General features: G+C 47.2%; 65 protein-coding genes, 2 tRNA genes, 1 other RNA gene and 1 pseudogene (2 of these 69 cut by a window edge). 54 read left to right on the top strand and 15 right to left on the bottom strand.

Annotated features, from left to right (window positions below; translation table 11 throughout):
- The 10 genes from aceA to C7R93_RS01735 form a co-directional block, all read left to right on the top strand.
- Positions 1-378, top strand: partial view of an isocitrate lyase gene (gene aceA, locus C7R93_RS01780; protein ID WP_106837188.1) — the final stretch only. 912 nt of this gene lie to the left of the window's left edge; the window shows 378 of its 1,290 coding nt (coding positions 913-1,290); the start codon falls outside the window, past its left edge; its stop codon occupies positions 376-378.
- A gap of 191 nt (positions 379-569) precedes the next feature.
- Positions 570-1,667 (top strand): ABC transporter substrate-binding protein, encoded by a 1,098-nt coding sequence (locus tag C7R93_RS01775; RefSeq protein ID WP_106837187.1) that lies wholly within the window; start codon positions 570-572, stop codon positions 1,665-1,667.
- Positions 1,657-2,490 (top strand): alkaline phosphatase family protein, encoded by an 834-nt coding sequence (locus tag C7R93_RS01770; protein WP_106837186.1) that lies wholly within the window; start codon positions 1,657-1,659, stop codon positions 2,488-2,490. The genes C7R93_RS01775 and C7R93_RS01770 overlap by 11 nt, the downstream gene beginning before the upstream one ends.
- A 36-nt stretch (positions 2,491-2,526) precedes the next feature.
- The gene (locus tag C7R93_RS01765) at positions 2,527-3,372 is read left to right on the top strand and encodes an ABC transporter permease (RefSeq protein ID WP_106837185.1); all 846 of its coding nucleotides are present in this window, start codon (positions 2,527-2,529) and stop codon (positions 3,370-3,372) included.
- Positions 3,369-4,157 (top strand): ABC transporter permease, encoded by a 789-nt coding sequence (locus C7R93_RS01760; protein WP_106837184.1) that lies wholly within the window; start codon positions 3,369-3,371, stop codon positions 4,155-4,157. Before C7R93_RS01765 ends, C7R93_RS01760 begins: the two co-directional genes overlap by 4 nt.
- Positions 4,157-5,176, top strand: a complete 1,020-nt coding sequence (locus C7R93_RS01755; RefSeq protein WP_106837183.1) for an ABC transporter ATP-binding protein — start codon at positions 4,157-4,159, stop codon at positions 5,174-5,176. Before C7R93_RS01760 ends, C7R93_RS01755 begins: the two co-directional genes overlap by 1 nt.
- On the top strand, positions 5,160-5,960 hold the full coding sequence (locus C7R93_RS01750; RefSeq protein ID WP_106837182.1) for a DeoR/GlpR family DNA-binding transcription regulator: 801 nt from the start codon (positions 5,160-5,162) through the stop codon (positions 5,958-5,960). Before C7R93_RS01755 ends, C7R93_RS01750 begins: the two co-directional genes overlap by 17 nt.
- Positions 5,954-6,985 carry a histidinol phosphate phosphatase domain-containing protein gene (locus C7R93_RS01745; RefSeq protein ID WP_106837181.1) on the top strand — a complete coding sequence of 344 codons (1,032 nt, stop codon included), beginning with the start codon at positions 5,954-5,956 and terminating at the stop codon, positions 6,983-6,985. Before C7R93_RS01750 ends, C7R93_RS01745 begins: the two co-directional genes overlap by 7 nt.
- 70 nt (positions 6,986-7,055) lie before the next feature.
- Positions 7,056-7,132: transfer RNA gene (locus tag C7R93_RS01740), tRNA-Arg, on the top strand.
- An 889-nt stretch (positions 7,133-8,021) separates the two neighbouring features.
- Positions 8,022-8,549 (top strand): hypothetical protein, encoded by a 528-nt coding sequence (locus C7R93_RS01735; RefSeq protein WP_244191421.1) that lies wholly within the window; start codon positions 8,022-8,024, stop codon positions 8,547-8,549.
- A gap of 29 nt (positions 8,550-8,578) precedes the next feature.
- Here C7R93_RS01735 and C7R93_RS01730 read toward each other — a convergent pair whose 3' ends face one another.
- On the bottom strand, positions 8,579-9,004 hold the full coding sequence (locus C7R93_RS01730; RefSeq protein ID WP_106837180.1) for a DUF7832 domain-containing protein: 426 nt from the start codon (positions 9,002-9,004) through the stop codon (positions 8,579-8,581).
- 124 nt (positions 9,005-9,128) lie between these two features.
- Between C7R93_RS01730 and C7R93_RS01720 the strand changes: the two genes are divergently transcribed.
- The 4 genes from C7R93_RS01720 (at position 9,129) to C7R93_RS01705 (ending at position 13,584) form a co-directional block, all read left to right on the top strand.
- Positions 9,129-10,793, top strand: coding sequence for a hypothetical protein (locus C7R93_RS01720; RefSeq protein ID WP_244191420.1), 1,665 nt, complete (start codon positions 9,129-9,131; stop codon positions 10,791-10,793).
- A 205-nt stretch (positions 10,794-10,998) separates the two neighbouring features.
- The gene (locus C7R93_RS01715; protein ID WP_106837179.1) at positions 10,999-11,406 is read left to right on the top strand and encodes a RidA family protein; all 408 of its coding nucleotides are present in this window, start codon (positions 10,999-11,001) and stop codon (positions 11,404-11,406) included.
- A 107-nt stretch (positions 11,407-11,513) separates the two neighbouring features.
- Complete coding sequence (locus C7R93_RS01710) at positions 11,514-12,695, top strand: NupC/NupG family nucleoside CNT transporter (RefSeq protein WP_106837200.1); 1,182 nt, start codon at positions 11,514-11,516, stop codon at positions 12,693-12,695.
- Between the two features lie 280 nt (positions 12,696-12,975).
- On the top strand, positions 12,976-13,584 hold the full coding sequence (locus C7R93_RS01705) for a hypothetical protein (protein WP_167402422.1): 609 nt from the start codon (positions 12,976-12,978) through the stop codon (positions 13,582-13,584).
- Between the two features lie 68 nt (positions 13,585-13,652).
- Here the strand turns inward: C7R93_RS01705 and C7R93_RS01700 are convergent, their stop codons facing one another.
- Positions 13,653-14,063 (bottom strand): DoxX family protein, encoded by a 411-nt coding sequence (locus tag C7R93_RS01700; RefSeq protein WP_106837178.1) that lies wholly within the window; start codon positions 14,061-14,063, stop codon positions 13,653-13,655.
- Positions 14,064-14,261: 198 nt separating this feature from the next.
- On the opposite strand from C7R93_RS01700, the gene C7R93_RS01695 reads away from it, so the two are divergent.
- Entirely contained in the window at positions 14,262-14,609 is a 348-nt protein-coding gene (locus tag C7R93_RS01695) for a winged helix-turn-helix transcriptional regulator (RefSeq protein WP_106837177.1), read from the top strand.
- Between the two features lie 94 nt (positions 14,610-14,703).
- Here C7R93_RS01695 and C7R93_RS01690 read toward each other — a convergent pair whose 3' ends face one another.
- Positions 14,704-15,060, bottom strand: a complete 357-nt coding sequence (locus C7R93_RS01690; RefSeq protein WP_167402421.1) for a helix-turn-helix domain-containing protein — start codon at positions 15,058-15,060, stop codon at positions 14,704-14,706.
- A gap of 166 nt (positions 15,061-15,226) precedes the next feature.
- Here C7R93_RS01690 and C7R93_RS01685 point away from each other — a divergent pair, with 166 nt between their 5' ends.
- Both C7R93_RS01685 and C7R93_RS01680 read left to right on the top strand, forming a co-directional pair.
- On the top strand, positions 15,227-15,439 hold the full coding sequence (locus tag C7R93_RS01685) for a helix-turn-helix domain-containing protein (protein ID WP_106837175.1): 213 nt from the start codon (positions 15,227-15,229) through the stop codon (positions 15,437-15,439).
- 22 nt (positions 15,440-15,461) lie between these two features.
- The gene (locus C7R93_RS01680) at positions 15,462-15,713 is read left to right on the top strand and encodes a hypothetical protein (RefSeq protein WP_106837174.1); all 252 of its coding nucleotides are present in this window, start codon (positions 15,462-15,464) and stop codon (positions 15,711-15,713) included.
- Between the two features lie 18 nt (positions 15,714-15,731).
- Here the strand turns inward: C7R93_RS01680 and nagE are convergent, their stop codons facing one another.
- The 6 genes from nagE to C7R93_RS01650 all read right to left on the bottom strand — a co-directional run bounded on the left by nagE (position 15,732) and on the right by C7R93_RS01650 (position 21,716).
- Positions 15,732-17,171, bottom strand: a complete 1,440-nt coding sequence (gene nagE / locus C7R93_RS01675) for an N-acetylglucosamine-specific PTS transporter subunit IIBC (protein WP_106837173.1) — start codon at positions 17,169-17,171, stop codon at positions 15,732-15,734.
- 151 nt (positions 17,172-17,322) lie between these two features.
- A complete protein-coding gene (ptsP, locus tag C7R93_RS01670) occupies positions 17,323-19,035 on the bottom strand; it encodes a phosphoenolpyruvate--protein phosphotransferase (protein WP_106837172.1) in 1,713 nt (570 codons plus the stop codon).
- 26 nt (positions 19,036-19,061) lie between these two features.
- Positions 19,062-19,331, bottom strand: a complete 270-nt coding sequence (locus C7R93_RS01665) for an HPr family phosphocarrier protein (RefSeq protein WP_106837171.1) — start codon at positions 19,329-19,331, stop codon at positions 19,062-19,064.
- Positions 19,332-19,361: 30 nt separating this feature from the next.
- Complete coding sequence (locus tag C7R93_RS01660) at positions 19,362-19,859, bottom strand: PTS sugar transporter subunit IIA (RefSeq protein WP_106837170.1); 498 nt, start codon at positions 19,857-19,859, stop codon at positions 19,362-19,364.
- A 129-nt stretch (positions 19,860-19,988) separates the two neighbouring features.
- Positions 19,989-20,846 (bottom strand): glucose PTS transporter transcription antiterminator GlcT, encoded by an 858-nt coding sequence (glcT, locus tag C7R93_RS01655; protein ID WP_106837169.1) that lies wholly within the window; start codon positions 20,844-20,846, stop codon positions 19,989-19,991.
- 372 nt (positions 20,847-21,218) lie between these two features.
- Positions 21,219-21,716, bottom strand: a complete 498-nt coding sequence (locus tag C7R93_RS01650; protein WP_106837168.1) for a ribonuclease H-like YkuK family protein — start codon at positions 21,714-21,716, stop codon at positions 21,219-21,221.
- 183 nt (positions 21,717-21,899) lie between these two features.
- On the opposite strand from C7R93_RS01650, the gene tadA reads away from it, so the two are divergent.
- Positions 21,900-22,382 carry a tRNA adenosine(34) deaminase TadA gene (tadA, locus tag C7R93_RS01645; RefSeq protein WP_106837167.1) on the top strand — a complete coding sequence of 161 codons (483 nt, stop codon included), beginning with the start codon at positions 21,900-21,902 and terminating at the stop codon, positions 22,380-22,382.
- 41 nt (positions 22,383-22,423) lie between these two features.
- Here tadA and C7R93_RS01640 read toward each other — a convergent pair whose 3' ends face one another.
- Entirely contained in the window at positions 22,424-23,143 is a 720-nt protein-coding gene (locus C7R93_RS01640) for a pseudouridine synthase (RefSeq protein WP_106837166.1), read from the bottom strand.
- Between the two features lie 159 nt (positions 23,144-23,302).
- On the opposite strand from C7R93_RS01640, the gene C7R93_RS01635 reads away from it, so the two are divergent.
- From C7R93_RS01635 to C7R93_RS01625, 3 genes are all read left to right on the top strand, one after another.
- Positions 23,303-23,391: transfer RNA gene (locus C7R93_RS01635), tRNA-Ser, on the top strand.
- Between the two features lie 144 nt (positions 23,392-23,535).
- Positions 23,536-24,066, top strand: coding sequence for an RNA polymerase sigma factor (locus C7R93_RS01630; RefSeq protein ID WP_106837165.1), 531 nt, complete (start codon positions 23,536-23,538; stop codon positions 24,064-24,066).
- Complete coding sequence (locus C7R93_RS01625; RefSeq protein WP_106837164.1) at positions 24,050-25,363, top strand: peptidoglycan D,D-transpeptidase FtsI family protein; 1,314 nt, start codon at positions 24,050-24,052, stop codon at positions 25,361-25,363. The genes C7R93_RS01630 and C7R93_RS01625 overlap by 17 nt, the downstream gene beginning before the upstream one ends.
- An 81-nt stretch (positions 25,364-25,444) precedes the next feature.
- Here the strand turns inward: C7R93_RS01625 and C7R93_RS01620 are convergent, their stop codons facing one another.
- On the bottom strand, positions 25,445-25,873 hold the full coding sequence (locus C7R93_RS01620; protein ID WP_106837163.1) for a DUF4275 family protein: 429 nt from the start codon (positions 25,871-25,873) through the stop codon (positions 25,445-25,447).
- 174 nt (positions 25,874-26,047) lie between these two features.
- Between C7R93_RS01620 and C7R93_RS01615 the strand changes: the two are divergent.
- From C7R93_RS01615 to C7R93_RS01580, 8 genes and pseudogenes are all read left to right on the top strand, one after another.
- Positions 26,048-26,629, top strand: a pseudogene (locus tag C7R93_RS01615) (sulfurtransferase TusA family protein).
- A 13-nt stretch (positions 26,630-26,642) separates the two neighbouring features.
- Positions 26,643-27,794, top strand: a complete 1,152-nt coding sequence (locus tag C7R93_RS01610; RefSeq protein WP_106837162.1) for an MBL fold metallo-hydrolase — start codon at positions 26,643-26,645, stop codon at positions 27,792-27,794.
- A gap of 34 nt (positions 27,795-27,828) precedes the next feature.
- Positions 27,829-28,053: a sulfurtransferase TusA family protein gene (locus C7R93_RS01605; RefSeq protein WP_007719853.1), complete on the top strand. Its 225-nt coding sequence runs from the start codon at positions 27,829-27,831 to the stop codon at positions 28,051-28,053.
- Between the two features lie 331 nt (positions 28,054-28,384).
- Positions 28,385-29,173, top strand: a complete 789-nt coding sequence (locus C7R93_RS01600) for a sulfite exporter TauE/SafE family protein (RefSeq protein WP_106837161.1) — start codon at positions 28,385-28,387, stop codon at positions 29,171-29,173.
- An 84-nt stretch (positions 29,174-29,257) separates the two neighbouring features.
- Entirely contained in the window at positions 29,258-29,740 is a 483-nt protein-coding gene (locus tag C7R93_RS01595; protein ID WP_007719857.1) for a DsrE/DsrF/DrsH-like family protein, read from the top strand.
- A 113-nt stretch (positions 29,741-29,853) separates the two neighbouring features.
- Positions 29,854-30,120, top strand: a complete 267-nt coding sequence (locus C7R93_RS01590) for a metal-sensitive transcriptional regulator (RefSeq protein WP_106837160.1) — start codon at positions 29,854-29,856, stop codon at positions 30,118-30,120.
- Positions 30,121-30,144: 24 nt separating this feature from the next.
- Positions 30,145-30,534 (top strand): rhodanese-like domain-containing protein, encoded by a 390-nt coding sequence (locus tag C7R93_RS01585; protein ID WP_106837159.1) that lies wholly within the window; start codon positions 30,145-30,147, stop codon positions 30,532-30,534.
- 188 nt (positions 30,535-30,722) lie between these two features.
- Positions 30,723-31,355, top strand: a complete 633-nt coding sequence (locus C7R93_RS01580) for an NAD(P)-dependent oxidoreductase (protein ID WP_106837158.1) — start codon at positions 30,723-30,725, stop codon at positions 31,353-31,355.
- Between the two features lie 81 nt (positions 31,356-31,436).
- On the opposite strand, the gene C7R93_RS01575 is transcribed toward C7R93_RS01580, so the two are convergent.
- The gene (locus C7R93_RS01575; protein WP_106837157.1) at positions 31,437-31,745 is read right to left on the bottom strand and encodes a DUF4870 domain-containing protein; all 309 of its coding nucleotides are present in this window, start codon (positions 31,743-31,745) and stop codon (positions 31,437-31,439) included.
- Between the two features lie 236 nt (positions 31,746-31,981).
- Here C7R93_RS01575 and C7R93_RS01570 point away from each other — a divergent pair, with 236 nt between their 5' ends.
- Both C7R93_RS01570 and C7R93_RS01565 read left to right on the top strand, forming a co-directional pair.
- Entirely contained in the window at positions 31,982-32,581 is a 600-nt protein-coding gene (locus tag C7R93_RS01570) for a class I SAM-dependent methyltransferase (protein WP_106837156.1), read from the top strand.
- A gap of 12 nt (positions 32,582-32,593) precedes the next feature.
- Positions 32,594-33,253 carry a DedA family protein gene (locus C7R93_RS01565; protein ID WP_106837155.1) on the top strand — a complete coding sequence of 220 codons (660 nt, stop codon included), beginning with the start codon at positions 32,594-32,596 and terminating at the stop codon, positions 33,251-33,253.
- A 124-nt stretch (positions 33,254-33,377) separates the two neighbouring features.
- Here C7R93_RS01565 and C7R93_RS01560 read toward each other — a convergent pair whose 3' ends face one another.
- Positions 33,378-34,268, bottom strand: coding sequence for an EamA family transporter (locus C7R93_RS01560; protein WP_106837154.1), 891 nt, complete (start codon positions 34,266-34,268; stop codon positions 33,378-33,380).
- 213 nt (positions 34,269-34,481) lie between these two features.
- Between C7R93_RS01560 and C7R93_RS01555 the strand changes: the two genes are divergently transcribed.
- The 10 genes from C7R93_RS01555 to C7R93_RS01510 all read left to right on the top strand — a co-directional run bounded on the left by C7R93_RS01555 (position 34,482) and on the right by C7R93_RS01510 (position 43,345).
- A complete protein-coding gene (locus C7R93_RS01555; protein WP_106837153.1) occupies positions 34,482-36,251 on the top strand; it encodes an HD-GYP domain-containing protein in 1,770 nt (589 codons plus the stop codon).
- A 55-nt stretch (positions 36,252-36,306) separates the two neighbouring features.
- Positions 36,307-36,571, top strand: an RNA gene (ffs, locus tag C7R93_RS01550) — signal recognition particle sRNA large type.
- Between the two features lie 231 nt (positions 36,572-36,802).
- Complete coding sequence (locus C7R93_RS01545) at positions 36,803-38,236, top strand: PAS domain-containing sensor histidine kinase (protein WP_106837152.1); 1,434 nt, start codon at positions 36,803-36,805, stop codon at positions 38,234-38,236.
- Between the two features lie 140 nt (positions 38,237-38,376).
- Complete coding sequence (gene dnaX / locus C7R93_RS01540; RefSeq protein WP_106837151.1) at positions 38,377-40,074, top strand: DNA polymerase III subunit gamma/tau; 1,698 nt, start codon at positions 38,377-38,379, stop codon at positions 40,072-40,074.
- A gap of 45 nt (positions 40,075-40,119) precedes the next feature.
- Positions 40,120-40,431 (top strand): YbaB/EbfC family nucleoid-associated protein, encoded by a 312-nt coding sequence (locus C7R93_RS01535; protein ID WP_041749751.1) that lies wholly within the window; start codon positions 40,120-40,122, stop codon positions 40,429-40,431.
- A gap of 28 nt (positions 40,432-40,459) precedes the next feature.
- Positions 40,460-41,056 carry a recombination mediator RecR gene (gene recR / locus C7R93_RS01530; protein ID WP_012683846.1) on the top strand — a complete coding sequence of 199 codons (597 nt, stop codon included), beginning with the start codon at positions 40,460-40,462 and terminating at the stop codon, positions 41,054-41,056.
- 254 nt (positions 41,057-41,310) lie between these two features.
- Positions 41,311-41,778, top strand: a complete 468-nt coding sequence (locus C7R93_RS01525; protein WP_106837150.1) for an SRPBCC family protein — start codon at positions 41,311-41,313, stop codon at positions 41,776-41,778.
- 65 nt (positions 41,779-41,843) lie between these two features.
- Positions 41,844-42,821 (top strand): CPBP family intramembrane glutamic endopeptidase, encoded by a 978-nt coding sequence (locus C7R93_RS01520; RefSeq protein ID WP_106837149.1) that lies wholly within the window; start codon positions 41,844-41,846, stop codon positions 42,819-42,821.
- A gap of 15 nt (positions 42,822-42,836) precedes the next feature.
- Positions 42,837-43,067, top strand: coding sequence for a DUF2508 family protein (locus C7R93_RS01515; RefSeq protein ID WP_106837148.1), 231 nt, complete (start codon positions 42,837-42,839; stop codon positions 43,065-43,067).
- Positions 43,068-43,078: 11 nt separating this feature from the next.
- Positions 43,079-43,345, top strand: a complete 267-nt coding sequence (locus C7R93_RS01510) for a pro-sigmaK processing inhibitor BofA family protein (RefSeq protein WP_106837147.1) — start codon at positions 43,079-43,081, stop codon at positions 43,343-43,345.
- Positions 43,346-43,362: 17 nt separating this feature from the next.
- Here the strand turns inward: C7R93_RS01510 and C7R93_RS01505 are convergent, their stop codons facing one another.
- Positions 43,363-43,890, bottom strand: a complete 528-nt coding sequence (locus C7R93_RS01505; RefSeq protein WP_106837146.1) for a hypothetical protein — start codon at positions 43,888-43,890, stop codon at positions 43,363-43,365.
- A 199-nt stretch (positions 43,891-44,089) separates the two neighbouring features.
- Between C7R93_RS01505 and C7R93_RS01500 the strand changes: the two genes are divergently transcribed.
- From C7R93_RS01500 to rsmI, 12 genes are all read left to right on the top strand, one after another.
- On the top strand, positions 44,090-45,094 hold the full coding sequence (locus C7R93_RS01500; RefSeq protein WP_244191419.1) for a hypothetical protein: 1,005 nt from the start codon (positions 44,090-44,092) through the stop codon (positions 45,092-45,094).
- Between the two features lie 60 nt (positions 45,095-45,154).
- Positions 45,155-45,337, top strand: a complete 183-nt coding sequence (locus C7R93_RS01495) for a sigma factor G inhibitor Gin (RefSeq protein ID WP_007719893.1) — start codon at positions 45,155-45,157, stop codon at positions 45,335-45,337.
- 105 nt (positions 45,338-45,442) lie between these two features.
- Positions 45,443-46,915, top strand: a complete 1,473-nt coding sequence (locus C7R93_RS01490; RefSeq protein ID WP_106837197.1) for an aminotransferase class I/II-fold pyridoxal phosphate-dependent enzyme — start codon at positions 45,443-45,445, stop codon at positions 46,913-46,915.
- Positions 46,916-46,954: 39 nt separating this feature from the next.
- Positions 46,955-47,596, top strand: a complete 642-nt coding sequence (gene tmk, locus C7R93_RS01485) for a dTMP kinase (protein WP_106837145.1) — start codon at positions 46,955-46,957, stop codon at positions 47,594-47,596.
- Positions 47,597-47,728: 132 nt separating this feature from the next.
- The gene (locus C7R93_RS01480) at positions 47,729-48,058 is read left to right on the top strand and encodes a cyclic-di-AMP receptor (RefSeq protein WP_007719896.1); all 330 of its coding nucleotides are present in this window, start codon (positions 47,729-47,731) and stop codon (positions 48,056-48,058) included.
- A 93-nt stretch (positions 48,059-48,151) separates the two neighbouring features.
- On the top strand, positions 48,152-48,598 hold the full coding sequence (locus C7R93_RS01475; protein WP_007719898.1) for a YaaR family protein: 447 nt from the start codon (positions 48,152-48,154) through the stop codon (positions 48,596-48,598).
- Positions 48,599-48,614: 16 nt separating this feature from the next.
- Complete coding sequence (gene holB, locus C7R93_RS01470; RefSeq protein ID WP_106837144.1) at positions 48,615-49,595, top strand: DNA polymerase III subunit delta'; 981 nt, start codon at positions 48,615-48,617, stop codon at positions 49,593-49,595.
- Between the two features lie 3 nt (positions 49,596-49,598).
- The gene (locus C7R93_RS01465; protein WP_106837143.1) at positions 49,599-50,414 is read left to right on the top strand and encodes a PSP1 domain-containing protein; all 816 of its coding nucleotides are present in this window, start codon (positions 49,599-49,601) and stop codon (positions 50,412-50,414) included.
- A 28-nt stretch (positions 50,415-50,442) separates the two neighbouring features.
- Positions 50,443-50,814, top strand: a complete 372-nt coding sequence (yabA, locus tag C7R93_RS01460) for a DNA replication initiation control protein YabA (protein WP_106837142.1) — start codon at positions 50,443-50,445, stop codon at positions 50,812-50,814.
- Between the two features lie 108 nt (positions 50,815-50,922).
- On the top strand, positions 50,923-51,690 hold the full coding sequence (locus C7R93_RS01455; protein ID WP_106837141.1) for a tRNA1(Val) (adenine(37)-N6)-methyltransferase: 768 nt from the start codon (positions 50,923-50,925) through the stop codon (positions 51,688-51,690).
- A complete protein-coding gene (locus C7R93_RS01450; RefSeq protein WP_106837140.1) occupies positions 51,665-51,940 on the top strand; it encodes a GIY-YIG nuclease family protein in 276 nt (91 codons plus the stop codon). The genes C7R93_RS01455 and C7R93_RS01450 overlap by 26 nt, the downstream gene beginning before the upstream one ends.
- The gene (gene rsmI, locus C7R93_RS01445) at positions 51,937-52,809 is read left to right on the top strand and encodes a 16S rRNA (cytidine(1402)-2'-O)-methyltransferase (RefSeq protein ID WP_106837139.1); all 873 of its coding nucleotides are present in this window, start codon (positions 51,937-51,939) and stop codon (positions 52,807-52,809) included. The genes C7R93_RS01450 and rsmI overlap by 4 nt, the downstream gene beginning before the upstream one ends.
- Positions 52,810-52,928: 119 nt before the next feature.
- Here the strand turns inward: rsmI and C7R93_RS01440 are convergent, their stop codons facing one another.
- Positions 52,929-53,177: an AbrB/MazE/SpoVT family DNA-binding domain-containing protein gene (locus C7R93_RS01440; RefSeq protein ID WP_007719913.1), complete on the bottom strand. Its 249-nt coding sequence runs from the start codon at positions 53,175-53,177 to the stop codon at positions 52,929-52,931.
- 753 nt (positions 53,178-53,930) lie between these two features.
- Here C7R93_RS01440 and metG point away from each other — a divergent pair.
- Positions 53,931-55,901, top strand: partial view of a methionine--tRNA ligase gene (gene metG, locus C7R93_RS01435; protein ID WP_106837138.1) — the 5' portion only. 57 nt of this gene lie beyond the right edge of the window; only the first 1,971 of its 2,028 coding nucleotides appear in the window; the start codon lies at positions 53,931-53,933; its stop codon lies beyond the right edge, outside the window.

Here is a 55,901-nt window from a genome sequence, read left to right as displayed (position 1 = left end):
GGCAAGCTGTTAGCCTACAATTGCTCTCCTTCTTTCAACTGGAAAAAGAAGCTGGATGAACAGACCATCGCTCGCTTCCAGGAAGAGATCGGCGAGATGGGCTACAAGTTCCAATTTGTCACGCTTGCTGGCTTCCACTCCCTGAACTACAGCATGTTTGAACTGGCACGCGGCTATCGTGATCGCGGAATGGCTGCCTACTCTGAATTGCAGCAGGCTGAGTTCGCCAGCGAAGTACATGGCTATACGGCTACTCGTCATCAGCGCGAAGTCGGTACCGGGTATTTCGATGAGGTAGCGCAGGTTATCTCCGGCGGTAATTCCTCTACGACTGCGCTCAGCGGGTCGACGGAAGAGGAGCAATTCGCGCATAATTAAACAGGAAAAACGAAGGACTAGGTGGTTCTCTGGTATTCAGAGGGCCACTTTTTGCGTTCACTTCTATTTTTCATAGAGTCTTAATAGCTTTTTAACAACGCATTTATATCAGTTTCATTTTGGTTGTTTACGATTAGATTAGCAAAAACCAAAAGATCAAACACAAATAAAAACGAAAAGGGGCCTTAAAGATGAGAGGGAACCAGTTAAGCTGGAAACGAACCGTTGTTGTCATGACATCCGTTTTTCTGCTTGCGGGATGTGCCACCGAGACGAAATCAGGCACTTCTCTGGATACGTCGCAATTGACCCTGGATCAAATCGTGGAAAAAGCGAAGCAGGAGGGAGAAGTCAACTCCGTGGGTATGCCGGACACATGGACAAACTGGGGGGAGACCTGGAGCAATCTTGCAAAGGAATATGGCTTGAAGCATACGGACACCGACATGTCGAGCGCAGAAGAATTGGCTAAGTTTGAAGCAGAAAAGGAAGACGCTACTGCAGACATCGGTGACGTAGGCATCGCTTTTGGACCGTTAGCCAAGCAAAAAGGGCTGACGCTGCCTTACAAAACCTCTTACTGGAACGACATTCCCGACTGGGCAAAAGATGATGAAGGGCATTGGTTGCTGGGCTATACCGGAACACTGGCCTTTATTACGGACAAGACAAAGGTGCAAAATCCTCCCAAGACCTGGGCAGATTTGAAAAACGGCAGTTTCAAAGTCGCAATCGGTGATGTCATGAAAGCCAATCAGGCGCAGTTTGCCGTTTTGGCCGCGGCCTATGCTAATGGGGGAGATGAGAAAAATATTCAGCCCGGCATAGACTTTTTCGCAGAGTTGGCAAAAAACAAGCGGCTCAGTACGAGCGATCCGAGCCTAGCCAACCTAGAAAAGGGTGAGGTCGAAGTCGCTATCTTGTGGGACTTCAACGCGCTCGGGTACCGGGACAAAATCGATAAAAACCGCTTTGATGTCCTCATCCCGGAAGAAGCGTCAGTCAGCAGCGGGTACGCAACTGTTATCAACAAGTACGCCAAGCACCCGCACGCTGCCATGCTGGCTCGTGAATACATCCTCTCCGACGCCGGACAGTCCAATTTGGCACGTGGCTATGCCCGACCGATTCGCGCTAACGCCAAGCTGGATGAATCTGCTAAAGCCAAGCTGCTTCCCGAAGATATGTATAAAAACGCACGTCCGGTGGGCGATTTGACTGCTTGGGAAGAGACGGCTAAAAAGTTGCCGCAGTTATGGCAAGAGAAGGTGTTAATCCATGTGCGCTAGCAAGCTCGCCATGATTGTGCTCGACGGATTGAGATTTGACACAGGCGTCTCGCACATGGGGTACATGCATCACCTGGTCGAGTACGGCATTGCGGCCCGCTTTCAGGTACGATCGGAATTGCCCAGTCTCTCTCGTCCTTTGTACGAGGTTCTTTTAACGGGAACCCCTGTGTGGAAAAACGGCATTTCCAGCAATCAGGCGGTTCGGCTTTCGCACCAGGAGAGTCTCTTTCACCTGACGCGGAAAAATGGGATGTCCAACGCTGCTGCCGCTTATTGCTGGGTAAGCGAGCTTTATAACAAGGCCCCGTTCAGTCCGTTTCACGACCGAATCCAATTGAACACCGACAAGCCGATACAAAACGGAATGTTCTACTGGGAAGATCACTATCCGGATACACACTTGTTTGCTGACGCCAACTTTTTATTGAATGGATACAATCCGGATTTTCTTTACGTCCACTCCATGAATATCGATGATGACGGACATAAGCATACGGCCGACTCCGCGCGATATCGAAATCGCGTTCTGGCAGCAGATTCGATACTGGCAAATGTGCTTCCTGCGTGGATCGATGCGGGTTATCAAATCATCGTAACAGCCGATCATGGGATGACAGCCGATGGAAATCATGGCGGCACTTCTAGCGCTGACCGGGACGTCCCCTTGTTTGTCATCAGCAACCTGATATCTCCGGGTATTCGCGATGAGGCAATTCCGCAATTGCAGGTGGCTCCGCTTGCTTGCCATTTGCTCGGCATCTCCCCCTCGAAAGAGATGCAGCCATTGAACGTAGGAGGGCTGAGTAAGACGTCTCCCTAAGGGGGCGTCTTTTCCTCTAAGAAAGGAGCTTTTGCGATGAAACGATTTGTCAGTATGCTTTGGGTCACGACGATTCCGTTCTTTGCAATGATCGCTCTGTTTCTCCTCGTCCCATTGCTTTCCATGATTGGAGGGAGCTTTCAGGCTGAGGGGGGCGGCGGTTTTACATTCAGTCACTATCGTGAGATTTTTTCAAATCCGTATTACTTGCAGGCTTTTGAGAACAGCGTGCTTATCTCGTTCCTGTCTGCTCTCATTGGAATCGTCGTTGCTGTTTTCGCTGCCTATGCGATTACCCGTTTCCCGCATTCTCTGCAACAGCGAATTCTTGTCATTACGAACCTAACGTCCAATTTTGCGGGGATTCCGCTCGCATTTGCCTTCATTGTCCTGTTGGGAAACAGTGGATTGTTTGTTTTGCTCGCGAAGCAACTGGGGATTGATTTCGGTCAGTCATTTACTCTGTATTCGTGGAGCGGCTTGACGCTTGTTTATATTTATTTTCAACTGCCCCTGGCGATAATGCTCTTGTATCCCCTGTACCACGCCATTCAGAAGCAATGGATGGAAGCGGCCGAGCTGCTTGGGGCTAGTCCCTGGAAGTTTTGGCTGAGAATCGGTTTTCCGGTACTGCTTCCAGGCATTGTTGGCACATTCAGCATTCTGTTTGCAAATGCAATGGGTGCCTATGCTTCTGCCTACGCGCTCACCGGGAGCAACTACAATCTGGTGCCCATTCGGATTGGTGCGCTAGTATCTGGCGACATTTTTGCCAGACCGGAGCTGGGTAGCGCTCTCGCTGTACTGCTTGGCCTGACGCTTACCGCCGCCCTGCTCGTGAACGAGTGGCTGACGCGGAAGATTCGGAGGGATTTGTCTTGAAGCGGATCAGTTTGCCATCCTTGTCGTTTGCGTTGGTCATGCTTTATTTGTTTTTGCCTGTAGCGGCTACCATACTTTACTCACTGGCAACCGAGTGGAACAGCACGGTTTTGCCGGAAGGACTCACAGGAAAATGGTTCGCGGAGCTGTATGCTGATCCCCGATTCTTGCAGGCATTCGGGCGTTCTTTTCTGCTCAGCTTTCTGACGACTGTCGTTGCCGTCGTCATTATTGTTCCTGCTGTATTCTCCATTATCGTCTACGCTCCCCGGATGGAGAGGCTGGTTCAGATTTTGGTGATGCTAACCTATGCCGTTCCGGGTGTCATTATGGCGGTCGGATTGATCCGTACTTATTCAGGAAACGGAATTCCAATGGTCATCATCACAGCCGGGGCGTATCTGGTCGGATTGCTTCCGTATCTTTATCAGGGAACGCGCAATAGCTTGCTTGCCATGCAGGCACGTTCGTTGATGGAGGCAGCCGAGCTATTGGGTGCGAGCCACTGGCAGGCGTTCGTACGGATTATCGTTCCGAATATCATGTCTGGAATTTTCGTGTCCTCGCTCTTGTCGTTCTCCATTTTGTTTGGTGAATTTGTTCTGATAAACATCTTGGTGGGGGGAAGGTACGAAACCCTGCAGATGTATCTGTACGCCAAGCTATCGTCAAGTGGACATGTCGCCAGCGCGATTACCGTCACTTATTTTGTTCTGATGGCTATCATCACAGGCCTGGTTGTAAAATTCTCGCGCCGGAGCTTCACACGAAAGGAGGTCCCCTGATGAGCTACGTCCAAATCGAACACTTGTCCAAATCCTTTCACGGTCAACACGTGTTGCAGCAACTCGATCTTGCGATTGAAAAAGGCGAGCTGGTTACCTTGCTTGGCCCAAGCGGGTGTGGCAAAAGTACGCTGTTACGCATCCTCAGTGGTTTGACGGCTTCTGATACAGGCATGATCTACATTGACGGCAAAAATGTGACGGACGTGTCGCCAAAAAACAGGCAGATCGGCATGGTGTTCCAATCGTATGCGCTCTTTCCCAATCTTACGGTCAGTCAAAACATTGCCTTTGGCCTGGAAATGAACAAAATCTCGAAAACGGAGATTCAGCTGCGTGTCCAGGAAATGATTGAGCTAGTGGGATTGGTGGGAAAGGAGCAGGCTTACCCACGTGAATTGTCTGGTGGCCAGCAGCAGCGTGTGGCACTTGCCCGTTCTCTGGTCACCCGGCCAAAAGTGCTTTTGCTCGATGAGCCGCTTAGTGCGCTTGATGCCCAGATTCGTAAAAATTTGCAAAAGCAGCTACGCATGATTCAACGAGAGCTAAACATGACGACGGTGCTGGTTACGCACGATCAGGAAGAAGCCATGGCTGTCAGTGACCGCATCTACATCATGAATGGTGGACGAATCGTTCAGCACGGCAGTCCTCAAGAGATTTACACGCAACCTCGCTCTGAATTTGTCGCTCGCTTCATTGGCAATTACAACGTGCTGACTGCCGAGCAGCTTAAACGAATCACGCCTAATCTGTCTCTTCCGGCAGTTGAACGTTTCGCAATCCGTCCTGAGACGTTTCGTGAACAACCTTTGGCTGGGGAGGACATCTGTTTAACCGGGAATATCGCGCAGGTAACCATGCTCGGCAACATTACCCGTTACGAATTGAACATTGGAGATATTCCTGTACTGGTGGATACTCTTCACCTGTCCTTCGAGCAGGAGCAGATAGGCACAACAAAAACATTGTATGTAAGTCCCAAGGATGTGATTCCGCTTTATGACACTATTGCCTGAAGAACGACAGCAAGTGATTCTGGACGAATTGAACCGCCACGGTAAAATTCAGGTGATGAGTTTGGCAAAAAACCTGGCAGTAACACCGGAGACAATACGACGTGATCTGGACCAATTGGAACAGCAGCGTTTGTTAAAACGAGTGTACGGAGGAGCTATCCCTTATCATTTGGCAAAGCGTGAGCCGCACTTTGAAAAGAAACAGGCGATCCAACAGACGGCAAAAACGAAAATCGGGCAAATCGCGGCAGAACTTTTGTCTGACGGGGATACCATCGCGCTCGATGTCGGGACGACAACACTGGAATTGGCACGTGCTATAAAAGGCCTCAACCAATTAACGATTGTCACGAATTCGCTCCCCGCCGCTTCTTTACTAAACGAGCTGTTGGAAGCCAATCAATTCAACGGTCAGGTCATTATGCTGGGGGGGCTGACCCATCCGGCCCAACAATCGGTTGCCGGGGCGTTTACCTGCGAGCTGCTCTCTCGTTTTCATTTTGATAAAGCTTTTATTTCCTGTGGAGGGATGACGGCTGATGGCTTCACCGATTATGACATGGAAGAAACTCTGTGCTCGACCATGATGATACAGCGGGCGGAGCAAGTCTATGTATTGGGGGACACATCCAAGATCGGCCAAACGCAATTTTTTCGTATTTGCGGCTGGCAGGATGTCAGCGCAGTTATTTGTGACCAGCCGATGCCGGATGAATGGCTTTCGTCTGGCATGCAAACTACCTGGATAAGCGAACATCCGGGAAGGAGAGACTTCACATGCTGATCGACTATCATCTTCATCTGGAAGAAGGGCCCTATTCATTGCGTTGGCTCGACCGTACCAATACGGCCCTCGACCACTTTTATCCGCTAACTGAATCTCGACATAACCGCGCCTGGCTGCTGGACAGTCTTGCGCGATTAAATAACCGCATGTCTCTAGGGTGCTACGACCCGTCCTGGATCGATCTGTATTTACGTGAAGCGATAAACAAAGGCTTGAAGGAAGTGGGGATTGTCGATCATTTATACCGCTTTCGTGAAGCCCGTCCCTACTTTGAACGGTATATGGAACTGGGTGACACCGAATTGGGTCGCTTGCAGCGCACTTGGCTTGATCAAGTATGCACCGAGAGCCTCAGTGACTTTTGTGTCGCCATTGAGGCAGCTAAGCAGCGTTGGTCGGCAAGCGGCGTGGAGTTGCGGCTGGGGATCGAAGCGGATTACTTTATCGGCGGGGAAGCAGAATTGGAGAGCTTGCTGGCAGGAGCTTCGTGGGATTATGTGATCGGTTCTGTTCATTTTTTGCAAGGATGGGGCTTTGATAATCCCGAGACTCGCCAATTGTTTGAGCAACATGACCTAAAACTGCTATACGCAGACTTTTTCCGCACGGTTGAATCCATGATCAGGAGTAACTTGTTTGATTTTGTGGCCCATCTGGACAATCTGAAAGTGTTCTCCTATCGCCCAGAGGAATCGGAGCTTGTTCCCTATTACCACCGAATCGCAACTGCTTTGAAAGAAACGGATACAGCGACCGAAATCAATGCGGGCCTGTACTACCGCTATCCCGTTCAGGAAATGTGCCCAAGTCCTGGTTTCCTTGATGTTCTGGTGGCGTATGGTGTTCCGCTGACACTCTCGTCCGACGCGCACTTTCCAGACGATATTGGGAGATACGTGGCGGCGAATCTGGAGATCCTCCATTCAATGGGGGTAACGGAGATTGCCACTTTTTTCGGTCGTCTACGGATCATGAAGCCAATTCGTTATGCATCAGTTATTCCAGACGAGAGTTGCGGATAGGAACTGGAACGGATAGGATTTGCCGAAAAATGGATATACGCATATAATAAGAAAGTAGGTGATCATACTTGTCCCCGTAGCTCAGCAGGATAGAGCAACGGTTTCCTAAACTGTAGGTCGGAGGTTCGAATCCTCTCGGGGACGCCATAAAAAGCAAAAAACCTTGATATATCGAGGTTTTTTGCTTTTTATGGATGTTGTGTTGTTGGAAGGATTGACTTGCTCTCGCAAAAAGATAATTTATAGTATTTTTCGGAGGAATATTCAACATAGAATATTAATTAATGGAAAATTCACAAAAAAGTAAAGGCGTGATCATTATGTCATTTAATAATGTACAGTCTTGAATAATTACTGTTTGTTTCGTGGTAATAGCGTTTAGTTCAGCTTATATAGCAATCAGAATAGATAAGATCATTGAGCGCTTGGCAACTATTGCTGAATTTATTAGTATTACAGGAGGTAGTTAAGTTGACGGAAGAATTAAACTTTGACGATAAGGATAGTCAGTGGATTGACTAGAATTACCATTGTTATAACTTGAAACAATATAGATTATAGCCGCCACGTTACTAATAGAAAGGCGGGCTTATTTGTTTGCAGTTCTGTTTAGGGCACTTGTTGGAGGAACATAAGATGTTTGGACAAAGACCAAACAACAATAGGTATTATTTATGACCTTGATTAGACTCAGTAGACGGTAATGAACAAAATGCAATTTTTGTGGTTGAGAGTTCGATGGATAAATTGATCACACAGGCATTTGTGAGTGTTGTGAATATACTTGGCTATGAGAACATCACAAATCAGAAAACTTACGAAATTTAAACTTGATATCATAAGGTTTTTCAGGGGCGGATTTCTTATAATTCCTAAACTGTAGGTCGGAGGTTTGAATCCTCTCGGGGACGCCATCGAAGAAAAAGCCTTGGTGTATCAAGGTTTTTTCTTTTTTTGTTGAGATGTGTAGCATGCCTGAAATGTATAACGTATATCAAATGACGAAAGAAATAAGGGGGGATTTCTTTTGGAAAAAGTGATTGTAGGATGTATGGCTATGGTCTTGGCGATTTTCTTCAGCGGATGCAGCTCAAATGCGGTCGTACAGGATAAAGACGTGCCACCTGCAAAAAAAGTGACGAACTCTGACATAGAACAGAAACAATCGGTCGACAACTCTTCAAGCTATAACCAAATTGCAAGCTATATGGAAGAAGAATGCAAGAAAGCTTTCTCCCCCTACTATGATCTTGTAGAGTTTACTGTATCAGATTATGAAGAGAAGACAGTTGACGGAAAAGTAGAAGCGACATTCGGGTATCAAGTGAAGTACAAAAACCTTGAGAAAGACCCTGACACCGTGGACTACATCAAAGTGGCAAAAGAAAAGAACGATCCCAACTACCCACAGCTGTACGATGAATATTTACAGCCCAAGGAAATGAACTTTCATTTGAAAGCCGTAGTTGAAGATGCGGACTCCATAACGCTTTACACCAATGTGAGTCCAAAAGGGGTGGAATGGCAAAAGACAGTCATGTCTGATTTTATCCTTAAGAAATAGAATAGAGGCGGCCGCGTAGTCACGCGGTCTTATTCATTTTTCTCGCACCAGTACTCGTACTCATTGTCGATCCAATCTTTGATATGGTCGTAATTCTCCCAAGTATCTTCCACGTGGTACACACTTGGCTCACAATCAAACGCTTCGAGATAATGATAGCGATACTCCCCCGTATCGAAATCGAAGTAAAACATCGCGAACTGATTTCCCTCTTCATTCAGCATGTCTTTTGCAAATACTCCACCCGTCTTTTCATAAACTTCAGGACCAGTCATCTTCTTTTGTTTAAAATCAGCGATTAGGTTTTCGAAACTCTTTTGAAAATCCTCGCTCACCATATCATTTTCAATCAACCAGCCAATAAAGAAACCTGTATGTACGTATGCCTGTTTTTGAGGAAGATCCTCCTCAAAGTTTTCGTAATGATATTTCGCCTTATCGTATACCGTTGCCACTAACAAATCCTCTCTTTCTATGTCCCTATTTTCCAAAAATTATACAGGATAGATTTCATGGTAAAAAGCCAAAAGAGGATGAAGAAGGAAGGGTAGGAATTTTGTAGCATTCCCATCATGCTGAGTGGTAGTATTTAACTGTTATATAGAGAGAACCATTGGTTGGTTCATAGAGGGGTCATATTTCATGAGGAATTTGCTTGCCTATTTTCTTAGCGCTGTAATGATAAGTCTAGTAATCCTTCCTGTAGAGCCTGCGTCATCTAGAGGCTCAAGTTCCTCTAGCTCCAGTAGTTCAGGCAGAAGCTCAGGTTCGTCTAGTACCAGCTCTTATTCTTCCAGCAAAAGTTCAGGATCATCGAGTACCAGCTCCTATTCGTCGGGCAGAAGCTCAGGGTCATCGAGTACAGGCTCCTATTCGTCCGGCAGAAGCTCGTACTCTTCAGGAAAAAGCTCAGGCTCAACCAGCAAAAGTTCAAGCTCCTCGATAAAGAGCGCAAAACCGTCAAGCGGTTTCAAATCAACCAAGCCGGTTAAAATCAAAAAGCATGACGATGACGATGAAGAAAACGTGGAAGAAGATTCAAGCCAAGAAGAGGAGACGAGCGAAGAAGTCGCTGCGGAAGAGGAAAGAATCAAGCGGGGCGAACTCTTAATACAAATCGATAGTGGTATTGGACCATACCATTTACAACCGAATCAATTTTATCATACGACCATATGGGGTGACCCAACTCATAATGGCTCCCTATACTTTACCGTACATAATAATGGACAATTAGAAGAGGTAGATGAGAGTGAGATAAATGGGGCAACAGTATTCAACATCCCATACAATTTCGATCCAACACCCTTTGAAAAAGAGTATTATCTTCATAGCCTACCAACCGATCAAATCTATGTGGCATCCTTTCAATATCAGGATATTTACTTGTTTTTAGACCCAGATGGTATCATTCAATGGCTCCCTAAATATGAAGCCTTAGAGAAAAACCTCCCCATCATAGAAGCAAAAGAGGTACTGCTGTCAGAGCAAACACTGGAAATGCATAGCAACGAAATGTCCTTGCATAATTTCCCTAAGAACAAAGTGTATCGGAAGAGTATCAATAAAATTCCGAGGTATTTCCTGTTCAATAATGAAGAAAATATTCAGTTAGTAGGGAAAAAGGAAAGTAAGAACTATGAAGTTTTGGAATATGATCAAATGATTGATCCGACTTCTCCTGATCTTATGGGAGAGATCAAAGAAAAAATCCAAGATTCAGGGGTTCCGACAGGATACATATACCAAATGACAGTGAATAATGCCCCGCGATATTTTATCTATTCTGGGAGCCGTTCCGTTGGGTTTGTAAAAGACCTGTCGTCTGTTAAAGAAAATTATCAGGTTCGTGATTTTGAACAGGTTGTCCAAAAGATGCGGGAAGAAAAAAAGGAGGAAGAGAAGAGGAAATCGGTCTGGACGCTGTATTTCATTACAGCCGGTACGATTATGCTCGGCATTTTTCCTTTATCCTATTGGTTTATGAGTAGAAAAAGAAAGAAGAAGAAGCAACCCCCTAACAAGATCATTACGAAAAATACGAAAAAGAAAAAGAATGTGAAGCCAGAAAGAACACCGATTCAACAATCCCCACCCAAAAAGAGAGAAATAAGAGTAGAAGAAAAAAAGAAGTATGGTGGTGGACTGTTTCAGCAATTTGAAGCGGTAGACAAAAAAGAACAACCGAAAAGCTCTGGAAGCGGGCTGTTTGATCAATATAATTCCTCCAATAGAAACCAGTAATAAGCAATAACCCGTCCTCAGCCTAGCTGGAGACGGGTTATTCATTCCATTCTATAACGTATACTCACTTAAAATAAACTGCGGAGCTAATAAATACTCGAGGGGGTATAAATCATCTCTTCGCGTCAGTAACGCTTTTGGTCAGAATTTTTCGGGTATGATAGAATTACTTACCAATAAATGTGAATCGGAGGTAGCATGTCAGATGCAAAATGATAAGCGAATCAAATTCATTAACCCTGAAACAATGCCACCTACTTTTGGCTACACCCATGCAGTGGAGGTTCGGAATGCACGGACGATTTATGTATCGGGACAGGTGGCTCTCAACAGGGATGGCCAAGTGGTCGGCACAGGCGATTTAGCCGCACAGACAAAACAAGTTTTCGAAAATATCCAATTCGCGTTAGAAGCGTCAGGAGTCAACTTTGAGCATGTAGTGAAATTGACTTTTTTCGTGACAGACATATCCAAGATGCACATTGTCCGTGAGATTCGAGATCAGTACGTGAATACAGAAACACCGCCAGCCAGCTCTGCGGTTGAGGTTAGCAAGCTCATCAGGGACGAGCTGTTGATTGAGATTGAGGCAATTGCTGTTGCGGACTTATAGTTAGTTGTCCCATCCCCCTTGTGTTCGATTATTCATCGTTCAGGAGGGTTTTTTTGTGCTCTTTTGGGAAGATTATGGAGCGAGATAAGCGGATCGGAGTTGGTTGCATGAATTATATCATCGCGGGTATAGGTTTGATCACGGTATTTTTGCTTGCTTGGCTGGCAAGTAGTGATAAAAAGCACATTCGCTATCGGCCTATTCTTATCATGATTCTGATTCAGATCGTGTTTGGCTTGCTGTTGTTGCGAACCAATATTGGACTCATTTTAATCGGAGGCATTGCCAACAGTTTTTCTGTGCTTCTGGAATATGCTTACGAGGGGATCAATTTTGTCTTCGGAGGCATTGCCAATCCGGATACGACTCCGTTTTTCTTACAAGTTTTGCTACCAATTGTGTTCGTATCGGCACTGATAGGCATTCTGCAGTACACGAGGATCCTCCCTTTATTTATTCATTATGTAGGACTCGTATTGAGCAAAGTGAATGGCATGGGAAAATTGGAATCGTATAATGCGATTGCCTCGGCGATCGTCGGGCAGTCTGAAGTGTTTATTACCGTGAAAAAACAGCTGGGTGCCATACCTGAAAACAGGTTGTACACACTGTGCGCCTCTGCGATGTCCACCGTGTCTATGTCCATCGTGGGTTCCTTCATGACCATGCTCAAACCGGAGTATGTAGTAGCTGCGCTGGTACTCAACCTATTTGGTGGTTTTATCATTGCTTCCATTATTAATCCGTATAAAGTGAAGCCGGAAGATGATTTGCTCGATCAAGAAAAAGAAGAGAAACAGGCCTTCTTTGAAATGCTCGGAGAGTACATTCTGGATGGATTTAAAGTAGCCGTGGTCGTTGCCGCAATGTTGCTCGGATTTATTGCCCTCATTGCGATGGTGAACGGGTTATTCAGTGCAGTATTCGGCATCTCGTTCCAAGCGTTGCTAGGGTATGTCTTTGCTCCCTTAGCTTTTCTTATGGGGATTCCTTGGCATGAAGTTGTACAAGCAGGAAGTATCATGGCCACCAAAATCGTGGCGAACGAGTTTGTCGCCATCCTTGATTTTACGAAGATTCAAGGTCAGTTAAGCGAAAGAACAGTTGCCATCGTGTCTGTGTTTTTGATCTCGTTTGCGAACTTTGGCTCCATCGGGACAATTGTTGGTGCGGTAAAAGGCTTGAATGAAAGGCAAGGAAATGTCGTTGCCCGATTTGGACTGAAGCTATTATTTGGGGCAACACTCGTCAGCTTTTTGTCAGGAATTATCATCAGCATTGTGGTGTAGTGAGGACCCTTTCGGGGGTCTTTTTTGTTAGGTACCGTTTCGTAACCAAATGATGGGAAGTAGCGTCTATCAATTGAGATATTCGTCTTGCTTTCTCGGATCGGTGTCCTTCATCAAAGGAATAGGAATCACGGTTGTTACGCTCTATGATGCCACTCTGTTTCCGGCGCTTGGAACCAGAGTGGCATCATACAACACCTCACTTTTACGAAAAGTTACGTCTTACCAGTGATGAAGTTGCGATGAAACCATTCAAGAGGAAATAAAGGAGTGAAGTCGGATGAGAAAATGGGTGTGTATGACCGTAGTGGCAGGTCTGATTGTGGGAGGCTGTTCACCTGATACGAGTGTATCAACAGATGTTAAACAACAGCCTGTAGCCGAGCAGCAGAAAGAGGCGGGAAAAAGCGAAGGCGACCAAAAGCAAGAAAAGCAAACCACTACAGTGCGTCAAATTATTCTGGATGAGCAATTTTTGAAGCAGCTCGCCAAAAACGAAATCAGTGGCTTCGATATCCACATCGGGATGAAGCGAGATGAGGTTTCTGCGATATACGGCAAGGTAACGAAACAAGATTACTGGGATGGCGGGCGCTATGAAGTCTTTGAGAAGCTAGAGAGTGCACTCATTTATTTTGATGGGCAAGATCGTGTGTATGGAATTGATTTAGCTGGTCTTCATCTAAATGAAACGAATCTGGACACAATCCGTAAAAATCTGGGGGCTCCTGTCAGTGAAGATAAGAGCATGGTCGATCAGGATTATGTCATGTTTTTTGAAGCGGGAGACAACTCCGTATTTATAAGTGCAAAGGATGAGAAATCACCAGCAGACAAAATAAGAATCATTAATAAAAAAATGATCGAGGAATCGCCGCAGAAAGAATAAACGTTAAAAGCCTGTCAGAAGGTTCGAATATGACCTTCAGACAGGCTTTTAACGTTTGACAATGCAATTTACTCAACCGATCTTTTTCCAAGCAGGATAGCGTCCAGTGCGAACTTGGAGCTGCCGCTGATACCAAGAGCCACCAACATCGCAAGAAGGGCCAGATCCAATTCATAACCAGCTCCACCTTCGCCGCCCAGGAAGCCTGCAGTGAGCTTGGCTGTAAAGATGGCACCAATCATAACGACAGACAACGCACCTGCGAACACGCGAGTACCCAGACCCAGAATCAAGGCAATACCACCTACTACCTCCAAGAAGGCTACGAGATAAGCAATGAATGCAGGGAGTCCCATGGTTCCGAAGAAACCAGCGACATTTTCCAATCCCATTTGGAATTTAGCAACTCCGTGAATAGCAAAAGTAAGACCAGCAATCACACGTAGGATAAGTGCGCTCCATTCAAAACGATTTGACATGTATGAATCCCTCCGATAAATTTAAATGTGTAACAAAGTTACTTTTCGTTAGTAAGTATACAATAATAATTTCTCAAGTCAAGTGATTCAATAAAATTCCAGCAGTTGGCAAGTGCAATTTTCAAGGTCGATGAGCATCATTGGTTTTGATGGATTGAACAAAGAGCGGTATACTGGAAGGAGAATGAGGTGATACCCATGAAACAGTCTTCCCTCTGTCCGAAGTTCGAAAAAGGTATGCAGTTGTTGGGGAAGCGATGGACAGGTCTAATCCTATACCAGCTGTTGTCGGGACCACAGCGATTTTGTGCATTGGAAGGGGCACTGCCCGTAAGCGGAAGGCTACTTTCTGAGCGTTTGAAGGATTTGGAGAAGGAAGGACTCGTGCATCGGCAGGTGTTTACTGATTCTGCTCCTGTTCGGGTAGAGTATTCCTTAACCGAGATGGGGAAAGCTCTGACTCCAGTGCTCAAAGGGATTGAGTCTTGGTCGCAGAGCTGGATCGAGTTGAATGCAGACGAAATGGCTAACGACAGCGAAGAATAACACAGCCTATATAAAAAAGCATCAGGAGAGTACGCCTGACGCTTGCCATGATGAAAACCCCTGGAGACAGGGGTTTTTTGTTATCCGTCAATCTTTAAGAAGGGTCTTCGTTCTTTTCTTGCAAAGCTTTCCACTTTAAAAATTCGATATGGCGCTTGACCTCAACTAGCTCGTCCTCTGACAGGCCATCGACATCTAAAAAGGTGGCCGGTGTTTCCCGAACAGAACCACGTTGCCAAGATAGTTCCTCCGTGCGCCCGTGAAGAAAATCAGTGGATACTTCAAATAAATCTGCGACTTTGGAAATCAGATGAAAATCGACGCCTTTCTTTTCGCCTGACTCGATCCGCGAAAGTACCGTATTATGTATGCCCAGCTTTTCAGCTAATTGAAGTTGTGACCATTGTTTTTGCTCGCGTAGCCACTTTATGCGTTGACCAATTATGGACATCGTGAGACCACCTTTATCGTTTTGGCAATTCCATTCTAACAATTTTCCAAAACGGAAAAAACAAGATTGCTAATATGACAAAATCTGTATTGACTTTGCTAAAATTGAAAGGATATGATGTAACTATAAATATTTGCCATTTTTGCAAATCAGGAGGGGACAACTGGTGGAACGACTCAACCTCCCGTTTATCGCGCAAAGACGTAATGAGTGCAAGCTGACCTTGCAAGAAATGGCGGAAGCCCTCGGTTTTCGAAATGCTTCAACATACTTGAAGTACGAGAAGGGAGCCTATGATTTCAAGGCCAATCATTTGCCTGTGTTGGCCAAGAAACTCCGATGTGGCATGCTTGATCTTTTTATCAAGATGGTTTGCTGATTTAGCGAAGGGGTGGGATGGATTGAACGCTTGGGAGGCAAATAAAAGGCAGCTGGAGATATGGAGAAGAACCGTCGCTTACGAAATTGAAATGATGGCGCCACAGAGTATGCCGGCTTGCGAGGGATTTCTCGAGCGCTTGGTATTGTTTGAAAAAGAGTTGGAAAACAACGCGCGATGCCCATATAGTACGACACATGGTGGGAATGATACCGGGTCGCGTCCGTTACTCATTCAGGAAACAGAAAAAAGCCCGGTACGGACTTCTCCGTGACCGGGCATTCGATATATTTTACAGCTTGCTGATCTCTTCTTTTAGCAGCTCCGAATGGGTTCCGAAGACTACTTGCACGCTTCCTTGACCCAGTCGCATAACGCCTGCTGCACCGAGATCCTTCAAGGCTTTGTCGTTGACCTTTTTGTCGTCTTTTAAAACCAGACGAAGACGAGTGATGCAAGCGTCTACGCTAACGACGTTATCTTTTCCACCAATGTGAGTGAGCACTTGGATCGCTTTATCCTGCATCGAATTGTTCCTTCCCGTAGCTGTAGCTGTCATTTCTTCGTCATCTTCACGTCCTGGCGTCTTGAGGTTCAGTTTCACGATCAGGAAACGGAACAGGAAGTAGTAGACCACAGCGAATGCCAGACCAATCGGGATGATCATCCAAGCATTTGTAGAGAGGTGGAAGTTGATCCCGTAGTCGATCAGACCCGCTGAGAATCCAAAGCCGTGCTTGATACCTAGAGAGGTCACGATATATCCGGACACACCGGTCAATATCGCGTGAACAAAATACAGGAGTGGAGCAGCGAACATAAACGCGAATTCAACTACCTCGGTAATCCCGGTCAGGAACGAAGCGAGGGCTGCACCAATAAACATAGAAGCAACTACTTTGCGTTTTTCAGGACGCGCTGAGTGAATAATAGCGAAAGCCGCTCCAGGAAGTGCGAACATCATGATCGGATAGAAACCAGTCATAAACATTCCTGCTGATGGGTCTCCCGCAAAGAAACGATGCAAGTCGCCGTGTACCACTTTCCCTGCCGCATCGGTAAAGTCACCGATTTGGAACCAGGCAATCGCATTGAGTACGTGGTGCAGACCAAATGGAACGAGCAATCGGTTGAAGAATCCGAACAAGAAAGAACCTGTTGCGCCGAGACCTACGATCCAAGAGCCCAATGAGTCAAGGGCAATCTGGATCGGGCCCCAAATGATCCCGAAAATCAGGCCGACGACAACCATGGAAAGAGAAGTGATGATCGGGACGAAACGCTTTCCACCGAAGAAGCCTAGCCATTCAGGGAGCTTGATCGAATGGTAGCGGTTGTAGAAAAACGCTGCAATACCACCCGCCATAATACCACCGATGACACCCATGTTCAGTTTTATATCATCCGCGATGAAAGGCAAGGCAGCAGGAACAGCTGCGAGTACTTTCGTCAATACGGCGTAGGCAATGACAGCGGCTAAGGCGGCAACAGCATCTCCAGCCAAGCCAATGGCAACACCGACAGCAAAGATTAAAGCTAGGTTGTCAAAAATGGCTGAACCACCGGCAGCCAAAAGCGGAGCGATGTACGAGTCCATGAATGCACCAAAGGCGCCGAGATTGAGGTCCTTCTCGAATTTGAGAAGACCAAAGCTTTGCAAAATCGCTGCGGCTGGCAACGTTGCAACCGGGAGCATGAGGGCTCTCCCAATCTTTTGCAGAAAAGCGAGCATAGGATAAAACCTCCTTGGAATGGAATGAATTTATCAGGGAAGCCGCTCTCCGGATGAATGGCAAAATGATGAGGGCACAAGGAATAAGCCGGAGAGAGACTATTCTGATCGATGTTTTGAAAGCGCTTTCATTACTCAGGCGACAAAACCTTTATAAGGCTTTGTCTTTCAGATATTGAACGACCTCGTCTACAGTAGATAGTGTAAGAACGTGCTCGGCCAGTTGTTTCGCCTCCACTAAGCTGGTGGAGCGAATACGTTCTTTGACTTTTGGCATGACCGAAGCGGCACCGCTGAACTCATCGAGTCCTAAACCGAGCAAGAGCTTGGTTGCCAACCGATCTCCCGCCATTTCCCCACACAGCCCGGTCCAAATGCCCGCCCGATGGGAAGCTTGGATGACTTGGGAAATCAATCGTAATACGGCTGGATGGTAGTAGCTGTACAGCTCAGCAATATTGGCATTCATGCGGTCTACAGCTAGCGTATATTGAACGAGGTCATTTGTGCCGATGCTGAAAAAGTCTACCTCTTTCGCAAACACATCTGCTTGCAGGCAGGCACCCGGAATCTCCATCATCATGCCTACTGCGATCTTCTCGTCAAAAGCGATTCCTTCTGCCCGCAGCTCTGATTTCGCTTGTTCCAGCAATCGTTTGGCTTCACGCAGCTGCTCCAGATGGGAAATCATCGGGAACATGATCAGCAGGCGACCAAATGCACTGGCACGCAAGAGAGCACGTAATTGCACCAGGAACAATTCCGGTCTGGCTAGTGAGATGCGCATCGCGCGGAAGCCAAGGAACGGGTTTTCCTCCTGTGGAAGCGCGAGTGCTGGCAAATGCTTGTCGCCGCCAACATCCAAGGTGCGAATGATGACCGGCTTGTCGCCGAAAGCAGCGGCTACGTGCTTGTATGCAGCGAATTGCTCATTCTCATCGGGAAGGGTGCTGCGATCCATAAACAAAAACTCGGAGCGGAACAACCCGATTCCTTCTACACCGGATGCGATCAGTGCATCAGATTCTTCTGGCACAGCCATGTTTGCCATCAGGTGAACGCGGTGGCCATCGGTTGTTTCAGCAGGCAGATCCTTAATGGCTTCGTACAACTGGCGTTCCTTTTCTTCCTGCGCGGCTTTTTCCTGATAGGTAGCCATTGTATCCGCATCAGGCGAAACAATCAGCTGTCCCGAGGTTCCGTCGATGATCAGCAAACTTCCGGAGTCTACTTTTTCCATCAAGGTATCGCCTGCGCCCATGACAGCGGGAATTCCGAGAGAGCGTGCCAATATGGCTGCATGGGAGGTAGCGCCGCCTTTTGCCGTGACAATTCCCCGTACATACTGGAGCGGAAGCTGAAGCGTCTCTGAAGGGGTAACATCCCAAGCAACGAGGATAAAAGGCTCTTCCGGGTAGGAGATGACGGTGTCACCGCCCGAAATATTTCGAATCAGACGGCGGCTTACATCACGAATATCATCCGCGCGCTCTTTCATGTAGGCATCGTCCATACTCTCAAAGAGAGCGATGAACTGATCGGCTACTTGCGAGACGGCGGTAGATGCCGCCAGTTGTTGATTTTCGATGAGCGCACTCATCTCCCCGACAAATGCTGGGTCATCCAAAAAGGCAATATGAGCAGAGAGGATGGCCGCTTTTTCCGAGCCTAATTGTTCCTCCGTCTGTTCCTTTAGCTTCTCCAGTTGTTCGCGTGCTTGCTCTACGCTCTTGCTAAGTAGTCCTAACTCCTGAGTCGTATCCACTGGAGTGGTTGACTCTGCTTGCGTAATGGCTGTTTCGTGTGTGAGTCGTAAAACAGGGGCTATCGAAATGCCAGCAGAAACCGGGATTCCTTTTAACATATATCCTTCACCTTCCTGTCCGTCGTTTACACTATGTTTGACGAGGATTGCTCCAATAGCTGCTGAATCGCAGTGGCTACATTTTGTTCATCCGTACCGTCGATTTGGACGGTCAGGGTGTCGCCTTGGGAGACGCCTAACGTCATAATGCCAAGAATGCTTTTGCCATCTGCGTGTTTTGTCCCTTTGCTCAGCGTAATCTTTGACTGAGATTGCGACGAACAATTCACGAGTAGAGCTGCCGGTCTCGCATGGAGTCCACCCTCTACATTGACGGTTACTTCAAATTGAACCATGTTGTACCTCCTTCAACCATGCGCTTCGCTTTATTTTAAGACGACAGTCATAAGTGGCTCTTGGCCTGCTTGCACAGTTGCTTTTGCCACCACATTTTTTTCAGCAACCCGATCACCGTTCGTAATAACGATAGGTGTTACGATCGGACATCCTGCATCCTCCAGTACGCTCTTGTCGAATTGGATGAGCTTGTCGCCAGCTTTTACTTGATCGCCTACCGAGACAAACGGCGTAAAACCTTTCCCGTTTAATTTCACGGTATCAATTCCAATATGCATTAATATCTCAAGCCCACTTTCAGTCGACAGCCCGATAGCATGGTGGGTAGGGAAAAGATGCGTTACCTTTCCATCGACAGGGGAGACGAGAGTGTCTGCACTTGGCAGAATCGCTACACCATCACCGACGACTTTACCTGCGAATACAGGATCAGGAACTTCGGATAGGGGTAGTACGGTACCTGTTAATGGTGCAAGAAAGGTTACCTCTTGTTGTTGTTGTTTTCGGGAAAAAAGACTGCGTAGCATAGTATCCTCCTTTTGCGTCTGAACCAAAAAAGGCATGAGACGGTTGAATTCATACGACGACATACTTACTATGTCCGTATGATCTCACCGCTCATGCCTAGTCGAGCTAGTAACACGCAGGATTATTATTTAATTTTGCTGTAATAAGCGATAAAGGTGCAGAGCCATATAACCAACCTCGTCTTCTGGTACAGCGATCTCGAGACGGGTGGAGATGTATTCAGCCAGCTCTGTTGCCAATTGATAGGCTTCTGGCATGGTGGTTTTGACTCGATCCAGAAGCGGGTTCTTGATGGATTTTTGTTGACGGATGCGCTCAACGGCAAAGCGCAAATGGGTAATGAGGCGAACGTAGTCAATGGTACTGCGTTCAATCGTAATGGCGGTTCGCTCTTCAATCAGGCTTACCAAATCCGTGATGATGTTTGTGAATTGGACCGCCTTTTTTACTGGGACGTAGCTGATTGCAGAGTGAATGTGCAAGGCCAGAAATCCGATTTCACTATCTGGAATGTCCAGGTCAAATGCATTTTTGATCATATCCGCTGCCCGGTTCGCCAGCGCGTACTCTTTCGTGTACAGCGTCTGGATTTCGAACAAGAAGGGATTCACGATCTCCATACCGTTATTGAGCCGATAGATGGCAAACTGGATATGGTCAGGCAAGGCAACATGGACGTGTTCGTTTAATTCTGGCGTAATTTCTATCGCAATGAGAGCGATAATTTCTTCCGCAATTCCTACGACAGCAGGATCTACTTGGCTCAAGATGTTCTGATACTGCTTCTGGTGATTTTCATTTTCGAGCCTGAAGCGCTTTTCCACACGCGAGTCATGGGAGGGGATGGCATTCCCGGTTTTTGCGCCAAATCCGATTCCTTTTCCGAACAGGACAATTTCTTGTCCGGATCCGGGTTCTTCCACGAGTACGACGTTATGGTTCAACACACGCGTAATTGCGTACGTTTTTTCCTTTTCACGGGACAATCCATTCCACCACCTTTTGATAGACAAAAACGGTCCATGACCGTTTTTGCTTACCGCAAGCGGTCACATCCAATTTAATGAAAAACGCCGATGAACCATGATGACGTTAATCAGAAAAAAGAGCCGAAAAAACCTTTTTAACAAGAAAAAGATCTTCTCGGCTCATGCCTGCATTACCAGTAACACGCCTTGTGAAAACGCTTCAATTATAGCTTATAATAGCTCACGCCTCGTACATTGTCAATCACTCTGTTAACGGGAAAAAACAAGGTGGGCAGGAGAAGCAGGAGCATGTCCCGAATTGTTTGAACCAACAAAAATATGGGCAAAACAAAGCAAAGCGGACGCCTCATTAGCAATCCGCCTGCTTTGTTACTTGGTGTACTTGTCGGCAATCGTAGATGCACAGAAGGAGTTCGGTTTGATCTCGGCACGAAAGTGATTGGTTTCTGCTAAGCTCAACAAAGACTGGATAAACTTACGGGTAGGACCATTCGTGCCGATATCAAAATGCAGGCGGATGGGAGTATCTAAGTCGCGGTCCCGCAAATATTGGCGTACTTCTGTGGCAAGTCCAACTGCGTACATCGCTTCCTGAAATATACGCTGCTGCAAGGATGAGTACCGGCGTTCTTGAAATTTGTGATAAAAGAAGGTGCCCCCATGGCCGGGACGAATCACTGTGATAACAAGGGCAAAAAATGTCCCGCGGCTTTTTAACTGAGAGTCGGCCCCCACAATAATTTCAAATGGACCACCTATTGATGAGATGGTATGTTCAATGTGGGAAAACACTTCTTCTTTTGCCAGTAGACCTCTAGTCGGACTGTGAAAGCGATCAAATAACGTATTTGCAGAGGTTAAGCCCACTCACATCCCTCCAGAAAGAGGCTAACGATCTTTTGCATACTTCTTCCTTACATCATTAATGTATGTAATCTCGCAGATAGTATGTGAACGGGTAGGGACAAAAACTTCGTGAATCAACTTTTTTTGGTAAAATGGTCCGTTTGTTCGGGACGAAAGACTGTTTTTGAAGGAGCTTTAGGAAACGTGATACAAGCAAATGAACATGATTATTATATGAAACAAGCCATGGAAGAGGCTCGGAAAGCCGCTGCGATTGGTGAGGTTCCGATCGGTGCAGTCATCGTACGCGACGGGGAAATCGTAGGTCGCGGCTACAACTTGCGGGAAACACAAAAAGATCCTACCTTGCACGCGGAAATGATCGCGATACGAGAGGCAAGTGAACGCTTGGGTGGATGGCGCTTGATCGGATGTACCCTGTACGTGACGTTGGAGCCGTGTCCAATGTGTGCGGGTGCAATCGTTCAAAGCCGCATCGAACAGGTAGTGTATGGCGCTCGTGATCCGAAGGCGGGCTGTGCCGGGACATTAATGAACCTGCTTACGGAACCTCGCTTCAATCATCAGGTGCCAGTCATAGAGGGTGTTCTTGCAGAGGAATGCGGGCAGATGCTCAAGGACTTCTTTCGTGGATTGCGAAAAAAAAGACAGCCGGTCGAGGAATGACCGGGCTGCCTGGACAAACCGTCTGCACATGCAGGCGGTTTTTATTTGTTTACGTTTTGCAGCTTGTTCAGCTCTTCTTCGGTCAGTTCACGATACTCACCAGGGGCGAGTGACGGGTCAAGGTGGAGCGGGCCCATACGAATCCGTTGCAGATACGTGACTTGCAGGTCGAAAGCAGCAAACATCCGTTTTACCTGATGGAACTTTCCTTCCATGATGGTGACGCGAATCTCTGATGTTTCTCCCGAAGAGATAATCTCCAGCTTGGCCGGCAGTGTAGTAAAGTCCTCTAATTCCACGCCTTTGGCAAACTCCTGCACATGGTGCTCAGTGACCCGGCCATCGATGTGTGCAAAGTACTCCTTGTCCACTTTCTTTTTCGGGGACAAGAGGCTATGGGAGAGATGGCCGTCATTGGTCAAGAGCAAGAGACCCTCTGTATCAATATCCAGTCGGCCTACCGGATGCACTTTGATTGCCCACTCGTACGGGAGTAAGTCCACTACGGTTTCATGGACATTGTCCTCTGTAGCAGAAACCACCCCAGGCGGCTTGTTCAGTAAAACGTATACCCAGCGCTTAAAGTTAAGCGGTTCTCCATCCACCAGGATTTCCTGTTCCTCGGCAATGACATGCATCCCTGGGTCTGTTGCGACAACGCCGTCTACGACGATCAGTCGCTGTTTCACTAATGCTTTCACTTCCTTGCGCGTGCCGATTGCCATATTGGCCAGCACCTTGTCCAAACGTTCACGTTTCATATATGTTCCTCACTTTTCTTCTGATCGGATGCCAATCGTTTGTGCTGTTCTTAGTTTGGCCTAATGAGCGGCGCAAATCAAGGGGAATGCAGAGGAATGAGTCTTGCATTTTTGACTGTATTTTGCTATAGTAAGTAATGTTTCTGACAAACCAAATATGGAGAGATACCCAAGTGGTCATAAGGGGACGCACTCGAAATGCGTTAGGCGTCGTGAGGCGTGCGTGGGTTCGAATCCCACTCTCTCCGCTTAGATTCTTCGGATCGAACAGAATGAAGCATATTTTTGCCAGTGTGGCAGAGATATGCTTCATTTTTTTATATCACAAAAACTGTAAGCAAATCTCATTTTTGCGTCTAATAAGGTACAAACCCAAAAAAAGGAGCGTACGAATGGATTCCGATGATCGAATAGAGCGATGGTTCCAGCAATATGGCAATGATATTTACAATTACCTCGCGTATTTTACCGGACGTAGAGATGTGGAGGATTTAGTCCAGGAAGTCTTTACGAAGGCGCTAAGATCCTTATCAAGTTACGAAGGTAGAGCACAGCCCAAGACGTGGCTGCTGACCATCGCGCGCCATGCAGCGATCGATTATAGGCGAAGGCAAAAAATGATGGACTGGTTCCCCGAAAACGTCCTCCGACTCCTCACTTCCAAAGAGCGTACACCTGAGAAGGCACTGGTGTTAAAGGAACAATTGCAAGAAGTGTATGAAGCAATGAATCACCTGAAAAGTACGTATCGAGAAGTTCTAATTCTGCGGTTGATAGAGGGAGTATCTACAGTAGAGACAGCAGAAATCTTGGGCTGGAGCGAAGCAAAAGTGAGCACGACGCTTCATCGAGCCATCAAGGAATTGCAAAAACAAATGGGTAATAGCGGCAGGGAGGTCAATCTACATGACGCCATCTTTTGAAGAAAAAGAGATAAGCACAGTGCTGCAATCATTTCCGTCGCTTCAGATGGATGAGGACAAACGATGTGAAATCGCGAGTCATATTCGTCAAGAAAAGGAGCTACTCATACAGATGAAAAGGCGGAAAAAGTATGCCAAGGTCATCGGGGGCGTAGTTGCTTCCTTTGCTTTATTGTTTATCGCTTATCAGTGGATGCCTTCGGAGGTAACTCCATCGGTGCCAAGTGCACAACAGATGAATATAGAGGATAGTCAAAAGGTACAAGCCGCGGAAACTACATCCCAAGCAAATATGGTTCTGACCCTCGATTCACAAATTCAGGAGTATATAGAAGAAGCGATACATAAGACCGGCAAAGCCTATCAGCCTGAAAATATGACGGTCATCGTTACCGATCCAAATACCGGAGAAATTCTTGGTATGGGGAATCTGCAAAAACAGGATGCCAATGACCGGGTTCCAGACATAGTAAAAGCGATGCCAGATCCTGTGGTCGCATTTCCGATCGTGACGTTGGCGGCTGCTATTGAAGAGGGGAAGTATAATGACAACGAAACTTACGAGTCCGGAACCTACGAGATTACCCCGGGCAAGTTTATAAAAGACCATAATAATGGTGCAGGCTGGGGACAGATTACGTATTTAGAAGGAATACAACGTTCTTCCCATATCGCTTTTGCCAAGCTCAGTGAACAGATACGAGAGGACTCGTTGCAGCAATATTTTGAACGGTTTGGTTTTGGAGCGAAAACGGGCACCGAACAAATATATGAACAGTCTGGAAAGATACCAAATATGGATACTCCCTATGATAAGGCAATGGCAGCTTATGGACTTGCCGGCTCTGCCTCTGCGATTCAACAAGTAGCTGCTGTTGGGGCGATTGCCAACGGGGGTGAATTGATGAAACCACATATTACGAGGGAGGAAAGGAACCACGCTGACAAAGGGCGTCGAGTCATATCAGAAGAAACAGCCAAACAGGTTCGAGAGGTTTTAGAAGCTGTTGTAAAAAACGCACCCGGTTCGAGTAGGGAATTTTCCATAAAAGAATATGCAGTTGCTGGGCGAAAAGGAATAGCAGAGAAACGCGACCAGCAAGGAAACATCATGGAAGGAAAATACACGTTTTCGTTTATCGGATTTGCACCCAGTGATGATCCAAAACTATTGGTTTACATAGCTATTGATGAACCGCAGACAGAACAATGGGTTCAATTAACAATGAGAGAGATTGTTGCCCCACCCTTCAAAGAAATCATGGAAAACAGTTTGCAGTATCTCCAGCAACGATAATCAACCCATCAATCAAAAAAGGAAGCATGGCGGCATACCCCTAAAGGTATCCGTATGCTTCCTCTCTTTGTTTTCCCCATCCTACTTCCTACAAAAATAAGGCCCGCACCACCCGGTTTCATGGGTCTTCACATAGGTCCAGGTAAAATCCTTATCCACCACGTACACATCGTATTCCTTCTCCAAGTCCGCGACAGAAAACGCCGCAGCATTTCCCAAGATCAACACTTCGTCGCCAAGCTGGTAAAACACATAGTACGACTCATGGGCAACTTGCTGAAAGGCTTCATCCGCTTCCTCGCGTTCAAGACAATCCTTTAGCTTATTGCTGAATAAATGCCACAGATAACCCTGGTAGCCATCTCTATTCTTGAGAAAAATCCTCTCTTTATCTTCTTCGGTCAGATGGCTCGCAAAATGCTTCTCCCATTCTTCCCGTAAATACGGTCCCCAAATAGACAGCTCCGTTGTCTTCGTGTTCTTCTCCTTCATCCGTTCAGCTAGTTTCATTGGGCCCCTCCATGTTGGTACAAGATCATCTCTAAGAAAATACGAATGAATGAGTAGGTCGGTCACGTCTCACCTATTGACAAAGAAAAACTAGGCGCATATCATAATACCCATAGGGGTATATGTATAAAGTTGATCGATCACATTTTTATCAAAACGCAGGAGGTAAACAAAATGTCTGAACAACTGAACTTTACCGCTGATAAAACGTTAGATTGCAAAGGCTTGGCATGTCCAATGCCTGTCGTACGCACAAAAAAAGCGATGGATGAGATGTTTCCCGGTCAAGTGATGGAGGTACAAGCGACTGATAGAGGGTCATTGGCTGATCTGAAGAGCTGGGCAAACAATACAGGGCATGAATTTCTGGGCACGATTCAGGAGGGGGAAGTATGGAAGCATTTCCTGCGAAAAGCGAGTACCCATGAGGTGAAGGAGGAGACGAACTTCCTGCGGACCATTTCCAATGAAGAACTGCAAAAAAAGCTGGAAGCCAAAGAGAAGCTGACGCTCATTGATGTACGAGAACCGGCAGAATACGCTTTTCACCGCATTCCTGTAGCTATTTCAATACCCCTAGGAGTATTAGAACAGCGCTTAGATGAATTACAGCCTGATGACGACATCTATATCATATGTCGATCAGGCAAACGCAGCGATATGGCTTGTTAGTTGCTGGCTGAAAAAGGTTTTACCAAAATCACCAATGTGGTACCGGGCATGTCCGGCTGGAATGGCCCTGCAGAAAAACAATAAGGGGGAGAAAAAGATGATGGAACAACAAACAAGTGTGAAGGCGATGACAGCACACGAGCTTACCCAGTTTCTCTTTGCGCAGGAGGAATTGTTTATTCTCGACGTTCGCAATACGAGCGATTACGATGACTGGCGAATCGAAGGGCATCGCGTAGTGAGCATGAATATCCCTTACTTTGATTTACTGGATGGGGTAGAGGCTGTTATTGAGAAAATCCCTGTGAAACAGAAGGTGCTGGTTGTCTGTGCAAAAGAGGGCTCGTCCATTTTTGTCGCAGAGATGCTAGCAGAAGCGGGCTTTACGGAGGTTTCTTACCTGCAAGGAGGAATGAAGGCTTGGGGTGAGCATCTGGAGCCGGTGAAGGTGGGCGACCTTCGTGATGGCGGTGCGATTTATCAGTTTGTCCGCATTGGAAAAGGCTGTTTGTCTTACCTGATCGTATCAGGAGGGGAGGCAGCTGTCGTCGATACATTGCGGATGACGGATGTATACGAAGCATTTGCAGCCAAGCATCAATGGAGGATCAAGCACACGATCGATACCCATTTGCATGCCGACCATATTTCCGGCGGGAAGAAGCTGGCAGATCGGCTCGATGCGACGTACTGGCTCCCGGAAAAAGATGCAGAAGAGGTTACGTATTCCTATCGGAAGCTAGAGGAAGGGCAGGAAATCTGGGTGGGCGCAACCAAAATCGCGATCCTGCCGATCTATTCCCCCGGACATACCATAGGGAGTACGTCACTGATTGTAGACGATACGTATTTTCTCACGGGAGACAGTCTGTTCGTAGCATCGATCGGACGTCCGGATTTGGCTGGGAAAGCAGAAGATTGGGTGGGAGACCTGTACAACACCTTGTATAATCGATATAAAGAGCTCCCCGAGCATTTGGTCGTGTTGCCTGCTCATTTTGGCAGCTACACGGAGATTGGTCCAATGGGTGCCGTATCTGCTCGTTTGGGTGATTTGTATCGCAACAATCCAGGGCTAACGATTGCGGATGAAAGTGAATTCAGGCATATCGTTACGCATCATTTACCGCCGCAGCCGAATGCGTATCAAGAAATTCGTCAAGTGAACATGGGGAAATTAAAACCGAGCGAAGAGGAACAACAAGAGATGGAAGTAGGGCCAAATCGCTGCGCCATTCACGATAAATAACGATAACGAGAAGATAAACAGGAGGAATGAAATGATGGCGGATATTGTGGTAGATACAAAAGGCCTGGCTTGCCCGATGCCGATCGTAAAAGCAAAAAAAGCAATGGACGGAATGCAATCCGGTCAAACCATGGAGGTACTCTCGACGGACAAAGGCTCTTTGAACGATTTCACCGCTTGGGTCAAACAAACCGGGAATGAGCTGGTTTCCCATGAGGTTGAGAACGGTGTGTACAAATTTTTAGTGAAAAAGCTGTAGGGAGACAGAAACGAGCACTTTTGGATGACCGTTTTGGTAGTGCTCGCTTACTCCTGATTTTCATAAACGATACGTACGCCAAGGTGCGTATAGATTTCTTCTTTGTAGTGGCCATTTGGGCATTGTTTTTCACTGAACAAGGCATTTTTGTGTGAGCGTAAAGGTTCTTGGCAGGTGGGGCAACGATGTTGAAAAATGGATTTGAAAAAGCGAACCATTTAAATCACCTTATTCACAGTTATTTACTTGGAATTAATTTTACTTGAAGATGGTTCATTTGAAAAGAGGGTTAAGTATTCCGATGTGTTAAGTGTGAATGCGAGGAGGATATATGGACGTTATGCTGCTTCTGCTCATGGTCTCTCTCGGTTTTGTCGGTTCTTTTTTTTCCGGATTGCTCGGGATTGGCGGAGCGATCATCAGCTACCCGATGCTCCTGTTTATACCACCGGCACTAGGTGTGGCACAGTTTTCTGCCCAGGAAGTTTCGGTGATATCGATGTTTCAAGTATTTTTCGCGTCGCTGTCTGGCGTACTGGCTTTCCGCAAAAGAAACGGGAAAAACTCGCCCCTGATTCATAAAGGACTTGTCAGAGATATGGGTGTAAGCATCTTGGCGGGTAGCTTGATTGGTGCGGCTCTCTCCCAATACTTGTCGAATGAAAGCATCAATTTGGTGTACGGGATACTGGGGATCATCGCCGTGATTTTGATGCTCGTGAAAAATAGAGGAACAGAAGGGGCAGCAGGGGAAGTCGCATATAACCGCTTCATTGCTGCTGGTGCTGCGTTTGCCGTGGGAATCGTATCTGGGATTGTCGGTGCAGGGGGAGCGTTCATCCTCATTCCGATCATGCTGACCGTGTTGAAAATACCTACGCGGGTGACGATTGCCTCATCTTTGGCTATTGTATTCATCTCCGCAATCGGTGGTGTGATCGGGAAGCTGTCGGGCGGGCAAATTCCGCTCTTGCCCGTTTTGTATACGGTCATCGGAAGTGTTTTGGGGGCACCGGTGGGTAGTATGGTCAGCGCCAAGAGCGACGTGAAATATTTGCGTTATGGACTGATTGTGCTGATCTGTGGAACAGCGATCAAGATTTGGAGTGACATTCTATAAGGAAAGATGCTTTTCGGTGCAAAGGCTTCTTTCGTTTATTTTTATACCTATACAAGTATAAGTATTATGAAGGAGTGTTCTTACATGGAAAAACAAAAAGAAAAAACGACGATTGTGCTGTTCAGCGGCGACTTGGATAAAGCGATTGCAGCCTTCATTATTGCGAACGGAGCTGCGGCCTATGATCATGATGTCACGATTTTCTTCACCTTTTGGGGACTGAATACCATGCGTAAGGACGAGATCGTGAAGGTAGAAAAGGGGTGGCTTGAAAAGGCGTTCGGTTGGATGATGCCAAGAGGCGCCAAGAAGCTGGGACTGTCTAAAATGAACATGATGGGCATGGGACCAGAGATGATCAAGCATGTCATGAAAAAACACAATGCCCTGACGCTTCCACAACTCATCGAGCTGGCTCAGGAGCAGGGAGTGAAGCTGGTCGCTTGTACGATGACGATGGATTTGCTCGGTCTCAAACAGGAGGAATTGCTCGACGGAATGGAGTATGCAGGTGTAGCAGCTTATTTGGGGGATGCGACACAGGCAAAAGTAAACCTGTTTATTTAAACAGCTGGTGTAGGCGCTTGGCTTGACATTGCCTGTATTTCGCATAAGATACCTGTATATGTAAGGTGAACAAGCAGATACGTATGCCTTGTCGTGAAACAGGAGGAATTCATATGGATTACAACTACAGTGACGATATCAAAAGACGTTTACGCCGAATCGAAGGACAGGTTCGCGGTGTACTAAAAATGATGGACGAGCAGAAAAACTGCAAAGACGTGGTCGCGCAGCTCTCCGCCGTTCGCAACGCTTCAGACAAGGCTATTGCCCAGATTGTGGCGGAAAACCTGCAACGCTGTTTGTTAGAAGAGCAGGCTACTGGTGGAGACACGAGCAAGCTAGTAAAAGAAGCGGTAGAGCTTTTGGTTAAGAGCCGTTAAACCGATTTTGGAGAGGAGTTTCCTATGAGTTTCACTACAATCCTTTTGCTGATCGCCTATGCGGTAATTATTTGGTATGTCATCTCTCGTTTCGTTCCTGTGAAGGGATTGGAAAATCTCAAGTCAGATCAGTTCAAGGAACGGGTCAACCAAAAAAGCAGAGTGCTGCTCATCGACGTACGCGAGCCGCACGAATATAAAGCCGGTCATATTCCATCAGCGGTGAACATCCCTTTGTCTCAGCTCGACCATCGAGCAAAAGAAATTTCCAGCAAAAACGATATATTGCTGTACTGTCGGAGCGGGATGCGTAGTAAGCAGGCAGCAAAAATTTTAAAGAAACACGGCATTCCTCAGATGACCCATCTGCAAGGCGGGTTCATTACCTGGAGCGGTCCGACGAAAAAGAAGTAACAGCTAGCACCTGGTGTATGTTTGAATACCCGGGTGCTTTTTTTATGCGATGAAAAAACAGGGTTGACTTTTTGTTTCGTTGTAACTACAATGATTACAACAAGGCGATGCGGTAAGTGCCTATTCTTTTTGAAAGAGTTGTAACTAATTCGGTTACATCCACAACATACAAATGGAGGAATATCATCATGAAGATTGCAATTGTAGCAGCAAGCGGTAAAGCAGGTAAGGTAATTATGAAAGAAGCGCTTGATCGTGGCCATCAAGTGACAGCGATTGTGCGTGATGCATCCAAAATCGAGCAGGCAGACGTAGCTGTGATTCAAAAAGATGTGTTTGACCTAACAGCAGCAGATTTGAACAGCTTTGACGTAGTCGTGAATGCTTTTGGTGCACCAGCAGGTCAAGAACATTTGCACGTAGAATCAGGGAAGGCTTTGATTGAAGCGTTGAAGGGTGCTCCTTCTACACGTTTACTCGTTGTAGGCGGTGCAGGCAGTTTGTTTGTAGACGAAGCGAAAACACTGCGTCTCGTAGAAACTCCTGATTTCCCTAAGGCTTACTTGGCAACGGCTCAAAAGCATGGAGAATACTTGCGTGTATTGGAAGAGTCAAACGATATTCAATGGACCTATGTCAGTCCATCTGCCTTTTTTGACCCAGCAGGGGAGAGAACAGGTGCGTACCAACTCGGAAAAGACCACCTGTTAGTGAATGCTAGCGGACAGAGCTATGTGAGCTATGCTGACTACGCAGTGGCGTTGCTCGATGAAATTGAAAATCCGAAGCATCGCAATGAGCGCTTCACAGTAGGCTCCTAATCTCGATTGATATTAGGCTCTACCATAACAAAAAGACCAGCTTCCTACTAAAGGATAGCTGGTCTTTGTTGTGTAACGAGCTTATCTGCCAATCCAACCGACGAATGGGTAGGAGAATGGGCGTCCATTTAAGGAATAAATGATACCTTTAATCGGATAGTAGATCGCCATCAGTCCAAACACAATCAGGAATGGAATCCCAATCAACAAGAAGGTGAAGAACCAGGAAATAGCGATGAGTACCGTCATAATGATGTGGAAGAACAAAGCTTGAAGCGCCATATTTTTAGCGTCACGATTTTGTACGAGTAGCCAGACAACAATGGGCACAAGGATCGGTGCAAAAAATGTGCTAGCGTGCGTTATGACTTTTACACCTTTATAATCCATAAATAAGTCCTCCTCGATTAGATGGTAAACTTGATCTACTGTTATTGTAACGTATCGAAATAACTCGAAAAACCATCATGAGCGTGATTATTTGATCCGACTATAGACGGAGGAATTTTTATTTCCATTCGTTTACTGTTATAGTAGTAAGAAAATCTTTCGTTTTTGGTAGATAATTCGTAATGTTTTTTGGATATGATGGAGAACAAGCAAACGAAAGAAGGGAGCATATAGACATGATGATCGATTGTCATCATCCATCCAGCATGAAGGATCGGCTGATGTTCTTCTATAATTTTTTGCAGTCACCTGGCCAAGTAGGCAGTATTACTCCTAGCTCCCGTGCGCTTTGTAAACAAATGGTGGCTCCCATCGATTGGGAGCAGGCACATACAATTGTGGAATTAGGGGCAGGAACAGGTATTTTTACGAAGTGGATTGACCAAAAGAAAAAGCCGGAAGCCGTACTGGTATCTTTTGAAAAGGAGACCAATATGCGCAACAGGTTGGAACCACTATTTCCCGATGTACGATTCCACGAAGATGCGGTAGATTTGAATCGGGTTCTTTCGGAAGCGGGATTGGGCAAGGCCGACTGTATTCTGTCAGGACTGCCATTTGCCAACTTCCCGCAAGAGCTGCGTGATCAAATTATGGATCAGGTATATCATGCGCTAAAACCAGGCGGAGTATTTGTCGCCTTTCAATACTCGTTGCAAATGAAAAAGCAGCTCTCCGCTGTATTTGAGCAAGTATCGGTGAAGATGGTTCCATTGAATCTGCCACCTGCGTTTGTCTACATTTGTCGGAAGGATGATGGCAAAGGTGTCGGATAGGAGGATTTCTAAATGATCGTCGATATGCTGTCCGAGTCTGTGGGTCAGTTTGGTTATTTTGCTCTTTTCTTTATGTTATGGCTAGGGATTGTCGGTATGCCGATTCCTGATGAGGTGATCGTGCTGTCTGCAGGAGTTCTGACCTCGATGGGACTTCTGCATGTTATTCCTGCATTTATCGCGACCTATTTGGGTGTCGTTTCTGGGCTGTCATTAGGATATGTGCTCGGGAGATGGCTAGGTGCACCTGCACTGAACTGGATTAGTCGTAAAAAAGGAATGAACAAGTACGTAGATCAAGCGCAGTCGCTGCTCGATCGTTACGGAAGCTACGCCCTATGTATCAGTTACTTCTTTCCTGTCGTCAGGCATGTGGTTCCTTACTTGGTCGGGATCGGGAAAATGACGTTTCCACGGTACGCCCTGTTTTCATACACAACTGGCTTTGTATGGACGCTGATCTTGTTTTTGGTCGGTCATTTCATGGGAAATAAGGTGGAGATGCTTACTTCCTATGTGACCTTGTTGAATAATCGAACCGTGATTTTCTCTGTTATAGGTATACTGGTACTCATTGGTGCTGCTTATTATGGATTTACCGTTTGGAGAAAACAAAAAAGCATGGCAGCTACGCCACAGCCTCTGATGATCAATCGTGATCAAAAAGAGTAATCCGAATGTAATCATAACGAAGTCAACGACCCTCTGCGTGGAGCAGAGGTTTTTTGTTTTTTATCATAGAAAAGCCCATCCGTATATGCTGCAGTGGCACAATGGATGGGCTTTGGGTCAACGATTATGAGGTAGCCTTGTTTCTTCGAATGCTTCGCTTGCGCAGCCATTCTGGCAAGATGATTCCGAGTAAAATGATCACGACACCACTCACTTGGAGTATAGAGACAGATTCATTCAGAATGATATAAGAAGAGAGCACAGCCATAGGCAACTCAGCTGCTCCTAATATAGCTCCCATTCCCGGTCCTATGTGGGGCATACCGTAATTGAAAAAAACGGTCGGAATCAAAATACCGAAAAAGGCGAGTAAAAATACGTATGGAAACAACCCGTCCAACAGTGCTCCGTTGAATAGAAAAACAGGCGGGTAAATCAGGCTGGCTAACAGAAAAGAGCCAGTCGCCATGCTGGAACTGCGAATCCACGGATTAACAGCAATGGCGGTTTTCCCGCTGAACAAAATAAACAACGTAAAAGAAACGGCAGAGAGAAGGCCGAATACGACACCGAGGATATGGAATTGGGCCAATCCGCCGCTCTCAAAAATTCCTCCTGCAAAAAGGGTCCCTATCAGCAGCAATAGGAGGGAAAAAATCGTCTCCTTTCCAGGCATCCGGCGAGACATCACAGCTTCAACCAGCACGCCCATCCATGTGAATTGAAACAAAAGGACGATGGCGATCGAGGCTGGGATATATTGCAGGGCATTGTAGTACATAATTCCCGTGGAACCGACACATAGACCTACAGCGACCAATAGTAGCAACTGGCGAAGAGAGAACTTGGTCCGCAGGAAGAAAAGAGCGGGTATCCAGGTGAGCACAAAGCCCAAAAACATTTGCCCACCAATTACCTCTGCGGGTGAAAATCCTTGCTTGTAGGCAAGTTTTACGATGGTTGATAGTATGCCGTAACTACATGCTCCGAGAAAAACCAGGAGGATGTATCTCATCTGATGCATCTCCTCACATACGATAATAATTCTTAGCTAGGATATTACGACGGCGTCCGTTTGTCTATGGATGAAGAAGATTCCATTTTTGGTGCGAACAAAGGTTTACGTTTGATCCCAGCGGGAAATAGTGAAGTACACAATGTAAATATACACGCCACAAATGGAGTATCGATATGTTTGGTGAACAGCTCAGAATAAAGGGGGAGGCTTGTGTACCTGAAGTGGAGGGATCGATTATTTTCCACATTTTTATTGCTGGTTCTTAGCCCCACTCTTCTTATCTGCTTTCTTTTTTATGAAGAAGCCCAAGAAGCGGTTTTTGAACTATACGAGACGAACATGGATGCGAATATGGCGCTTGTTGATGAACGGCTCCTATCCCTTTTTCAGTCTATCCAAAAGGATACCGACGAATTGGCGAATAAATTAATCTTGCGTATGTCAGAGGATGATCTACTCCTCTCAGAAGGAAAGAGGAATGAATCTAAGCGCGAATGGACAACGGAACAATCCATGGAATATATGTTCAAGCGTTTCGCTCGCAACCAAAACGTAGTAGGAAATATTGTATTTCTTGGGGACGATGGGAGTGTTCTATCATTAAATGAAGACAAGAGGTGGAGTGAAAAAAACCCATTGTTTTCGCTGGAGCGAGAGTATTGGGGCACCAGGGAAAATGGGGTAGTTCTGCTGACCAGAAAAGAGCAAGAGGGTGGCCCAAAAGCATATTTTCTCGGGAAGCGCATAGAGGATCCGAATAAAAAAGTGGCGGGGCATTTATTCGTGGAAATCGATCTGGACAAGCTGACAGACTGGCTCTGTACCTATGTCGTCCCAAAAGAGTATGGCATGTTGGTCCTTTTGCCCTCCCGAACTATTTTGATTCACACCGATAAAGAGAAGATTGGTCACCCTATAGAGAAGCTTTCTTATTATGAAACAGTAAAAAGTCAGTGGGAACATGTAAAGGAAGATGGAATATTTTCTTTGCTCATCGAAGGCGAAGACATTTACGTATATCGTCGCGTTTCTGAACAAAGCGGTGGTGCTTATTTTGAATGGTTGCCAAGAGACGATATTAATGAACGGTTAGATCGATTAAACCTCATCTTTTTTTTCACACTCTTCTTGATCGTTATATTTGCCTGTTATGTGTCTCATCGTTTATCTAAATGGATTGGCGAGCCAATTTATAACCTGGTGACTGCCACTGACTCCCTATTGAAAGGTGATTTTTCGATACGTGTCCCGATAAAGGGCATGAAGGAAATCATCTTGCTGGAAAATAAATTCAACACCATGGCAGAACAGATGCATGCTTTAATTGCACGAGAGCGGGAGCATTCGCAAAAAAGTCTGGATCAAATCGTCCGTAGCTTTTATTTGGCGGTAGAGATGAAGGACCCCTATACAGCGGGACACACAGAAAGAGTAACGCACTACGCACTTATTATTTACGATTATTTACAGCAACAGGAGCAGCTTTCGTTGTCACGTGATGATTTACGATACGCTGGGTTAATGCATGATATCGGAAAAGTAGCCATACCCGATCATGTCCTATTGAAAACTGGAAAGCTATTGCCTGATGAGTATGAATGCATGAAAAGACACTCCATTATCGGTGGAGAAATTGTGGAGCAGATAGAAAGCCTGGCGCATGTCAGTCTAGGGGTAAGGCATCATCACGAACGATGGGATGGACATGGCTACCCGGATCAGCTCAAAGGAGAAGAGATCCCGCTGATTGGGCGTATTCTGGCTGTAGCCGATACGTTTGATGCGATGACTTCTACGCGTTCCTATCGCAAAGCCATGTCCGAAAAAGAGGCGTACGAAGAAATCTTGCGATGCCAAGGCACACAATTCGATCCTTCCATTGTAGCGGTTTTTAAAAAAGCGTTTGAGGATGGGGCAATTGAGATTACCCAACCGACAGATTGTAAGGGAAGAGTTAGTAAGGATAGAGAGATTTCCTAGCACTGGATAGCTTTACTCCTTGCTATCGGCTATTAACTTTGGTATTCTAAGTCTACCGTGCTAGACGGGGAGGTTGCGGTGCCCTGTAACCTGCAATCCGCAATAGCAGGGTTGAATTCCTATCCTAGGTTTTCTTATGTGAGGCTGCCTTATGGCGGCGGTGTTGAGGAGCGGGTCCTGTGCAACGCGAACCCATGAATCTGGTCAGGTCCGGAAGGAAGCAGCCATAAGTGGATCATCGCGTGTGCCGCAGGGTAGCCTGCTCTGAGCTGCTACCATAAGTAACGCTCGGATAAGGATTATCGAAGATAGGTGCACGGTACTTATCACGCATGTACAGATAGCATGCTTCCAAAGGGAAGCATGCTATTTTTATTTTGCGATCCAATTATTTTTTGTTGGAATTTGGCGATAACTAGCGAAACATTTCCATGCTTTTCATGTGGAGAGAATGAAGGTTTCGAGAGCGTTTTCACGAATTTTCATAATAGGCGGAAAGGATTTCGGTTTCTTTCCTTTCAAAATACGTCATAGGCCAGGAGGGACAAGCTATGAGTGCACTTTCGTCGTTACATCTCGTTGGCTCGTCCGGTCGATTGCAGCGGTTCATGCATCAACTGCCTACTGCCGTTTTATTGGTGAATCAAGCGGGTAGTATCGTGGAGGTCAACGAACAACTGCTTCGTGTAACCGGATTTTCACGCGATCAACTTGTTAATCAGCCTATCAGCACTCTTCTTCGCCATCGAGGTTCCATGGAGCACCTGTATCAGGAATATTTGCGAATGGAAGAAGAAGTGGGAACCAAAGGTGAGGTCGAACTGGAATGGTGTGATAAACAGGGGAGATGCAGGAACACATCTGTCATGATCATGGCTCAGCAAGCAGAAGAGATTCTGTACATGATCCATTTTCCCCAACTGGCAAAAGAAAGCGACCAGCTTTTGTCGCAACGATTGCTGACCAAACTGACCTATGATACAAGCATGGGCTTGTTTATCCTCGACGAGAAATCGATCATTATCGAAGCCAGTCAGACAGCGTGCAAGCTGCTGGGTATGGAGAGACTGGACGTCATCAATAAACACGTCGATCAAGTATTTAGCGGCATCCCCGAACCACATCGGTTTATTAAAAAAGAACTGTTGGAAGGCGTGAAGCTGCAAAATGTCGCAACTTCCTGGACCAATGACAACCAACGCTATGAGCTGATTGTCGACGCAAATACACTCCAAGACGAATCAGGGAAAACAGTAGGAGCGTTTATTCTTTTCAAAGACATTACAAACCTGCGATCCTTCGCCCAAAAGCTCGAGCGGAATGAACGCTTGGCGATGATCGGGCAAATTGCTGCTGGTACAGCGCACGAGATTCGCAATCCACTTACCTCGATCAAAGGATTTCTGCAAATGTTCCTCAAGACATTCGGTGACAGCGGCATGGAAAGGGAGAAAACGTACACCGAAATCATGCTCACCGAAATCAATCGTATCAATTCTTTAGTCAGTGAATTCCTACTATTGAGCAAGCCGCGTAATATTCAATATTCCATGGTCGACTTAAATACCGTTTTTGAAGAAATTTTGCCGATCGTCGAGTCACAGGCGAATTTGTACGGAATTGATGTCCAATTTGCCTCGCGCGGCAAGCTTCCGATGGTTGTCGGAGATACCGAGCTGTTGAAGCAAGTGTTCATTAATATCTGCAAAAATGGAATAGAAGCAATGGGAGAGCAAGGGTCGCTTCGGATTTCCCATCATTTTGATCCGGATGGCGACAAAGTGAGTATCGATATCCACGATACGGGTCCAGGCATCCCGCTTTACATTATTGATAAGATTTTTGATCCGTTTTTTACGACAAAAGAGGAAGGGACAGGGCTCGGATTGTCTGTCTGCCAAAAAATCATTCACGATATTGGCGGTCAAATCCGTGTCTCCTCCAAAGGGTTTGGGACGACCTTCCATATCATGTTGCCGTATTAGGAGTAGAATGCGTCCCGCACAATTGTGAACGGGGCGTTTTTCTGTGAGACATGTCCGTTCACTTTGTACGAACGGTGGCAATCGTGTATACTGAATAGGATATAGAAGAGGACTGTGCAGATGGGGAGTGTCACACGAACATGGCTTATACCGCGCTATACCGCGTATACCGACCGCAGACTTTTCAAGACGTAGTCGGACAAGAGCATGTTACGACAACCTTGCGTAATGCTTTACGCGAAAATAGGCTGTCCCATGCCTATTTATTCAACGGTCCCCGAGGTACGGGAAAAACAAGTGCAGCCAAAATTATGGCGAAAGCAGTGAACTGCGAGCAGCCCATAGATGGCGAGCCATGTAATCAATGCGATACGTGTAGAGCCATCTCCAACGGTTCTGTAACGGATGTGCTGGAAATTGACGCGGCATCCAACCGTGGTGTTGAAGAGATCCGCGACATTCGCGACAAAGTGAAATTTGCCCCGAGCGACGTCAGGTATAAAGTGTACATCATCGATGAGGTGCATATGCTGACGACAGAGGCATTTAACGCTTTGTTAAAAACCCTCGAAGAGCCGCCGTCCCACGTCATATTCATTTTGGCGACGACAGAGCCGCACAAGCTGCCAGCGACGATTATCTCTCGTTGTCAGCGCTTTGATTTTCACCGAATCCCGCTGAAAGTGATGGTCAATCTTTTGCAAGGGATTTGCCAATCACAAGGGGTGCAGGTGGAGGAGCAGGCCCTGCAGCTCGTAGCGAAGATGGCTGAAGGTGGAGCCCGTGATGCTCTTAGCTTGTTGGACCAAGCGATTAGCTATAGCAAGGACGAGGTTCGTGCTAGTGATATTATGCAGATTACGGGCACAGTTGCCCAATCTTACTTTTCTGTGCTTGCGCGACATATTGCCGAAAACGATGTTGCCGAGGTCATGGAGCAATTTGATAGAGTCATGGTGCAAGGGAAGGACCCAGAGCAGTTCCTGCACGATTTCCTCTACTATTACCGCGATATGCTGTTATTAAAGACAGCGCCGCAGTTAGAAGAGATTGTCGAGCGGACCATGATTGATGAGCAGTTTGCAGAGGTTGCAAACCTGTACTCGTTTCCGGCGCTTTACGCAGCGATTGAGACCTGCAATCAGGCTTTGTCGCAATTAAAATGGTCGACCTATGCGAGGGTGCTGGTTGAACTGACCCTTGTCAAAATGTGCCAGCCTACTGCAAATGCGACAGAATCTATGGGAGCCTCACCGGTTAACAGCGAGGAACTGACCGCGATGTCCAATCGTATCCGCGTTTTGGAAGAGCGTTTGGTTCAAGTGATGCAAGGTCAGGTGAGTATTCCCGGCCAGCAAAAGGCCGAGGAAACGCGCAAGAACGAGCCAAGGCGCATAGCTGCGGCTTCTGGTGGTTCACGAACCCCGCTGAATAGAGTCAGGGAAGTCGCGAAGGCCATGGATGAGAATTTGACGAGACAGGTACGCGGGCAGTGGAGTCAAATATTGACTGAACTGAAAAAGATCAAGATCCAGTACCAGGCTTGGCTAGTCAATGGTCAACCGGTTGCTGCCGGCAATGATGCCGTTGTCGTAACCTTCAACAGTGCCATCCATTGCGATAAGACGATGGAGGCAGAGCTTCGGAGCGTGATCGAGCGCGTTATGTCTACGGTGCTGGGCAAGCCCCTGCAGCTCTTGTCTGTCATGGAGGAAGAGTGGCAAAGTGTAGACCAGCAGGTTGGTCAAAAAGACGCTTCTGATGAGCCGGAAGAAGACCCGTTTTTGGCGGAAGCCATCAAGCTCGTCGGAGAAGGTCTTGTTGAAGTGAAAGACTAAATCATACACTCATAACCATTTAGGGAGGATACCTCAATGAAAAACATGCAGCAAATGCAACAAATGATGAAGCAAGTGAAAAAAATGCAGGAAGAAATGCAAAAAGCGCAAGAAGGCTTGAAAGATAGAATCGTGGAAGGCTCTGCTGGTGGCGGTGCTATCACTGTGAAAATCGATGGACATAAGCAAATCAAAGACATCGTGATCAAGCCAGAAGTAGTAGACCCTGAAGATGTAGAAATGCTGCAAGACCTGGTGCTCACTGCTGTGAACGATGCACTGCGCAAAGCAGACGAGATGGTAGGCAAGGAAATGGGCAAATTTACCGGAGGCATGAACATCCCAGGCCTGTTCTAAAAATTGGGCAGGAAAAGAGGAGTAGGCGATGTTTTATCCAGAACCGGTCTCAAAGCTCATTGATGGTTTTATGAAATTGCCTGGCATCGGTCCCAAAACGGCTGGGCGGCTTGCCTTTTTTGTGCTCAATATGAAAGAGGACGACGTGCTTGATCTGGCAAAAGCATTGGTCAATGCCAAACGTCAGCTTCATTACTGCTCGGTCTGCAACAATATTACCGATCTCGACCCGTGTCATATTTGTCGGGACAAACGTCGCGACGGCTCGATCATCTGTGTGGTGCAAGAGCCGCGAGATGTGGTAGCGATGGAGAAGACGAGAGAGTTTGAAGGGTATTATCACGTTTTGCACGGGGCGATTTCTCCTATGGATGGGATCGGACCGGAGGATATTCGCATTCCTGACCTGTTGAAGCGCCTCGGTGACGAGCAGGTGAAGGAAGTCATTTTGGCGACCAATCCGAATATCGAAGGGGAAGCGACAGCGATGTACATTTCCCGGCTGATTAAACCTTTTGGCATTCGCGTGACACGTATCGCGCATGGCTTGCCAGTCGGTGGAGATTTGGAGTACGCCGATGAAGTCACGCTGACCAAAGCATTGGAAGGCAGACGCGACCTATAAAGGAAATTTAAAAAGTCGTCCTTTGATCACGATGTAGTTCTAGATGATCATTCGACATCGAAATTGGCGTTCACCTTCGAAGTCCGGTGCTCATGTAGGTCCCCTACACTCCGCTCCTCCTTCTTCAGGATCTCGCCACTTTCTCGGTGCTGAAAGGACGACTTTTTAAATATCGTCCTAGACATAGTACGATAAAGATAGAAAAGAAGACGGGGGCTGCCTGTCTTTTTTTCGTTCTAGGAGGAGGATGCGGTATGCCGGTTATTCGTATGGAGTTTTTGATACATGCACCGCAACAGGCTTGCTTCGATGCTGCCAGAAGCATTGATTTGCATATGGAATCGACCGCGAGCACGAAGGAGAGAGCGATTGGAGGAGTAACGAGCGGACTGATAAACCAGGGCGAGACGGTTACATGGGAAGCCATTCACTTCGGTATCAAGCAGAATTTGACGGTGAAAATCACAGAGATGGAGGAGCCGCGCTATTTCGTGGATGAGATGGTTGCGGGTGCATTCAAAAGGTTTCATCATACGCATGAGTTCATTTCGATAACGGACAATCAGACAAGGATGATTGATATTTTTGATTACACATCACCGTTGGGTATGTTGGGAAAGCTCGCTGATTGGATGTTTTTGGAGGCGTATATGACGCGGTTTTTGCGAACGCGCAATGAATATCTCAAGCAAGTGGCAGAAGCACAGATAAAAGCTTTGTAATCTTGATAGAAATGCCGGACTTTTTTGAATGGACGAGACATACAGTGAAATAGGAGCGTGAGGAGATGCTGACAGGACCAGGACTGTCGCTTGCGAGTGGGGTACGGCGACAAAAGTCCACTCCGTGGGCGATCATGCTGTTTATTGGGTATTGGCTCATGTTTGCTGCGGAGTTATCCATGATTCGTTTTCACAAGGGAGAAGACGGAAAGTGGGTCGCTACCACCGTTGGGCAACCGGAGGTATGGCTAGGATTACTTGCATTTGCAGTAACGGTATTTAGCTTCATTGCGACCGCTGGCTTCATTGTGAGCTTGCTCAAAGAAAGACGGCAGGCGACGTCATGGCTGTGGCAATATGACGAGCTTACAGGGAATGATGTGTTGCATATTGTAGCTTGGCTGCATGTGTTTCAAACGGGCGTACTGCTGTTGTATGGGTTTCTACTGGAAGGTCCCTTCTTTTCCACGGGCACGATCGGAGGCATATTGGAATCAGCTATTTTTCAACTATTCCTCTTGATTTTGATTCCGCTGTGGTTTCGTGGACGACTGGGGGAAATCGGCGTTCGCCGACCTGTACGATTAGGCCGGATGCTGTTGATGCTCGCTGCGCTGTTTCTTTTGATTGCACTGGTGATGGATGCGGTGGTGACGAACCCGATTGCGGACTGGCTTGGACTGTCTTTGTCATCAGAGCGAGAACAGCAGATCGAAAAAGAGATTGTGCAGGCGAAGGAAACAGATATTTTGGCGGCGCTCACCTCACTTCTGGTCATTGGTATGTTGGTTCCGATTGCGGAGGAGATTTTGTTTCGCGGCGTGATTCAGACTTATCTGGTTCAGAGAAACGGGCCAATTGTGGGTATCTTCCTGAGCAGTCTCTGGTTTGGGCTCCTGCACATGGATATCGCTCTGTTCGCTCCGCTTTTTGTCATTGGACTTTTACTCGGATTCGTTCGACATCGGTACCAATCGATCTGGGGAGCCGTTTTGCTGCATGCGGTGAACAACATGACAGGAGTACTTTACTACTTTCACTGAGGGGGAAGCTTGCAGGTGAGTAGGTGGAGAAAAAAAGCGCGGTACGTGGTGGAATGGAATGAAGCGAGCTTGGATGTAGCAGTCAATCAGGCGCGAATGGACTGGCAGCATGCCCGCCATCTTGTGGAGATCAGTGAACCGGATGGCGGTCTGGATGATGTCATTTATTATTTGCATGTGACCGAAAAACGGTATATGTATTTGCTCGCGCAAGCAAAGCGCGAGAGGAATCGCCAACAGGCATAGGAGGAAAGCCGATGACTACAGGGTGGGTTATAGCACTGATTGTAGTTGGAATTTTGCTGGTGATTGTCGCCAGCAAATCTGTCACGGGCCCGATCAGGTGGATTGGATTTGGGATCATGCAAGTCGTGATTGGCGCGCTACTGCTGTTTTTCACTAATCTGGTTGGAGAGTTGGCTAACTTCCACATCCCGATCAACCCGGTGACGGCTCTGCTCGTTGGACTTCTCCGATTGCCTGGATTGGCTGCGTTGATAGTCATCAAGCTATGGGTTATGTAAAGGTGGATCGATTCGGTTTATCCATCGGTAAGCAAAAAAGCAACGCCGCGATCCTCGTATTTCACCCGGCTACGGCTTGGCTGACGAAAGGAAGCTAGGAGGGCGAAGAGGCGTGGCAGCGCGACAATCAACGTTCCGCTGATCAAGGTGAGCGCGTATCCTTCCCAAAGCCACACATAAGCTCCGGCAGCTATTGCCATACTTCCCACGATTACCGTCAGCTCACTGCCCCGATAAATAGATAGCGGGATGGGAAGCGGATAGCCTGCTCCCCACCACGGAGAGACGAGCATATCGGCAGTTGTCATTGGCTTATGGCCGCGCAGAAGGGCATACAGTCGAAATAAGACCAAATGACTGATCGGTATCACGGGTAGAATAGCTAACGCCACAATCAACGTATAAGCGGGGACTTGGAGCATGAAAGAGTGCGATATAAGGGACAAGCCTATTAACAACAGTTGAAAAAGGTAGCCGACGAATCGCCAGCGAAAACGATAGAGCAGTTTGTAGCTATAGATCGTATGGGCGGCGGTTTCCTTCATGAGAAGTCACTTCCTTTTACAGCGGTCTGGATGAATGAAAGTCTGCGTTTCTATTATCGCACAGTCGCAAATCTTGAGAAAGCTCATACAACGAATGAAACAAGCCGTTTGTCTAACCTGATTAGACTGACGGCTTTTTCTTAATGAATGTTTTTATGGGAAGGATAAAAGGAATGAAATGCCATGAGGAGGAGGTCCTTTGTGTAAGGAAAGCGTGAGGCTGTGGGTTATTTCAGAGGAGGTCGTGACCAGACACGGCAGTGAACTCGGAGCATGTGGAATTGAGCTGGTTGCTTGCAACTCAGATGCCATACAAGAAGGCACCGATGGATTTCTGCTGACAAAAGAGAGTGATGGCAAGCTTTTGCAGGAAAGGAAGCAACAGCTGGGAACGAGGCCATGGCTCACACTTGTCTACGGAAGCGACGTGCCTTACGACTGGGCGAATACTTTACATAGCCAATACGAGCATACCGGGGAGCATGAGGTCATTCGCATGGCGTTTTTTACCCGGGATCGTGCTTTGCTTGGAGGGGAACCCAATGGGAGATGGATGCGGTTCCTCTGTAAGCTGCTCGCTCGTTACTCTCTGGTTACAATGGTATGCGGGATGCGCGAAGTGGATGAAGCGCTTCGGCAATTACCTCGCTATTTGGCGTGGAAGGAGCGGTTTTACATCGAACTTGGTGCCAGATGCGATGAGAAGGGAATTTCTCTGCTGCAAGTTAGTCGCGCGCTCGGTATGGACAAACGGGTCGGTCAGGGCTGGCTATACCCTTCCCGCCAAGACTCTTCCCTCATAGCTCGATGGCTCGAAAAAGAATGTAGGCTCGTTCTACAAAAAGCGAATATACAGCGGATTGTTCTTTGGGGAGAGTATGCGCTATGGGAGCAAATGCCAGTAGGCTGGTTGGCTGAAAAAGACGTTGCGGTGTACCAGGGGGAGGACAAGCCAATTCCGAACAAAAGGATGACTGGTTGGACGTTATGGGATTCGTGGCAGGACGCTGTAAAGGATGCAGATTTGCTCGTGATCGGGAATGCAGTGGGAACGACCATTGCTGAGCTGCCGTTACCCGAGCTGGCTAGCGGGATGAGGCAGTCCTACGTCATTGATGCGGCAGCTTGCTTCCCGGTTCAAGAAGCCCAGTCCTACTTCCAAGCCTACCGAGCTATCGGCGAAAACACGAACGTTTGGGAATGATGCTGATTATAATGGGGTATAATGGTTGGTATATTGAGAAAAAGGGCAGGCGTTTTCACTATGGAAAAAGTTGCTCAGCGATGTATCGTCTGTGAACAGGAGCAGAATGACGGAATCGCCATTTGTGAGCAGTTTATCTGTCAGCGGTGCGAACAGGAAATGGTCAATACCGATGTACAGGATGAAAAGTATCCGTTTTTTATTCATCAGATGAGACGCATTTGGTTGCGAAAAGATGCGTGAAGAAAGAAGGCATCGGTGCATTCCGGTGTCTTTTTTTTGCTGGACTCATGCGTGTCCAAATCATGCTAAAATAGGGGAATAAAAATAAAGGACGTGAGTCGCGTCGTGTTGGAGAGAGATGTTGAATTTCGGGAGCGACAAAAGCGTGCGCCCCTTTATGAACAGCTTGAACGGCACGCCAAGCATCGGCCGCATCCGTTTCATGTGCCAGGACATAAAATGGGCCATAGCTTTGACAACCATGCCAAAAATCGCTTTCAAGACATATTGGAGCTGGATGTAACGGAAATTAGCGGGACGGATGACCTGCATCAGCCACAAGGTGTCATTGCAGAAGCGCAGGCTTTGGCAGCACAAGCCTTCTATTCGGAACAGACCAAGTTTTTGATCGGAGGAAGTACAGTAGGAAATATCGCCCTCATCATGACGGTATGTCGGCCGGGCGACAAGATTCTCGTACAGCGCAATTGCCATAAGTCTGTATTCAACGGCATTATGATGGCGAGAGCAACCCCGATCTTTTTAGTACCTGCTGTCGATCTGGCAACAGGAGTCGCTGCGGGCGTAAGGCGCGAAGATGTAGAGCGTGCGCTGCTTGCACACCCCGAGGCCAAGGCAGTTTTTTTGACGAATCCTACTTATTATGGAATGGGTATCGATTTGGCGAAAATGGCGGCTACCGTCCATCGGTTTGACGTACCGCTTTTGATAGACGAAGCTCATGGTGCCCACTACGGGTTCCATCCTGCATTTCCGCGTTCTGCTATGCAGGAAGGTGCAGATGCTTCGGTCCAATCGACACACAAAATGGGAACGGCGATGACGATGTCCTCGATGTTGCATATTCAGGGGGAACGGATTGATCGTGAACGGTTGTTCCGTCATCTCGCTATGCTTCAGTCTTCCAGTCCATCGTATGTGCTGATGGCATCACTCGATGTAGCTAGACGTCATCTGGCATTGGAGGCGACCGAAGAGTGGAACAGGTTGTTGCCGCTTTTGGACAAGTTTCGGGAGCGACTCGATCGATTGGAGTGGCTGGATTGGCCGCGACTGTCCACGAACAGCGTATACACTACGCTTGACCCGTTGAAGCTGTTTTTCCATTTGCGAACGGCCAGGTTCAGTGGATTTGAGTTGCAGAAACGGATGGAAAAGCACGGTATTTTCTCGGAACTGGCGGATGACTCTCATGTACTTCTCGCAGCCTCGACAGGAACTTCCTCCCGTGACTTGGATGCTTTGTGGAGACTGCTTGAATCGATGGCGCCACAAGTAGAACCGGGGGAGGAGCGCATTTTTTTGACGGGAGTCGTGTCTTCCCATTATTTGCGCGAGCAGGCACTGCCGATGCATGAAGCCGTTGACTGCCCGAGGGAGTCGATTCTTTTGGATCACGCTCTGGGGCGAATTGTGGCAGAGATGGTGATTCCTTATCCGCCAGGGATTCCAGTGCTGGTACCAGGCGAGCGGATCGATGAAGAAAGTCTGGCGATGCTGAAGGAATTGGCGAGAGGACAAACGCGATTCCATGGTGTACAGGACGACCAGCTACAAACGATACAGGTTTTACGATAATCTAAGCAACTGGCCTGCTATAACAGGGGTGGGAGGAGTATGGAAGTGGCAACAGGAAAGAAAGGCCGATTTATTACAATAGAAGGCGGAGAAGGGGCTGGGAAGTCCACCGTCATCGCCAAGCTGTACGAAGAACTGAAAGCGCGGGGAGTCGATGTGCTTTTGACTCGTGAGCCCGGTGGAATTGATATCGCGGAAAAAATTCGGGAAATTATTTTGAATCCGGCCCACACGCAGATGGATGAAAGAACAGAGGCTCTCTTGTATGCAGCAGCACGTGGGCAACATTTGGCGGAAAAGGTGTTACCTTCTTTGGCAGAGGGTAAGCTGGTACTGTGCGACCGTTTTATTGACAGTAGTCTAGCCTATCAAGGACATGCGCGGGGATTGGGCATTGAAGCAGTCTACCAGATTAACCGATTTGCTGTCGGTGATTGCATGCCGGAATTGACCTTGTTCTTTGATGTACGGCCCGAAATTGGATTGGCGCGGATTAATGCCTCCCGTGGGCGCGAAGTGAATCGTCTCGATCTGGAAGGGATGCGCTTCCATGAGCTTGTTCGGGAAGGGTATCAGCTGGTAATGGAGCGCGACCCAGAGCGCTTTGTCGTGATTGATGCCGAACTGCCGATGGAACAGGTCTATCAATCTGCATTACAGGCACTGCTTGATCGATTATAGGTTCCCAGTACCGCAGGATGATGTACATGCTGTATAATATGTCTAAGCAAAATATCGTACCAAGCCTACGTATTTTTCATACAATGAAGAAATCAAAGTGGGAATTGATCATGGGAGAAAGGGTGATAGCCGATGAAAATGGTAGTTGCGGTCGTCCAAGATAAAGATAGTGGTCGTCTGTCTCAACAACTGGTGAAAAAAGGTTTTCGTGCTACGAAGCTGGCTAGTACGGGTAGCTTTTTACGCGCCGGTAACACAACTTTTTTGATCGGTACGTCTGACGAAAGCGTGCCGGAAGTAATCGACATCATTGCGCATAATTGCAAATCCCGCAAACAAATGGTCACTCCCGTCTCTCCACTCAGTAATGCTGTAGACTCGTTCATGCCATATCCGCTGGAAGTACAGGTGGGTGGTGCGGCAGTTTTCGTATTGGATGTCGGAGAGTTCCACTCATTTTAAAGTGGTTCCTTCTCTCTTTTTTCGTAACTTTCGTATATACTTGATCTCACGGGGGATAAACCCTGTATTGGATCGGGCGACGGAGGTGGCGATATGAAAATCAGTGATGGGTTACGGCCTAAACTGGACTTGATCAAAACGACGGATTCACGCAAGAATCCTCAACTGGAAAAGCTGAATTTTGGCACGATGATTCAAGGAGAAGACGAACGTATGTCTCAGGAGAAGCTTACTCGGCTACTGACTGACATAGACAGGCAGGGACAGATTCTTGCTCGTTCACGCGCCGTTCGCGACTTCTATGCTTATAAAAATCTCGTCAAGCAGTTCATGGAAGAGGCTGTGAAGTTCGGTATTGCCTTAGACGACAGACGAGGAATGAATCGGCGTGGCCGCAGCAGGCTGTACAAAATCGTCAAAGAGGTCGATGCAGAGCTGCTCAAACTAACAGATGAGCTCTTGAGCGAGCAGGCACCAACGATTGATTTGTTAGCCAGGATTGGCGAAATCCGCGGCATGTTGATCAATTTGTATTTTTAGTGGGTGTGAAACCATCATGACATGGACCCGTTTTTCTCAGCAGCCACGAGCACAAGAACTGCTGTATCATAGTTTGCGCAACGAACGACTGGCACACGCCTACTTATTGGCGGGTCCCAAAGGTTCAGGCAAAAAGCAGATGGCCCTGCATCTGGCGAAGTCCCTTTTTTGTCCGGAAAGGGAGGCAGACGCCTGCGGGGCCTGTGTTACATGCAGGCGCATAGAGGGTGGCAATCACCCGGATGTGTTGTTTATTACGCCTGATGGAGCTTCTATTAAAATCGACCAGATCCGTGCGCTGCAAAAAGAAATGGCGATGCGCGCCGTCGAGTCGGCACGCAAGGTATATATCATCGAGCACGTCGATAAAATGACGACACAGGCTGCCAACAGTCTGCTCAAGTTTCTGGAGGAACCGCCAGCAGGTGTACTGGCACTGCTTTTGACAGAGCACAGCCATGCGATTCTTCCCACGATTTTATCTCGATGCCAAATCGTTCAATTTTCCCCACTTTCTGCAGAATCGATTGCGGAAAAGTTGCGTGCAGAGGGCGTTTTGGCGGGAATGGCGCAGGTTGCTTCCCACATTACGACAAATGTGGAAGAAGCCATGACACTCAGCCAATCAGAATCGTTTGCACAGCTAAGAAATCTAGTGATACAATTGGTGCAGGAGTGCAAACAGCGCAATTCATCTGCACTCTTAACGATCCATGATATGTTGCAAAAGAGCGACAAAAGTAAAGAGGAACTACCCCTCTTTTTAGATTTGCTCATCCTTTGGCTGCGCGATATCCTGTATTTGCAAGTAGGCAGGCATGCCCATCTCATTAACAGCGACCAACAGGATGTGCTGCAAGGACAAGCACTGGTATGGACAAAAGCTGAGCTCTTGCGTGGGATAGATTTGGTCATGGAGACGAAAAATCGGATAGAGCGAAATGCCAACGCACAGTTGGCTCTTGAGCGGTTGGTTCTTCAATTCCAGGAGGGATAACCCTTGTACGAGGTTGTTGGGGTCCGCTTTAAGAAAGCGGGCAAAATATATTACTTCGACCCTGACCGACTGCCGATTGAGCAAGACTGCACCGTCATCGTTGAAACGGCGCGAGGGGTCGAATTTGGCAAAGTCGTCATTGGCAAAAAAGAAGTGGCTGAGTCTGATGTCGTATTGCCGCTGAAAAAGGTCATTCGAATGGCAGATGAGCGAGATGCAAAACAGGTGGATGAAAACAAGCAAGCCGCCAAGAATGCTTTTGCTGTTTGTCAGACGAAGATCAAAGAGCACAAGCTCGACATGAAGCTAGTCGATGTGGAATACACGTTTGACCGCAACAAGATTATCTTTTATTTTACTGCTGACGGCCGGGTTGATTTCCGTGAGCTGGTAAAAGACCTCGCCTCTGTATTCCGTACCCGGATTGAGCTTCGCCAGATCGGTGTGCGTGACGAAGCCAAAATGCTCGGCGGGATCGGGCCTTGTGGTAGGTTGCTTTGCTGTTCGACGTTCCTCGGCGATTTCGAGCCTGTCTCGATCAAAATGGCCAAGGACCAAAATCTTTCGTTGAATCCAGCTAAAATCTCCGGTCTGTGTGGCCGGTTGATGTGCTGTTTAAAATACGAGAACGACAACTATGAAAGCTCGAAGGAAGAGATGCCAGACGTTGGCAAAGTGGTCACCACCCCGATGGGGAATGGACGAGTCGTTTCCGTAAACGTACTTGATCAATCTGTCCAAGTGGAGCTTTCAATCGACAAACGCGTCACTGAATTCGGATTGGATGAGATTGCGATAGGTCTCCCCACCTTTGAATAAAGCGTGGGGGTAGGGGAGAGGTGAGCTAGTGGACAAACGGGAAATCTTCGTCAAGATGGCGAGCATTGAAGAACGTATTGGCGACCTTTATAAAGAAATTGGTGAACTGAAAGACGTCATCGTTGTTTTGATGGAGGAAAACGCCCAATTACTCGTTGAAAACCAGCACCTTCGCAACCGACTAGACAGGAAAAAGACCGTCTCCCAAGCAAAACAAAAGGGAACAAGCCCTGTCGCGAAGGAAAAAGCCAAAAAGGCAGTGGTCGGAGAAGGATATGACAACCTCGCCCGTTTGTACGCGGAAGGATTTCATATTTGTAATGTGCATTTCGGCAGCCTGCGAAAAGAAGGGGATTGCCTGTTCTGTCTCTCATTCCTGAGCGGCGGCCCTCAAAAATAAGCGGTGAGTAACCAGCACCACATGAAAAAGCGACCTGGGCAACGTGTCAGGTCGCTTTTTTCCGGATATGAATAATAAGACAAGAACAAAAGGGAGTACGAGCCGTAGATGGAACCTGTCACCAACGTGCCGCTTTATGAAACAGAGCGCATCGATGATTTATTGACACATGAAATGAAAATAATCCAGAGCCACGAAGTGTTTTGCTTCTCGATGGATGCGGTTCTTTTGGCGCGATTCGCATCGGTGCCAAAACGCGGAAAAGTATTGGATATGTGCACGGGCAATGGAGCTATACCGCTCATTATGACCACGCGTACGCCAGAGGCCAGTTTTGATGGAATCGAAATTCAAGAGCGTTTGTTCAGTATGGCGAGCCGCAATGTTATATTAAACGGCTTGGACGAACGGATTACGATGCATCACGGTGATGTGAAGGATGCAGTGTCGTTGTTCGGGCATGGGAAGTACGATTTGATCACATGCAATCCGCCGTATATGCCTGCGACGAGCGGGGAGCAAAATATCAGCGAGCACTTTGCGATCGCTCGGCATGAGATTATGCTGTCTTTGGAGGATGTCATTCGTGTGGGGAGTCAGTTGCTCAAAAACGGCGGGAAGTTGGCGCTCGTGCATCGATCCACACGTTTGATCGACATCGTTTCGCTTATGCGCCAATACGGCATCGAGCCGAAACGGATGCGTCTGGTTTATCCGCGTAGGGAAGCAGAGCCGAATATGGTTCTGATCGAGGGAATAAGGGGTGGAAAGCCGGAGCTGAGAATTCAGCCACCGCTGATTGTATATGAAAATGGAGAGCAATACTGTGAAGAGCTACAGGAAATCTATTATGGCAGACGAGATTCCCTCGAGTAAGAGTCACTATGTCTACATCCTGTCTTGTGCAGATGGGACACTCTACACTGGATATACGACAGAACTGGTCCGTCGCTTGGCTACTCATAATGAAGGAAAGGGTGCCAAGTATACGAGAGGTCGCGGGCCAGTCGAGCTGCTTTATTGGGAAGAAGGAGCAGACCGTTCATGGGGTCTCAAGCGCGAAGAGAGCATCAAACGATTGTCGCGAAAGAAAAAAGAAGAATTGATTGGAGGGGCCTCCGAATGAATGTACAACGCAGTTTTGCGTCAGAAGAAGCAGGAGTCCTTTATTTGGTGGCTACACCCATCGGCAATCTCGATGATATCACGGTGCGCTGTCTAAATACGTTGCGTGAAGTCGATGTCATCGCGTGTGAAGATACGCGCCAAACGAGAAAGCTGCTGAATCATTTTCAAATCGAAAAACGTACAGTCAGCTATCACGAGCATAATAAGGAAGCAAGTGGGAATGGGTTGTTGCAGTGGCTAGCCGAAGGGAAGAAGATTGCCTTGGTGAGTGACGCTGGCTTGCCGGCAATTTCCGACCCGGGTGCGGATCTGGTACGAGATGCGACCGCAGCGGGATTCCCTGTCATCCCTGTTCCAGGCGCCAATGCGGCATTGACAGCTTTGATCGCTTCCGGTCTTCCTACTGATCGCTTTGTATTTTGCGGATTTATGGGACGCGAAAACAAAGAAAGACGCGAAGAACTGGAACGACTGAAGCGATATTCAGAAACGCTGATTTTTTATGAAGCTCCCCATCGGGTGGAAAAGACGCTTGCTGCCATGCGGGAAGTGTGGGGGAATCGGCGAGCTGTCCTGGCAAGAGAGCTGACAAAGCGCTACGAGGAATTTGTGCGTGGGACGTTGGACGAACTGTTGGAATGGCTCAGAAGCGGCGAGGTGCGCGGTGAGTTTTGTGTCATTGTCGAAGGAAACACCGGGCCGTTGGAAGCCGAAGTCGATGATTCATGGTGGCAATCGCTGAGTATCGTGGAGCATGTGGATCATTACTGCGCACAAGGCATGGGGAAAAAGGAAGCCATCAAGCAAGCAGCCGATGATCGAAACGTATCCAAACGAGATGTTTACAACGAATATCATCGCGAATGAAGTCAATGAGTGAGCGACAAGGTTGTTTTTCTTCCGAGCCTTGTTGCAGAAGAAATAGCAAACAAATAGCCTTCGCGAGGCTTGTCCTCACGAAGGCATGTTTATGTAATGATATGATGTTAGCGTTTAACAGGCATTTCAGTCAGGCAATCTTGGCATACAATTTTACCTTTAAAATGAGATACTTTGTCAGCGTTTCCACAGAAAATACATGCAGGCTCATACTTTTTCAGGATGATGCGCTCTCCGTCAACATAGATTTCCAAAGCATCTTTCTCAGCGATACCCAAAGTGCGGCGCAATTCGATTGGAATAACAACACGACCCAATTCATCTACTTTGCGAACGATACCGGTTGATTTCATCATAGTTAAAATCTCCTCCCAAAATCTGTATATGTCGATGCTATTGTTAAACGCTCATCATTTATCGTCAATATTCGACATTTTCTGTTGGGATAATCATACCAGCCATTCCCAAAGGTGTCAACATGATTTTGACAATTCCTTGAAAAGCAAAATGTTTTTTCAAAACGAAAACGCTGTTAAATCGGTGTTTTTCGAAATGTTGGAAGCGATATGGAAATTTTTATGGATAAAATTTACTGGAAGTATTGGGTGTCGAATAAGTCGACGAATGTCGAATTACAATATGGCGTTTCGACAAAAACCCCAAGTTCTCTCTTTTTTTCTTGTATTTTGTAAAGTTGTTATGAAGTGCGACAAAATCCCTCAGTAAATTGGGGTAGCGGAGGATGTTTACAAAACGGGTTGGTCGTGTACAATAGAGGATAAATGCAGCAAATGATAGCAAACGACCATGATGGGAAGAGTAAGCCGATCCTCCTTATTTCAGAGAACCGGGGTAGCTGAAAACCGGTATAAGCGAGCAAGCTGAACATGGACCCTGAGTCTTGCAAATGAACAGTGACGGGATTGACCGTACTCAGTAGTTTGTGACGTATGCCCACGTTACGGGTCGAGTCAAGTTTTGACTCACCAAGTCCGTTATCCGCGAGGGTACGGAGTGTTTGGGTGGTACCGCGAGATAGAGCTCGCCCCAATTTTTTTGGGGTGGGCTTTTCCTTATTTATAAACGTATACAGGAGGGGAATAGTTGCAATGAAGCCTACTTACTACATTACAACACCGATCTACTATCCAAGTAACAAGCTCCACATCGGTAACGCTTACACTACAATCGCATGTGATGCCTTGGCACGTTACAAGCGTTTGCGCGGCTATGATGTGTATTACCTGACAGGGACAGACGAGCATGGTCAAAAGCTTCAAGAGCGTGCAGCCGAGGATGGCAAACAACCGCTCGAATTCATCGACCCCATTGTCGATTGGGTAAAGGATCTGTGGAAAAAACTGGATATCTCTTATGACGATTTCATCCGTACCACAGAGCCTCGCCATAAAGATGTCGTACAAAAGGTGTTCCAGCGCCTGCTCGATCAAGGTGATATTTATTTGGGCGAGTACGAAGGCTTCTACTGTGTGCCTTGCGAGGCGTTCTGGACAGAAACCCAAGCGAAGACGGACAACGGATATGCTTGCCCAGACTGCGGTCGCGAAGTGAAAAAAGTGAAGGAGAAAAACTACTTCTTCCGCATGTCCAAGTATCAGGACAGACTGCTTGCACACATTGAAGCAAACCCTGACTTTATTCAACCGGAGAGCCGCCGCAACGAAATGATCAACAACTTCCTGAAGCCAGGTCTCCAGGATTTGTCCGTATCCCGCAGTACATTTGACTGGGGAATCAAGGTGCCAAGCGATCCAGAGCACGTTATTTACGTATGGATTGATGCATTGACGAACTATATTTCTGCTCTCGGCTATTTGTCCGAGGATGACAGCAAATACCGTAATTTCTGGCCGGCCAATGTTCACATGGTTGGAAAAGACATTTTGCGCTTCCATACGATCTACTGGCCAATCCTGTTGATGGCACTGGATATTCCGTTGCCAAAACAAATTTTTGGTCATGGCTGGCTCCTGATGCCAGATGGAAAAATGTCAAAATCCAAGGGCAATGTTATTGATCCGAAGGTTTTGATCGACCGTTACGGTTCTGACGGTGTTCGCTACTTCCTGCTTCGTGAAATCAACTTCGGTCAGGATGGCATCTTCACGCCAGAATCGTTCGTACAACGCCTGAACTACGACTTGGCTAATGACATCGGAAACCTGCTGAGCCGAACCGCTACGATGATTGAGAAATATTTCGATGGTATCGTTCCAGCTCCACAGGATGCAGGAGAGCCAGATGACAGCTTGATCGGTCTCGCGATGAAAACAAAGGCGTTGGTGGAAGAGCACATCGAAGAAATGCGCTTCTCCAATGCATTGGCTCACATCTGGGAGCTGGTAGGACGTACGAACAAATACATCGATGAAACAATGCCTTGGAACTTGGCAAAATCCGAAGAAACCAAAGGTCGCTTGGCAACAGTTATGTACAATCTGGTAGAGAGCATCCGCATCAGCTCCGTGCTGATTCAACCGTTCATGACTAAAGCACCAGCGAAAATTTGGGACCAACTGGGTATCTTGGGTAATGCAGAAGCGACGAGCTGGGAATCTGCCGCTGTATGGGGTGGACTGCCTGCTGGAAGCACCGTTAGCCGCAAGGAACTGCTCTTCCCGCGTCTGGACGTTCAGGCCGAACTGGCATTCATCGATGATTCGACAGCAGAAGCGCGTCGTCAAGCAGAGGAAAACAAGAAGAAGCAAGCAGCTTTGAAAGGGGAAGCACCTGTGAGCGAAACGAACACCAACCAACCAGAAGCAGCGACAGACAAACCTGCTGATGCAAAAGAAGAAATCAGCATTGACGATTTTGGAAAAGTAGAGCTGCGCGTCGCACAGGTAGTGGAATGTGCAAAGCATCCAAATGCTGACAAACTGTTGGTTCTGCAATTGGATCTGGGCTATGAGAAGCGTCAGGTTGTTTCTGGTATCGCGAAATACTACTCGCCAGAGGATATGGTCGGCAAAAAAGTGATCCTCGTAGCCAATCTGAAGCCAGTGAAGCTTCGTGGTGAACTGTCTCAAGGCATGATCTTGGCAGCGTCGGCAGGAGAT

It is taken from the genome of Brevibacillus fortis (assembly GCF_003013395.1).
Taxonomy (GTDB): Bacteria; Bacillota; Bacilli; order Brevibacillales; family Brevibacillaceae; genus Brevibacillus; species Brevibacillus fortis.
This window is presented reverse-complemented; position numbering and strand designations above follow the sequence as displayed.

What these genes read in the sequence shown, in the direction of transcription:
- C7R93_RS01775 (WP_106837187.1), top strand. Translation starts at nt 570, where the DNA reads ATGAGAGGGAACCAGTTAAGCTGGAAACGAACCGTTGTTGTCATGACA.
- C7R93_RS01770 (WP_106837186.1), top strand. Translation starts at nt 1,657, where the DNA reads ATGTGCGCTAGCAAGCTCGCCATGATTGTGCTCGACGGATTGAGATTT.
- C7R93_RS01765 (WP_106837185.1), top strand. Translation starts at nt 2,527, where the DNA reads ATGAAACGATTTGTCAGTATGCTTTGGGTCACGACGATTCCGTTCTTT.
- C7R93_RS01755 (WP_106837183.1), top strand. Translation starts at nt 4,157, where the DNA reads ATGAGCTACGTCCAAATCGAACACTTGTCCAAATCCTTTCACGGTCAA.
- C7R93_RS01750 (WP_106837182.1), top strand. Translation starts at nt 5,160, where the DNA reads ATGACACTATTGCCTGAAGAACGACAGCAAGTGATTCTGGACGAATTG.
- C7R93_RS01745 (WP_106837181.1), top strand. Translation starts at nt 5,954, where the DNA reads ATGCTGATCGACTATCATCTTCATCTGGAAGAAGGGCCCTATTCATTG.
- C7R93_RS01715 (WP_106837179.1), top strand. Translation starts at nt 10,999, where the DNA reads ATGCAAAATGATAAGCGAATCAAATTCATTAACCCTGAAACAATGCCA.
- C7R93_RS01710 (WP_106837200.1), top strand. Translation starts at nt 11,514, where the DNA reads ATGAATTATATCATCGCGGGTATAGGTTTGATCACGGTATTTTTGCTT.
- C7R93_RS01705 (WP_167402422.1), top strand. Translation starts at nt 12,976, where the DNA reads ATGAGAAAATGGGTGTGTATGACCGTAGTGGCAGGTCTGATTGTGGGA.
- C7R93_RS01700 (WP_106837178.1), bottom strand. Translation starts at nt 14,063, where the DNA reads ATGTCAAATCGTTTTGAATGGAGCGCACTTATCCTACGTGTGATTGCT.
- C7R93_RS01695 (WP_106837177.1), top strand. Translation starts at nt 14,262, where the DNA reads ATGAAACAGTCTTCCCTCTGTCCGAAGTTCGAAAAAGGTATGCAGTTG.
- C7R93_RS01690 (WP_167402421.1), bottom strand. Translation starts at nt 15,060, where the DNA reads ATGTCCATAATTGGTCAACGCATAAAGTGGCTACGCGAGCAAAAACAA.
- nagE (WP_106837173.1), bottom strand. Translation starts at nt 17,171, where the DNA reads ATGCTCGCTTTTCTGCAAAAGATTGGGAGAGCCCTCATGCTCCCGGTT.
- ptsP (WP_106837172.1), bottom strand. Translation starts at nt 19,035, where the DNA reads ATGTTAAAAGGAATCCCGGTTTCTGCTGGCATTTCGATAGCCCCTGTT.
- C7R93_RS01665 (WP_106837171.1), bottom strand. Translation starts at nt 19,331, where the DNA reads ATGGTTCAATTTGAAGTAACCGTCAATGTAGAGGGTGGACTCCATGCG.
- C7R93_RS01660 (WP_106837170.1), bottom strand. Translation starts at nt 19,859, where the DNA reads ATGCTACGCAGTCTTTTTTCCCGAAAACAACAACAACAAGAGGTAACC.
- C7R93_RS01640 (WP_106837166.1), bottom strand. Translation starts at nt 23,143, where the DNA reads ATGAAACGTGAACGTTTGGACAAGGTGCTGGCCAATATGGCAATCGGC.
- C7R93_RS01630 (WP_106837165.1), top strand. Translation starts at nt 23,536, where the DNA reads ATGGATTCCGATGATCGAATAGAGCGATGGTTCCAGCAATATGGCAAT.
- C7R93_RS01625 (WP_106837164.1), top strand. Translation starts at nt 24,050, where the DNA reads ATGACGCCATCTTTTGAAGAAAAAGAGATAAGCACAGTGCTGCAATCA.
- C7R93_RS01620 (WP_106837163.1), bottom strand. Translation starts at nt 25,873, where the DNA reads ATGAAACTAGCTGAACGGATGAAGGAGAAGAACACGAAGACAACGGAG.
- C7R93_RS01610 (WP_106837162.1), top strand. Translation starts at nt 26,643, where the DNA reads ATGATGGAACAACAAACAAGTGTGAAGGCGATGACAGCACACGAGCTT.
- C7R93_RS01605 (WP_007719853.1), top strand. Translation starts at nt 27,829, where the DNA reads ATGGCGGATATTGTGGTAGATACAAAAGGCCTGGCTTGCCCGATGCCG.
- C7R93_RS01600 (WP_106837161.1), top strand. Translation starts at nt 28,385, where the DNA reads ATGGACGTTATGCTGCTTCTGCTCATGGTCTCTCTCGGTTTTGTCGGT.
- C7R93_RS01595 (WP_007719857.1), top strand. Translation starts at nt 29,258, where the DNA reads ATGGAAAAACAAAAAGAAAAAACGACGATTGTGCTGTTCAGCGGCGAC.
- C7R93_RS01590 (WP_106837160.1), top strand. Translation starts at nt 29,854, where the DNA reads ATGGATTACAACTACAGTGACGATATCAAAAGACGTTTACGCCGAATC.
- C7R93_RS01585 (WP_106837159.1), top strand. Translation starts at nt 30,145, where the DNA reads ATGAGTTTCACTACAATCCTTTTGCTGATCGCCTATGCGGTAATTATT.
- C7R93_RS01580 (WP_106837158.1), top strand. Translation starts at nt 30,723, where the DNA reads ATGAAGATTGCAATTGTAGCAGCAAGCGGTAAAGCAGGTAAGGTAATT.
- C7R93_RS01575 (WP_106837157.1), bottom strand. Translation starts at nt 31,745, where the DNA reads ATGGATTATAAAGGTGTAAAAGTCATAACGCACGCTAGCACATTTTTT.
- C7R93_RS01570 (WP_106837156.1), top strand. Translation starts at nt 31,982, where the DNA reads ATGATGATCGATTGTCATCATCCATCCAGCATGAAGGATCGGCTGATG.
- C7R93_RS01565 (WP_106837155.1), top strand. Translation starts at nt 32,594, where the DNA reads ATGATCGTCGATATGCTGTCCGAGTCTGTGGGTCAGTTTGGTTATTTT.
- C7R93_RS01560 (WP_106837154.1), bottom strand. Translation starts at nt 34,268, where the DNA reads ATGAGATACATCCTCCTGGTTTTTCTCGGAGCATGTAGTTACGGCATA.
- C7R93_RS01545 (WP_106837152.1), top strand. Translation starts at nt 36,803, where the DNA reads ATGAGTGCACTTTCGTCGTTACATCTCGTTGGCTCGTCCGGTCGATTG.
- dnaX (WP_106837151.1), top strand. Translation starts at nt 38,377, where the DNA reads ATGGCTTATACCGCGCTATACCGCGTATACCGACCGCAGACTTTTCAA.
- C7R93_RS01535 (WP_041749751.1), top strand. Translation starts at nt 40,120, where the DNA reads ATGCAGCAAATGCAACAAATGATGAAGCAAGTGAAAAAAATGCAGGAA.
- recR (WP_012683846.1), top strand. Translation starts at nt 40,460, where the DNA reads ATGTTTTATCCAGAACCGGTCTCAAAGCTCATTGATGGTTTTATGAAA.
- C7R93_RS01525 (WP_106837150.1), top strand. Translation starts at nt 41,311, where the DNA reads ATGCCGGTTATTCGTATGGAGTTTTTGATACATGCACCGCAACAGGCT.
- C7R93_RS01520 (WP_106837149.1), top strand. Translation starts at nt 41,844, where the DNA reads ATGCTGACAGGACCAGGACTGTCGCTTGCGAGTGGGGTACGGCGACAA.
- C7R93_RS01510 (WP_106837147.1), top strand. Translation starts at nt 43,079, where the DNA reads ATGACTACAGGGTGGGTTATAGCACTGATTGTAGTTGGAATTTTGCTG.
- C7R93_RS01505 (WP_106837146.1), bottom strand. Translation starts at nt 43,890, where the DNA reads ATGAAGGAAACCGCCGCCCATACGATCTATAGCTACAAACTGCTCTAT.
- C7R93_RS01495 (WP_007719893.1), top strand. Translation starts at nt 45,155, where the DNA reads ATGGAAAAAGTTGCTCAGCGATGTATCGTCTGTGAACAGGAGCAGAAT.
- tmk (WP_106837145.1), top strand. Translation starts at nt 46,955, where the DNA reads ATGGAAGTGGCAACAGGAAAGAAAGGCCGATTTATTACAATAGAAGGC.
- C7R93_RS01480 (WP_007719896.1), top strand. Translation starts at nt 47,729, where the DNA reads ATGAAAATGGTAGTTGCGGTCGTCCAAGATAAAGATAGTGGTCGTCTG.
- C7R93_RS01475 (WP_007719898.1), top strand. Translation starts at nt 48,152, where the DNA reads ATGAAAATCAGTGATGGGTTACGGCCTAAACTGGACTTGATCAAAACG.
- holB (WP_106837144.1), top strand. Translation starts at nt 48,615, where the DNA reads ATGACATGGACCCGTTTTTCTCAGCAGCCACGAGCACAAGAACTGCTG.
- C7R93_RS01455 (WP_106837141.1), top strand. Translation starts at nt 50,923, where the DNA reads ATGGAACCTGTCACCAACGTGCCGCTTTATGAAACAGAGCGCATCGAT.
- C7R93_RS01450 (WP_106837140.1), top strand. Translation starts at nt 51,665, where the DNA reads ATGGCAGACGAGATTCCCTCGAGTAAGAGTCACTATGTCTACATCCTG.
- rsmI (WP_106837139.1), top strand. Translation starts at nt 51,937, where the DNA reads ATGAATGTACAACGCAGTTTTGCGTCAGAAGAAGCAGGAGTCCTTTAT.
- C7R93_RS01440 (WP_007719913.1), bottom strand. Translation starts at nt 53,177, where the DNA reads ATGATGAAATCAACCGGTATCGTTCGCAAAGTAGATGAATTGGGTCGT.